51 protein-coding genes are annotated in these 57,394 nt (G+C 61.1%); 30 read left to right on the forward strand and 21 right to left on the reverse strand.

Annotated features, from left to right (window positions below; genetic code table 11):
* Positions 1-77 precede the first annotated feature (77 nt).
* Positions 78-1,448 (forward strand): IS1182 family transposase, encoded by a 1,371-nt coding sequence (locus UF78_RS06140; protein ID WP_045161088.1) that lies wholly within the window; start codon positions 78-80, stop codon positions 1,446-1,448.
* Between the two features lie 236 nt (positions 1,449-1,684).
* Here the strand turns inward: UF78_RS06140 and UF78_RS06145 are convergent, their stop codons facing one another.
* From UF78_RS06145 to UF78_RS06160, 5 genes are all read right to left on the reverse strand, one after another.
* Positions 1,685-2,602 (reverse strand): AraC family transcriptional regulator, encoded by a 918-nt coding sequence (locus tag UF78_RS06145; RefSeq protein ID WP_045161180.1) that lies wholly within the window; start codon positions 2,600-2,602, stop codon positions 1,685-1,687.
* 107 nt (positions 2,603-2,709) lie between these two features.
* On the reverse strand, positions 2,710-2,967 hold the full coding sequence (locus UF78_RS06150; RefSeq protein ID WP_045161181.1) for an Atu4866 domain-containing protein: 258 nt from the start codon (positions 2,965-2,967) through the stop codon (positions 2,710-2,712).
* 25 nt (positions 2,968-2,992) lie between these two features.
* Positions 2,993-3,127 carry a hypothetical protein gene (locus UF78_RS23175; RefSeq protein WP_268988805.1) on the reverse strand — a complete coding sequence of 45 codons (135 nt, stop codon included), beginning with the start codon at positions 3,125-3,127 and terminating at the stop codon, positions 2,993-2,995.
* A 215-nt stretch (positions 3,128-3,342) separates the two neighbouring features.
* Complete coding sequence (locus tag UF78_RS06155; RefSeq protein ID WP_045161183.1) at positions 3,343-4,107, reverse strand: SDR family NAD(P)-dependent oxidoreductase; 765 nt, start codon at positions 4,105-4,107, stop codon at positions 3,343-3,345.
* Positions 4,108-4,278: 171 nt separating this feature from the next.
* Positions 4,279-5,202: a pirin family protein gene (locus UF78_RS06160; RefSeq protein ID WP_045161184.1), complete on the reverse strand. Its 924-nt coding sequence runs from the start codon at positions 5,200-5,202 to the stop codon at positions 4,279-4,281.
* 100 nt (positions 5,203-5,302) lie between these two features.
* On the opposite strand from UF78_RS06160, the gene UF78_RS06165 reads away from it, so the two are divergent.
* The 5 genes from UF78_RS06165 to UF78_RS06185 all read left to right on the forward strand — a co-directional run bounded on the left by UF78_RS06165 (position 5,303) and on the right by UF78_RS06185 (position 10,566).
* The gene (locus UF78_RS06165; RefSeq protein ID WP_045161185.1) at positions 5,303-6,223 is read left to right on the forward strand and encodes a LysR family transcriptional regulator; all 921 of its coding nucleotides are present in this window, start codon (positions 5,303-5,305) and stop codon (positions 6,221-6,223) included.
* Between the two features lie 110 nt (positions 6,224-6,333).
* Entirely contained in the window at positions 6,334-6,933 is a 600-nt protein-coding gene (gene wrbA / locus UF78_RS06170; protein WP_045161187.1) for an NAD(P)H:quinone oxidoreductase, read from the forward strand.
* 63 nt (positions 6,934-6,996) lie between these two features.
* Complete coding sequence (locus UF78_RS06175) at positions 6,997-7,413, forward strand: nuclear transport factor 2 family protein (RefSeq protein WP_045161188.1); 417 nt, start codon at positions 6,997-6,999, stop codon at positions 7,411-7,413.
* Between the two features lie 153 nt (positions 7,414-7,566).
* The gene (locus UF78_RS06180; RefSeq protein WP_080890563.1) at positions 7,567-8,436 is read left to right on the forward strand and encodes an AraC family transcriptional regulator; all 870 of its coding nucleotides are present in this window, start codon (positions 7,567-7,569) and stop codon (positions 8,434-8,436) included.
* A 216-nt stretch (positions 8,437-8,652) separates the two neighbouring features.
* Positions 8,653-10,566, forward strand: a complete 1,914-nt coding sequence (locus UF78_RS06185) for a sigma-54-dependent Fis family transcriptional regulator (RefSeq protein ID WP_045161193.1) — start codon at positions 8,653-8,655, stop codon at positions 10,564-10,566.
* Positions 10,567-10,704: 138 nt separating this feature from the next.
* Here the strand turns inward: UF78_RS06185 and aldA are convergent, their stop codons facing one another.
* Together aldA and UF78_RS06195 are read right to left on the reverse strand one after the other, a co-directional pair.
* Positions 10,705-12,141: an aldehyde dehydrogenase gene (aldA, locus tag UF78_RS06190; protein ID WP_045161194.1), complete on the reverse strand. Its 1,437-nt coding sequence runs from the start codon at positions 12,139-12,141 to the stop codon at positions 10,705-10,707.
* A 16-nt stretch (positions 12,142-12,157) separates the two neighbouring features.
* Positions 12,158-14,317, reverse strand: coding sequence for a PQQ-dependent dehydrogenase, methanol/ethanol family (locus UF78_RS06195; protein ID WP_045161195.1), 2,160 nt, complete (start codon positions 14,315-14,317; stop codon positions 12,158-12,160).
* A 541-nt stretch (positions 14,318-14,858) separates the two neighbouring features.
* On the opposite strand from UF78_RS06195, the gene UF78_RS06200 reads away from it, so the two are divergent.
* The 4 genes from UF78_RS06200 (at position 14,859) to UF78_RS06215 (ending at position 22,726) form a co-directional block, all read left to right on the forward strand.
* Positions 14,859-16,856 (forward strand): TonB-dependent receptor family protein, encoded by a 1,998-nt coding sequence (locus UF78_RS06200; RefSeq protein WP_045161196.1) that lies wholly within the window; start codon positions 14,859-14,861, stop codon positions 16,854-16,856.
* A gap of 315 nt (positions 16,857-17,171) precedes the next feature.
* Entirely contained in the window at positions 17,172-19,121 is a 1,950-nt protein-coding gene (locus UF78_RS06205) for a DNA topoisomerase III (protein WP_045161316.1), read from the forward strand.
* 145 nt (positions 19,122-19,266) lie between these two features.
* Positions 19,267-20,226, forward strand: coding sequence for a class I SAM-dependent methyltransferase (locus tag UF78_RS06210; protein ID WP_045161198.1), 960 nt, complete (start codon positions 19,267-19,269; stop codon positions 20,224-20,226).
* Between the two features lie 190 nt (positions 20,227-20,416).
* Positions 20,417-22,726, forward strand: a complete 2,310-nt coding sequence (locus tag UF78_RS06215; protein ID WP_268988807.1) for a PAS domain S-box protein — start codon at positions 20,417-20,419, stop codon at positions 22,724-22,726.
* 104 nt (positions 22,727-22,830) lie between these two features.
* Here UF78_RS06215 and UF78_RS06220 read toward each other — a convergent pair whose 3' ends face one another.
* The 6 genes from UF78_RS06220 to UF78_RS06245 all read right to left on the reverse strand — a co-directional run bounded on the left by UF78_RS06220 (position 22,831) and on the right by UF78_RS06245 (position 27,062).
* Positions 22,831-24,105 (reverse strand): hypothetical protein, encoded by a 1,275-nt coding sequence (locus UF78_RS06220; RefSeq protein WP_045161200.1) that lies wholly within the window; start codon positions 24,103-24,105, stop codon positions 22,831-22,833.
* 50 nt (positions 24,106-24,155) lie between these two features.
* Entirely contained in the window at positions 24,156-24,632 is a 477-nt protein-coding gene (locus UF78_RS06225; protein WP_045161202.1) for a hypothetical protein, read from the reverse strand.
* Positions 24,633-24,765: 133 nt separating this feature from the next.
* Positions 24,766-25,602 (reverse strand): CsgG/HfaB family protein, encoded by an 837-nt coding sequence (locus tag UF78_RS06230; RefSeq protein WP_080890562.1) that lies wholly within the window; start codon positions 25,600-25,602, stop codon positions 24,766-24,768.
* A gap of 19 nt (positions 25,603-25,621) precedes the next feature.
* Positions 25,622-26,035 carry a curli assembly protein CsgF gene (locus tag UF78_RS06235; protein WP_045161205.1) on the reverse strand — a complete coding sequence of 138 codons (414 nt, stop codon included), beginning with the start codon at positions 26,033-26,035 and terminating at the stop codon, positions 25,622-25,624.
* Positions 26,032-26,415 carry a curli production assembly/transport protein CsgE gene (csgE, locus tag UF78_RS06240; protein ID WP_045161207.1) on the reverse strand — a complete coding sequence of 128 codons (384 nt, stop codon included), beginning with the start codon at positions 26,413-26,415 and terminating at the stop codon, positions 26,032-26,034. The genes UF78_RS06235 and csgE overlap by 4 nt, the downstream gene beginning before the upstream one ends.
* Complete coding sequence (locus UF78_RS06245) at positions 26,412-27,062, reverse strand: response regulator transcription factor (RefSeq protein ID WP_045161209.1); 651 nt, start codon at positions 27,060-27,062, stop codon at positions 26,412-26,414. The genes csgE and UF78_RS06245 overlap by 4 nt, the downstream gene beginning before the upstream one ends.
* 235 nt (positions 27,063-27,297) lie before the next feature.
* On the opposite strand from UF78_RS06245, the gene UF78_RS06250 reads away from it, so the two are divergent.
* From UF78_RS06250 to UF78_RS06265, 4 genes are all read left to right on the forward strand, one after another.
* Positions 27,298-27,933 carry a LysE family translocator gene (locus tag UF78_RS06250; protein WP_045161210.1) on the forward strand — a complete coding sequence of 212 codons (636 nt, stop codon included), beginning with the start codon at positions 27,298-27,300 and terminating at the stop codon, positions 27,931-27,933.
* Positions 27,934-28,023: 90 nt separating this feature from the next.
* A complete protein-coding gene (locus tag UF78_RS06255; RefSeq protein ID WP_045161211.1) occupies positions 28,024-28,485 on the forward strand; it encodes a VOC family protein in 462 nt (153 codons plus the stop codon).
* On the forward strand, positions 28,485-29,309 hold the full coding sequence (locus tag UF78_RS06260) for an aldo/keto reductase (protein ID WP_045161212.1): 825 nt from the start codon (positions 28,485-28,487) through the stop codon (positions 29,307-29,309). Before UF78_RS06255 ends, UF78_RS06260 begins: the two co-directional genes overlap by 1 nt.
* An 80-nt stretch (positions 29,310-29,389) precedes the next feature.
* Entirely contained in the window at positions 29,390-30,361 is a 972-nt protein-coding gene (locus tag UF78_RS06265) for an SDR family oxidoreductase (RefSeq protein ID WP_045161318.1), read from the forward strand.
* 46 nt (positions 30,362-30,407) lie between these two features.
* Here UF78_RS06265 and UF78_RS06270 read toward each other — a convergent pair whose 3' ends face one another.
* The 5 genes from UF78_RS06270 to UF78_RS06290 all read right to left on the reverse strand — a co-directional run bounded on the left by UF78_RS06270 (position 30,408) and on the right by UF78_RS06290 (position 33,972).
* Positions 30,408-31,283 carry a DUF6279 family lipoprotein gene (locus tag UF78_RS06270; protein WP_045161214.1) on the reverse strand — a complete coding sequence of 292 codons (876 nt, stop codon included), beginning with the start codon at positions 31,281-31,283 and terminating at the stop codon, positions 30,408-30,410.
* A 159-nt stretch (positions 31,284-31,442) separates the two neighbouring features.
* On the reverse strand, positions 31,443-31,976 hold the full coding sequence (locus UF78_RS06275; protein WP_045161216.1) for a hypothetical protein: 534 nt from the start codon (positions 31,974-31,976) through the stop codon (positions 31,443-31,445).
* Between the two features lie 78 nt (positions 31,977-32,054).
* The gene (locus tag UF78_RS06280) at positions 32,055-32,792 is read right to left on the reverse strand and encodes a substrate-binding periplasmic protein (protein ID WP_230623577.1); all 738 of its coding nucleotides are present in this window, start codon (positions 32,790-32,792) and stop codon (positions 32,055-32,057) included.
* A gap of 171 nt (positions 32,793-32,963) precedes the next feature.
* Positions 32,964-33,686, reverse strand: a complete 723-nt coding sequence (locus UF78_RS06285; RefSeq protein ID WP_045161218.1) for an RNA pseudouridine synthase — start codon at positions 33,684-33,686, stop codon at positions 32,964-32,966.
* A gap of 106 nt (positions 33,687-33,792) precedes the next feature.
* Positions 33,793-33,972 carry a hypothetical protein gene (locus UF78_RS06290; RefSeq protein WP_025240851.1) on the reverse strand — a complete coding sequence of 60 codons (180 nt, stop codon included), beginning with the start codon at positions 33,970-33,972 and terminating at the stop codon, positions 33,793-33,795.
* Between the two features lie 149 nt (positions 33,973-34,121).
* On the opposite strand from UF78_RS06290, the gene UF78_RS06295 reads away from it, so the two are divergent.
* The 15 genes from UF78_RS06295 (at position 34,122) to UF78_RS06365 (ending at position 53,581) form a co-directional block, all read left to right on the forward strand.
* On the forward strand, positions 34,122-35,270 hold the full coding sequence (locus UF78_RS06295) for a PQQ-dependent sugar dehydrogenase (protein WP_045161219.1): 1,149 nt from the start codon (positions 34,122-34,124) through the stop codon (positions 35,268-35,270).
* 171 nt (positions 35,271-35,441) lie between these two features.
* Positions 35,442-37,775: a glucose/quinate/shikimate family membrane-bound PQQ-dependent dehydrogenase gene (locus UF78_RS06300; RefSeq protein WP_045161220.1), complete on the forward strand. Its 2,334-nt coding sequence runs from the start codon at positions 35,442-35,444 to the stop codon at positions 37,773-37,775.
* A gap of 154 nt (positions 37,776-37,929) precedes the next feature.
* A complete protein-coding gene (locus UF78_RS06305; RefSeq protein WP_045161221.1) occupies positions 37,930-38,766 on the forward strand; it encodes a CvfB family protein in 837 nt (278 codons plus the stop codon).
* A gap of 332 nt (positions 38,767-39,098) precedes the next feature.
* Entirely contained in the window at positions 39,099-39,629 is a 531-nt protein-coding gene (gene rfaH, locus UF78_RS06310) for a transcription/translation regulatory transformer protein RfaH (RefSeq protein ID WP_230623578.1), read from the forward strand.
* Positions 39,630-39,940: 311 nt separating this feature from the next.
* The gene (locus UF78_RS06315) at positions 39,941-41,098 is read left to right on the forward strand and encodes an outer membrane beta-barrel protein (protein WP_045161223.1); all 1,158 of its coding nucleotides are present in this window, start codon (positions 39,941-39,943) and stop codon (positions 41,096-41,098) included.
* 42 nt (positions 41,099-41,140) lie between these two features.
* Complete coding sequence (locus tag UF78_RS06320; protein ID WP_045161224.1) at positions 41,141-41,674, forward strand: polysaccharide biosynthesis/export family protein; 534 nt, start codon at positions 41,141-41,143, stop codon at positions 41,672-41,674.
* Complete coding sequence (locus UF78_RS06325) at positions 41,674-43,872, forward strand: GumC family protein (RefSeq protein WP_045161225.1); 2,199 nt, start codon at positions 41,674-41,676, stop codon at positions 43,870-43,872. The genes UF78_RS06320 and UF78_RS06325 overlap by 1 nt, the downstream gene beginning before the upstream one ends.
* Positions 43,873-44,027: 155 nt before the next feature.
* Positions 44,028-45,374, forward strand: a complete 1,347-nt coding sequence (locus UF78_RS06330; protein WP_045161226.1) for a UDP-glucose dehydrogenase family protein — start codon at positions 44,028-44,030, stop codon at positions 45,372-45,374.
* Positions 45,375-45,469: 95 nt separating this feature from the next.
* Positions 45,470-46,780 (forward strand): lipopolysaccharide biosynthesis protein, encoded by a 1,311-nt coding sequence (locus tag UF78_RS06335; RefSeq protein WP_230623579.1) that lies wholly within the window; start codon positions 45,470-45,472, stop codon positions 46,778-46,780.
* 1 nt (position 46,781) lies between these two features.
* A complete protein-coding gene (locus tag UF78_RS06340; protein ID WP_045161228.1) occupies positions 46,782-48,011 on the forward strand; it encodes a glycosyltransferase family 4 protein in 1,230 nt (409 codons plus the stop codon).
* A gap of 171 nt (positions 48,012-48,182) precedes the next feature.
* Entirely contained in the window at positions 48,183-49,307 is a 1,125-nt protein-coding gene (gmd, locus tag UF78_RS06345; RefSeq protein WP_045161229.1) for a GDP-mannose 4,6-dehydratase, read from the forward strand.
* Positions 49,308-49,309: 2 nt separating this feature from the next.
* Positions 49,310-50,278, forward strand: coding sequence for a GDP-L-fucose synthase (fcl, locus tag UF78_RS06350; RefSeq protein WP_045161230.1), 969 nt, complete (start codon positions 49,310-49,312; stop codon positions 50,276-50,278).
* A gap of 290 nt (positions 50,279-50,568) precedes the next feature.
* Positions 50,569-51,813, forward strand: a complete 1,245-nt coding sequence (locus UF78_RS06355) for a hypothetical protein (RefSeq protein ID WP_045161231.1) — start codon at positions 50,569-50,571, stop codon at positions 51,811-51,813.
* Complete coding sequence (locus UF78_RS06360) at positions 51,776-52,540, forward strand: glycosyltransferase (RefSeq protein ID WP_045161232.1); 765 nt, start codon at positions 51,776-51,778, stop codon at positions 52,538-52,540. Before UF78_RS06355 ends, UF78_RS06360 begins: the two co-directional genes overlap by 38 nt.
* Positions 52,541-52,600: 60 nt before the next feature.
* Positions 52,601-53,581 carry a phosphoribosyltransferase family protein gene (locus UF78_RS06365; protein ID WP_045161233.1) on the forward strand — a complete coding sequence of 327 codons (981 nt, stop codon included), beginning with the start codon at positions 52,601-52,603 and terminating at the stop codon, positions 53,579-53,581.
* Between the two features lie 52 nt (positions 53,582-53,633).
* Here the strand turns inward: UF78_RS06365 and UF78_RS06370 are convergent, their stop codons facing one another.
* On the reverse strand, positions 53,634-54,680 hold the full coding sequence (locus UF78_RS06370; RefSeq protein WP_045161234.1) for a glycoside hydrolase family 5 protein: 1,047 nt from the start codon (positions 54,678-54,680) through the stop codon (positions 53,634-53,636).
* 181 nt (positions 54,681-54,861) lie between these two features.
* On the opposite strand from UF78_RS06370, the gene UF78_RS06375 reads away from it, so the two are divergent.
* A complete protein-coding gene (locus tag UF78_RS06375) occupies positions 54,862-55,656 on the forward strand; it encodes a WecB/TagA/CpsF family glycosyltransferase (protein WP_230623580.1) in 795 nt (264 codons plus the stop codon).
* 595 nt (positions 55,657-56,251) lie between these two features.
* Here UF78_RS06375 and UF78_RS06385 read toward each other — a convergent pair.
* Both UF78_RS06385 and UF78_RS06390 read right to left on the reverse strand, forming a co-directional pair.
* Positions 56,252-56,827 (reverse strand): DUF488 family protein, encoded by a 576-nt coding sequence (locus tag UF78_RS06385; protein WP_045161237.1) that lies wholly within the window; start codon positions 56,825-56,827, stop codon positions 56,252-56,254.
* A complete protein-coding gene (locus UF78_RS06390) occupies positions 56,824-57,039 on the reverse strand; it encodes a DUF2945 domain-containing protein (RefSeq protein WP_045161238.1) in 216 nt (71 codons plus the stop codon). Before UF78_RS06390 ends, UF78_RS06385 begins: the two co-directional genes overlap by 4 nt.
* Positions 57,040-57,394: the final 355 nt, after the last annotated feature.

A 57,394-nucleotide genomic window follows, 5' to 3' on the forward strand; every position in this document is an offset into this window, starting at 1 on the left:
CGATTCTGTTGAAAAAGTAGCTGCTTCCCCATGCCTTCGGCAAAATTGCTCTGTCAGTGAGCGTGGGGGCGAACAGCATGATGGGACAGTTACCGGGAGGGCAGCAGCGCCTGTTTTACTCGTTCAATCTGGAAGATCACGTCCCGCCCCAACACCTCCTGCGCAGCATCGACCAATGCCTGGATCTCAGTGATCTGCGCGCCTACCTGGCGGATTTCTATAGCCCCATCGGGCGTCCCTCGATTGACCCGGAATTGATGGTGCGTATGCTCGTCGTCGGCTACTGCTATGGCATTCGTTCCGAGCGTCGATTGTGCGAAGAGGTGCACCTGAACCTTGGCTATCGCTGGTTCTGCCGGCTGGGTCTGGAAGACGAAGTACCCAATCACTCGACCTTCTCGAAGAACCGACACGGCCGTTTTCGTGACAGTGGCCTGTTCCGCTGGTTGTTCAATGAGGTGCTGCGCCGCTGCATGGCGGCTGGCCTGGTCAAAGGCGAAGGCTTCGCTGTGGACGCCAGCATCATCAAGGCCGATGCTAGCCGCCAACGTGGCATGGCGGGTAATGAAGTCGATTGGAACGATCCAAAGCTCAGCAGTCGCGCCGTGCGCGAGTACCTCGAAGCCCTTGATGAAGAGGCGCTGGCTGAGGCTCTTCCTAAGAAAATTTCGCTCACCGATCCTCAGTCCCGTTGGACAGCAGCACCAGGCGGCCCGGCCTTCTTTGCCTACTCCACGAATTACCTGATCGACACTGAGCACGGTGTGATCATGGACGTGGAAGCTACCTCGGCGCACCGTACCGCCGAAGTCGATTCGACCAGGACGATGGTCGAGCGTGTCGAAGCGCAGTTCGATCTCACACCGGAACGCCTTATCGGCGATACCGCTTATGGCATCGCCCCGATGCTGGCCTGGATGGTAGAAGAAAAGGACATCGAGCCGCATGTTCCGGTGTGGGACAAGACCGAGCGCAAGGACGACAGCCTCTCCAGTAACGACTTCCACTGGAACCAGGAAGCCAATGAATATCGCTGCCCAGCCGGCAAACCACTACGCAGTGAATGGCGCGCCTTCACCCAGAAAAGATCGCGGGTGACCAAGGCCAACACCATCATTTACCGCTCCAGCCAAACCGACTGCGCCACCTGCTCGTTGAAAGCGAAGTGCTGCCCCAACACGCCGACTCGGAAGATCGTCCGCAGCATCCATGAGGCTGCCCGCGACGTGGCTCGACGTATCGCCAAGACACCGGAATACCTAGTCTCTCGCTGCGAACGAAAGAAGGTGGAAATGCTATTCGCCCACCTCAAGCGGATAATGAAACTTGATCGCTTACGGCTGCGCGGTCTGACGGGTGCGACTGATGAATTCACCCTGGCGGCGACGGTGCAGAACCTGCGCCGCATGGCCAAGCTTTTGCCTCAAGGGCCACCATTAATGGGATAGGTACGCCTGCTGCGAGCAGAAACCCTCAAATTAACCCTCAGAGCTGAGCAATGACGCTCAGCGAAACGCCGAAAGGCAACTTGAAGTGGCTTGCAGCCACTTCGACAGCCGGTACATCCGACCGCCTGGCTGCCGCTAAACCTGCTTTTTCAACAGAATCGGGCAAAAGCTGCCGTTCATGACGGACCGCTTTCGACCCGTTTCAAGAGGATCCCTGCAGGTGTGATTAGGTAGCATCAAGCGCTGTGCAGTAACCGGCTGACATCCTTTGACGGCGGTGAGCCGAACTGACGGCTGTACTCGCGGCTGAATTGCGAGGGGCTTTCGTAGCCGACGCGGTAGCAAGCGCTGGAAACGTCGAGCCCTTCGCTGATCATCAGCCGGCGCGCCTCCTGCAGGCGGAGCTGCTTCTGGTATTGCAGCGGGCTCATGGCGGTGACCGCCTTGAAGCGGTGATGCAACGTCGAATTGCCGAGATTTGCCACACGGGCAAGCTCGTCGATCCTCAGGGGTTCGGTGTAATGCTTGTTTAGCCAGTCGATCGCCCGCGTCACCCGGTGCGTCTGCGTATCACCGATCGCAATTTCGTAGAGCCGACGCCCCTGGCTACCGCGCAGCAGTCGGTAATAGAGCTCGCGCAAGGCCAGCGGCGCGAGCATGCCGATGTCCCGTGGCGTATCGAGCAGGCGCACCAGGCGCAGCATGGTGTCGAGCAACGGAGCATCGATGCGGTCGAGGAACAGGCCGCGGCTCGGCTCGTCCGGCACGCCAGCGGGCGGCGCTTCGGCGATCAGCTGGGCGATTTCAGCCGGATCGAAATCAAGCCGAATACAGATGTAAGGCGCTTCAGGGCTCGCTTCGATCACGCGTCCAGAGACGGGCAAGGTGACCGATACCACCAGATAGTTGAGGGGGTCGTAACGGTACTGTTCATCACCCAGGCCGACATCCTTGCGCCCTTGGACGATCAGGCAGAGCGCGGGTCGGTGCACGGTGTGGATGAGCTCGGACGGCGCGTCCATGCGAATGACGTGCAGCGGTGCGATGGCTGTTTCGTAGGTGCCGGGGCTGGGGATCCGCCGCGTCAGTATCCGTATCAGTTCGGCGCGGTAGGCTGCGGTGTTCTGGAGGTCGGAATCGTTGTTCGTATCCATGTGATGGCCCTCGAGAGTGGTCAAAGGTTAGCAAAGCCAATCACTGATGCCACGAATCCGTATGCCGGCGAGACGAGAGAAGCCCGGCCAAGACGCCGGGCTGGCTATTACCTGCGGTAGAGCACCATACCGGCGTGGTAGAGAACGCCATCGCGAAACTCCCCGTCCGCGGTGAAGCCCGTGTCGTCCCGGTAACGGATGTAGTCGCCTTCCACCTCGTAGCGTCCCTGATAGGCGCTCTTGCGATTCCCTCGTGCCTCGTCGTAGCGTCCGTTGGGCAGCAACTCGTGGCGAATGTATCCATCAGCGGTAATCCACATGCCGGCATAAGGGTGAGTTGCGGCAGAAGGTTGCGTGCTTTGCATGTCAGGCGCTCCATCTGCGGAGCCATCAGCCGAGGCGGCTGATGGCGGTGCGCTCTGCGCCGTCTTCGGCGACGGTCAGGGCGACCGGGGCCAGGCTCGCGGTGGAGACGATGAAGGCGCTCAGGGCGGTACCGATCAACAGTTGACTGATGTTTTTCATGGCGATGTCCTCACAAGTCGAATAGCGGGTACGGATGGCCTGTCCGGGCCGTTTGATGTCATCCGTTTCGTGAGTCCAGATTAGGGAGAGTGGCCGTTGGGCCGTTATGTCGAACGTGTCGCGCGTTTGCCTGATCCTGTATGGCGTTGCCGACGTCCCTGTCGATTCACGGCGTCACTTGCCCCATCCGGCCGGCCGCTGCTTGTGCAACTCGATCAGCCGGCTTTGACGGTCATGCCGCCGTCGGCCATGACGACCGAGCCGACCATGAAACTCGCGCGATCCGAGGCGAGAAAGGCAACGATCTCGGCAATTTCCTCAGGCTGCGCAGCACGGCCGATAGGCGCGGCTTCACCGTGCTGGGCCAGGAAACCCGGGCCGTCTTCAACGACATCGTTGAGGATGTTGGTGACCACGTCGCCAACGCCGATGGCATTGACGCGAATGCCATGCTCGATGGCTTCGAGCGCCAGCGTGCGGGTCAGTTGGGCCAGCGCGCCCTTGGACGCGGTGTAGGCGGCGATGGTCGGAAAGGCGAAGTAGGACGCATAGGAGGCGATGTTGACAATGGCCCCGGAGTTGTTGGGCATCATTGCCTTGACCGCCTCGCGGCTATGCAGGAATGCCGCGGTGGCATTGACCGCCTGGATGCGCTCCCAGTCTTCGCGGGTCATGTCGACGACCAGCTTGTTGATGATAATTCCTGCGTTATTGACCAGGATGTCCAGCCGGCCGAACTGCTCGACAGCCAGAGCGACCGCGCGCTCGGCGGCGCCGTCTTCGCTGATGTCGGCCACCAGCGGGACCAGCCCGTGACGGGAGAGATCTTCGACGGCGGGGTTCAGGTCTTCGGCAACGACCTTGGCGCCACGTGCATGCAGCAACAGGGCGATCGCCTTGCCGATGCCACTGGCGGCGCCGGTGATCAGCGCAACTTTGCCTTCGACTTCGTGAGGAATGCTGTGCGTGAAATCAGTCATGGTGCTCTCCTGCGTTGCGAGCCGAGGAGACATTCGCCGGCTCGGCGCCCGTGAGGCGCTGTCGTTATCGACAGCTTCACTGTCTCGCAATGCGCTGGGGCGGGCTTTCGCAGGTTTGCCGGGGCTGTCGGGGTTTTGCGCCGACGTAGAACATGGGTCAGCCGGCGCAGATCACGTCTTGAAACGCCAGCGCACCTGGGAATCGTCTGGCAGCGGAATGAAATCCATATCGCCCGGCACATCAGGGAAGCGCCGCGCCCGCCAGTCTTCGGCCGCTTGTTGGATGCGCTCGGGTCGGCTCGACACGAAATTCCAATAAATGTGCCGACGACCTTCCAGTGGCTCGCCACCAAGCAGCAGAAGTCGGGCGGGTCCGATGGCATGCAGCACCACTTCGCTGTCCGGGCGCAGCACGACCAGGCGATCGGCCCCGAATCGCTCCGGCTGCCCCACCACTTCGACCTCGCCACTGACGACATACAGCGCGCGCTCGATATGTTCGGCCGACAGGCGATAACGTGCGCCCGCTTGCAGTTGGAGATCGGCGTAGAACAGGTCCGAGACGGTCCGGCTGGGCGACTTGAGGCCGTCCAGCGAACCGGCCAGCAGACTCAGCGAAGCGCCGTCACCGTCGATATGCGGAATACGCTCGGCCAGCAGATGCTGGAAGCCAGGCTCGGCCTCCTCATGCGACTCGGGCAGCGCGACCCAGGCCTGGAAGCCCATGAGCCCGCCACCGCTGGCCCAGACCGGATCGCTGGATCGCTCGGAGTGGACGATGCCGCGCCCGGCCGTCATCAGGTTGATTTCCCCTGCACGCAATTGCTGAACATGCCCGGCGCTGTCGCGGTGCAGCATTTCACCTTGCAGCAGGTAGCTGATGGTCGACAAGCCAATGTGCGGATGCGCGCGGGTGTCCATGCCTTCTCCCGGCCCGAAGACCACCGGCCCGAAGCTGTCGAGAAAGATGAACGGCCCGACCATCCGCCGCTGCACGGAAGGCAGCGCACGGCGCACATCGAACCCGCCGATGTCGCGGACGTTGGGAAGAATGATTTGCTCGATGGCGCCGGTGGCGGAGGTTTGCAGGGTCATGGCCGGTCTCGTTGAATCAGTGAAGGTGAGGTCACTCTAGCCCTGCTGGCTTATCTGAAAAACCCGGATAATATGCATCAAAACGTTCGAGGGATTAGAAATGATTTCAGACCCAGGCACCCCAACGCTCGATCAACTGCGCGTGTTTCTCACCGTGGTCGATGTCGGCAGCTTTGCTGGCGCGGCGCGCAAGTTGCACCGCGCCACGTCGGTTGTGAGCTACTCCATCGCCAATCTGGAAATGCAGCTGGGCGTCAGCCTGTTTGACCGCAAAACCACCCGCAAACCGCAATTGACCGACGCCGGCCGAACGGTGCTGGCCGAAGCCCGCACCATCTATAGCGGCATCGACGGGCTGAGAGCCAAGGTCCGTGGGCTGCTGCACGGTCTGGAAGCCGAGGTGCATCTGGTGCTCGACGTGATGTTGCCCCGCGAACGGGTGGTCGATGCGCTAAAAGCCTTTCGCGAGGAATTTCCCACCGTGTCGCTGCACCTGCATATCGAAGCCCTTGGCGGGGTGACGCAACGCGTGCTCGACCGCGGCGCCACGTTAGGCGTGAGCGGACCGCTGACCGCCAGCATCGACGGCATCGAACGTATCGGCGTAGGCAAGGTGGCGCTGGTTCCGGTGGCCGCGCCCGACCACCCGCTGGCGCAACCGGGCCCGCACGCGCCGGGCGCTGGGCGCACGCACGTGCAACTGGTCCTGACCGACCGCTCCCGGCTCACCGAGGATCAGGAGTTCGCCGTGGTCGGCACGCGCACCTGGCGACTGGCGGACCTAGGCGCCAAACACATGCTGCTTCGAGAAGGCATCGGCTGGGGCAACATGCCGATCGACATGGTTCGCGATGACCTGGCCAGCGGCCGCCTCGTGCAACTCGACCTGCCCGACTGCTTCGTCGGCGACTACACCTTCGATGTCATCTACCGCACCGACACACCGCCCGGCCCGGCAGCGAACTGGTTGATAGAACGGTTCAAAGCGCAGGTATCCGAACGGGCTTTAACTATTCGATAAAGTCGAACCTAACTCTCGAAATTAGTCTTCTATTTTCGATCGTAGCGCCATGAGACATTGCCTCCATCGCGGCAACACGGCCGCTGGCACTTACTCAATGGAGGCATCTCATGGCTAAGGTTCTGGTTCTTTATTACTCGTCCTACGGGCATCTCGAAACAATGGCCAACGCCCTAGCCGAGGGCGCACGAGTGGCCGGTGCACAAGTGGACGTCAAGCGCGTCCCGGAGACGGTCCCGGAAGAAATCGCCCGCGGTGCCCACTTCAAACTGGACCAGGCCGCACCGGTTGCGACGGTCGCCGAGCTCGAACAGTACGACGCCATCATCGTCGGTACCGGCACCCGTTTCGGCCGCATCAGCAGCCAGATGGCCGCCTTCCTCGATCAGGCCGGCGGGCTTTGGGCGCGCGGTGCGCTCAATGGCAAGGTGGGCGGCGCTTTCACGGCGAGCGCCACCCAGCATGGCGGTCAGGAAACCACGCTGTTCTCGATCATCACCAACCTGCTGCACTTCGGCATGACCATCGTCGGCCTGCCGTACAGCCATCAGGGCCAGATGAGCGTTTCCGAAGTGGTGGGCGGTGCACCCTACGGCGCGACCACCGTTACCGGCGGCGACGGCTCGCGTCAGCCCAGCGATATCGAGCTGGACGGTGCCCGCCACCAGGGCGAGCTGATTGCCAAGACGGCCATCAAGCTGTTCGGCTGATCGTTCAGGGCTTGCCCTTTGGCAAGCCCTTTCTGCCCTTTCTCCTGGATACGAGCAAACACCATGACCGCCGAACAGCTGCTTCGCCTGCATTTCGAAACCTTCGTCGATGACCCTGAACGTTGGCAGACCCTGATCGCCGATGATCTGGTGTGGGAGTTGCCGTTTGCGCCCACACTCGGCCACCCGGCGCGCCTCGACGGGCGCGATCAGGTGCTCGGCCATGTCGGCTGGTTCATCGGTGCGGTGGATAACTTCCGCTTTCATGACCTACGGATTCACCCTGGCGCGAACCCGCTGGAAGCCAGCGCCGAGGTGAAAGCCGAGGGCCTGATCAAAGCGACGGAGCGCATCTACGAGCAGGACTACGTGCTGTTCGTACGCGTCGAAGACGGCAAGCTCGCGTTTATCTGCGAATACTTCGACCCGGTCCGGGCGGCCCTTGCCCTGGATGCGCCCATCCCTGCGTTGGTCAGCTGAGCGACCGAGCGGCCTTGCTCAAGGCCAAGACCGCTGCGCTAACCTATCGATGCCAGCCCTCGCCAGAGGGCTCTGTCGAGGGAACATCCTGTGCGCCAAGCCGATCCCCAAAACACCGCTTCCAGCGATGCCCAGCGCATCACGGGCGAATCGATGCTGCATTATCTGCCGGGTGCGCCGCAGGCCTCGCCGCCGCGCCCGCAGTTGCAGGACGTGGTGGTGTTGCGGTTCAGCCATCGCAGCATCGTCCAACCGATTCTGGTGCCCGCGGTGGTCGAGCCGCTTCTGGTATGGGTGCTGGAGGGCGCGGCCCGCGTCGAAGAGCGTGACCTCGGCGGGGAATGGCAAGCGTCCAGCGTCAAGGCTGGTGACTTCTTTCTCACCAATACCGCCGAGCCCTACGAGATGCGCTGGCAGACGCAAGGCTGCGACACTTTTGAAGTGATGCACTTGTACCTCGGCCTGCCGCTGATCGATCAGGCCGCGAGCGACGTGTTAGGCGAACACGCCGACCCGGTAACCTTCCTCGATATTTCCGGTGCGCAGGATGAACGGATCAGCGTGATGCTGGAGCAGCTGCGCCAAGAGCTCATCGACGAGCGCCAACCCAGCCCCTTGTTCACCCACAGTCTGGCCCAGGCGCTGGCCGTGCATCTAGTGCGCCGCTACCTAGACCCGCGCCGCGGCGCGCGGCGCAGCAATGCGCTGCAGGCCTACAAGCTGCGCCGGGTCATCGAGGCGATGAACGAGGGCCTTGCTGACGAATTCAGTCTCGTGAAGCTGGCGCAGGTCGCGGAGCTGAGCGAGTACCACTTCAGCCGGATGTTCAAGCGTGCCACCGGGCTGTCACCCTCGCAGTACTTCATTCGCTTGCGCATGAGCCGCGCCCGGAATCTGCTGCTGGAGACGGACCGCAGCATCATCGACGTCGGGTTGGAAGTCGGTTACTCGAGTCCCAGCCATTTCTCCCAGGTGTTTCGCCGCGAGGTAGGCGTCACGCCCAGCGCCTATCGCCAGGCGTGATCGCTCTCTCAATCGTTACCCCTCTGCACCGAAAGGAGCACCTCAGCTGCGCGGGGTTGCGAAGTTCAACTCCCGAAGCTGTCACCTTAATTACCTCAACCGGGCAGGCAGACAGCCCTGCCTGGAGCGGCCGTGCTAGGCTTGGTTTTGGCTGCTGCGGCGGCCGATACGAACAATTATGCATGGCCCGACTCGGCGCCTTGTTTGGAGTCCCGCATGATCGCGCGTCCGCCATCAGAGCTTCCAACCGAACTCTCCGCATTCGTCGCCACGCATTTCGCCGACCGAGGATCCAATCCGGATCGGTTGATAGCGGAATCGTGGTACCGCAGCGTCCATGAGCACGGGCTCGATCCCGCTCGATCCGCTTCTCACGTTCAGCTTGGACATCACGAGATCCGCCTGCATCAAGAAGAGCACCATGACTTTCTGGCCATTGCGAGCCAGGGCATGGAAGGGCTCTCGCGGCGCCTGAACCCAGCGGGGTTTGCGGTACTGCTCAGTGATCGCCGCGGTATCACGCTCGATGCGCGGCTGCCTGGGGAATACAGCCCCTATGCGGACTCGGGGCTGGTGGTCGGCAGTTGCTGGGACGAGTCGCTGGTAGGGACCAACGGCATCGGTACCGGGCTGGCCGCGGGCCAGCCGCTGATCATCCACCGGGACGAGCATTTTCTCAGCAGCAACGCCATGTTGAGTTGCTCGGTGGCGCCGCTGTTCGATCCTCAGGGTGCGTTGCTGGGGTGTCTCAATGCCTCCTGCCTCAACAGTGGTGGGCCGAAGCAGGCGCAGTATCTGACACTGCAGTTGGTGAGCCTGTACGCGCGACTCATCGAGAACGCCAGCTTCCGCCAGCGCTATGCCAGTTACGCAATGCTGACCTTGGGCGGTGATGTCGGCGACCTGGGCAACGAGCGGTTGTTGGCGCTCGATGCGGCGGGCCGAATTCTCGGAGCCAACCGAGCGGCTTTTGTGGCCGCCGACCAAGGGAGCGCGCTGCTGGGGGTGGCGGTTCAGGATGTCTTGTCGACGTCCCTGGATGAGCTGATAACCCTGACGCAGGGTGGCCGGCGCGCCGCGAATCTACGGCTGGCCGGCGGGCCTGCACTGGAGGTCACGCTGCGTATGCCGGCCACCGCCGCGCGGCGCGCCAGGAACGAGCGTGGCCTGAGCGTCGTTCCGGCAGAGCCGACGCTTGAACACTTGGCCGGGGAGGACTCAGGTCTGCAACGCTCCGTCCAGAAGCTGCGGCGCGTGCTCGATCGCGACATTCCGCTGTTGCTGACCGGTGAGACCGGCACCGGCAAGGAAGCCTTTGCACGGGCGATCCATCACGCCAGCGCGCGCGCCAGGGGGCCCTTCGTTGCGCTCAATTGCGCGGCGATCCCGGAGTCGCTGATCGAGAGCGAGCTGTTCGGCTATCGCGCCGGTACCTTTACAGGCGCTAGCCGTCAGGGGATGAAAGGCAAGCTGGAACAAGCCAATGGCGGGACGCTGTTCCTCGACGAGATCGGCGATATGCCGGCGCATCTGCAGACGCGGCTGCTGCGCGTGCTGGCCGAGCGGGAGCTGGTGCCGCTGGGCGCCGCAACACCGGTGTCGTTGAACGTGCAACTGGTGTGCGCGACGCATCGCGACCTGCCCACCATGGTGGCTGCGGGCGAGTTTCGTGAGGACCTCTATTACCGACTCAACGGGTTGACGGTCAGGCTGCCCGCCTTGCGCGACCGGGCGGATCGCGCGGGGCTTATCCGCCGCGTTCTGCAACGTGAGGCCGGGAATGAGTACGTCGAGCTGACCGCCGAGGCGATGGAGCGTCTGGCCGCTTATGGGTGGCCTGGCAACGTGCGCCAGCTGATCAACGTGCTGCGCTGTGCGGTCGCGTTGGCGGACGACGGGATAATCGGTCTCGATTGTCTGCCGCCGGAGATCATGTCGGTGCCTGCGGAGCGGGCACCCGTTGCGCAGTCGCTGGAGACGACCCGAGACGCTGCCGAAGCGGCCCATCTGCAAGCGACACTCGAACAGCACGGCGGCAATGTCACGTCGGCCGCTCGCTCCCTCGGCATCAACCGCGCCACCTTTTATCGCAAGCTGCACCGTTACGGTCTCACCGCGCTGCGCAAATGATGCTCGTAGGTGACTCGGTGTTTTCGGTGGATTGAAGCGGAGCGCCCCTCGGTCCACCCTAGGGTCAGGCGCTAGTCATCGCTCGATCGCATAAAAAAGAACCCCGCCGGGGCGGGGTTCTTGGTCAGCTCAAGTCACTCAGCTTTGCAGATAAACCGCGTGAGTATGGGTGTACTCGTACAGGCCGTGCTTGCCGTCGGCGCCACCGATGCCGGACTTGCGCACCCCGGCGTGAAAGCCTTGCATCGCCTCGAAGTTCTCTCGGTTGATGTAGGTTTCGCCGAAGTCCAGACCAGCCGCAGCCCTCATCGCGGTGGAGAGGTCGCGGGTATAGATCGAGGAGGTCAGGCCGTACTCGCAGTCGTTGGCCAGGGCGATGGCTTCGTCCAGGTCGTCGATGATCTGCACCGGCAGTACCGGGCCGAAGACTTCCTGGCGCATGATCTCCATGTCGTGCGAGCAGTTGGCGAGCAGCGTCGGCTGGTAGTGAAAGCCCTTGCCCAGGTCCGCCACGGCGCCGCCGGTGATCACCTGTGCGCCTTGGCTCTGTGCGGTACGCACCATCTGCTCGACCTTGCGCAGCCCGGCCTCGTTGATCAGCGGGCCCATTTCCACATCCGCTTGGGCGATGGGGTCGCCGTAGCGCGTTTCGGCCAGGGCGCCGGCGATGCGCTCGATGAACTGCTCGGCCACGCCGCGCTGCACGTAGACGCGCTCGGCGCAGTTGCAGACCTGCCCGGTGTTGATGATGCGCGAGGCGCGGATGGCGGTGATGGCGAGGTCCAGGTCGGCGTCGTTCATCACGATCGCCGGCGCCTTGCCGCCCAGCTCCAGGTTGAGCTTGGTGACGTTCTGCGCCGCGGCGGCCATGATCCGCTGGCCGGTGCCGACGCTGCCGGTAAAGCTGATCATGTCGATCTTGTCGCTGGTGGTCAGCGCGCTGCCGACGCCGGCACCGCTGCCGCAGACCACGTTGAACACACCCTTGGGCAGGTCGGTCTCGGCCACCAGCTTGGCGAATTCGAAGCAGTTGTTTGGCGTCTCCTCGCTGGGCTTGATGACGATGGTGTTGCCGGTCACCAGCGCGGGCGCCATCTTCCGGGCGATCAGGAAGAACGGGAAGTTCCACGGCAGGATGCCGGCCACCACGCCCAGCGGTTTGCGGAACAGGAAGATGTTCTCGCCCGGACGGTCGCTGGTGATGATCTCGCCCTCGATACGCCGCGCCCACTCGGCCATGTAGTCGAGGTAGTCGGCGGTGAAGTTGACTTCCACCAGCGCCAGGCTCTGGATCTTGCCGCCTTCCTCGGTGATGACGCGGGCCAGGCGCTCGGCGTTCTGGCGAATCTTGCTGGCGATGGCGCGCAGGTATCCGGCGCGTTCGATGGCCGGCTTCTGCGCCCAGCCCTTTTGCGCAGCACGGGCTGCGGCAATGGCGCGTTCGGCGGTGGCAGCGTCGGATTCCGGCACGCGGGAAAGCACCGCACCGGTGGCCGGGTTGCGCACCTCGATGAGGTTGTCACAGGCGACGAAGGCGCCGTCGATATAGTTCTGGTAGGTGATTGGATCAGTCATGTCGGTCTCCTGAGGGTCAGTTGCTGGCCGTTTTCTGGGTCGGCTGCGGCAGGTCGTTCGGGCCGTGCTCCACGCGGTCGTGGGCACGCTTGATCAGGTACTGGTGGATCTGGCCCATCTGCTCCATGTCGAACGCTTCTGCGAACGACGGCATGCCATCGGGAATGCGCGCGCCGTGGAGAATGCCGAGGAACTGCTCATGCTTTTCCGGAGCGAGCATGCGCAGGTCCGGCAGCACGCCGCCGCTGACCGCGTGGATGCCGTGGCATTGCGAGCAGTAGCCGTCGTACAGCTTGGCGCCGGCCTCGACCGTAGCCGCATCGGCAGTCAATGGCGGTGGCTTGGGTGCATCCTCACGCGGCGCGGGTTCCTGCAGTTCGGCCGTACCGCCGAGCTTGTAGGTCAGCACCTGGGCGTAGGGCTGCACACCGGCACGCAGCGAAAGGGCGCCGGCGAAGGTTGAGAAGGCGCCGCCCCAGCCGGCCATGAAGGTCACGTACTGCTCGCCGTCCACGCTGTAGGTGATGGGCGCCGCCATCACGCCGCTGGCAGCCGGTTGCTCCCAAAGCTTCTTGCCGGTGTCGGCGGCGTAGGCGATGACGCGGCCGTCGGCGCTGCCTTCGAACACCAGGTTGCCCGCGGTGCTCAGGGTGCCGCCGTTGAAGATGGTGACGTAGGGCACTTCCCAGGCTTGTTGCTGCTTGACCGGGTCCCAGGCGATCAGCTTGCCGGACCAGGTGTCGGCGTACTTGCCCAGGCCTTCCGGATCCTCGGGCATCATCCCGGTCTTCAGGCCCAGCTGGTACATGCTCTTGAACTTGTTGCGCGCCGGCGCATCCGGCACGTGCTCGTACCAGGCCGACATGATGTGCGCGGGGATGTAGACCAGCCCGGTATCTGGGCTGTAGGACATCGGGTGCCAGTCATGCGCGCCCCAGAAGCCCGGCTGGACCAGCTTGGCCTTTTTCTCGCCCTTCCAGTAGGCGGCGGCTTCGTCGTCGACGATGGGCCTGCCGGTCTTCAGATCCACACCCTTGGCCCAGTTGATCGGCACGATGTTCTCGGCAGACAGGAGTTCGCCCGTGGCGCGGTCGATGACGTAGAAGAAGCCGTTCTTCGGCGCCTGCATGAGCACCTTGCGCTGTTTTCCCTTGATCTCGAGGTCGGCCAAGATCATGTGCTGGGTCGCGGTGTAGTCCCAGGCATCGCCCGGGGTGGTCTGGTAGTGCCAGACGTACTCGCCGGTATCGGCGTTGACCGCGACGATCGACGACAGGAACAGGTTGTCGCCCTTGCCCTCGCTGCGCCAGATCGGATCCCACAGCGAGCCATTGCCGACACCGATGTAGAGTAGGTTCAGCTCCGGGTCGTAGGCGAAAGAGTCCCAGGCGGTGCCGCCACCGCCCTGTTCGACGAAGGCGCGGCCGTGCCAGGTCTTCTTGGCGATTTCCATGCCCTTGCCTTCGGCCGGCTTGTCCGGATCGCCCGGCACGGTGAAGAAGCGCCAGGCCTGATCACCGGTCTCGGCATCGTAGGCGGTGACATAGCCGCGCACGCCGAACTCAGCGCCGCCGTTGCCGATCACCACCTTGCCGTTGACCACACGTGGCGCGCCAGTGATGGAATAGCTGCGGGCCTTGTCGTAGCGGGTATCGACCGACCAGACGCGCTCGCCAGTCTTGGCATCGATGGCTTCCAGGCGGCCGTCGAGCACGCCGACGTAGACCTTGCCCTTCCACACGGCGACGCCGCGGTTGATCGCATCGCAGCAGGCCTCACCCGCGCGGGAGCGGTCGGACTTGGGGTCGTACTTCCAGATTTCCTTGCCGGTGCGTGCGTCCAGCGCATAAACGATGGAGAAGGGGCCGGTGGTGTACATCACGCCGTCGACCACGATGGGCGTGGCTTCGACGCCGCGGTCGATGTCGAGCTTGTAGCTCCAGGCCAGGCCGAGTTCGCCGACGTTGTCATCGGTGATCTTCTTCAGCGGGCTGTAGCGCTGCTCGCCGTAGTCGCGCCCATGGCTCATCCAGTTACCGGGTTCGGCGTCGGCATTGGCGATGCGTTTGCCGTCGACTTCGGCAGCGTGCAGCGGCAGGGACAGCAGGGCGGCCAAACTGGTGGCGCCAAGCAGGGTGGTGGGCCGTCGGCCCAGGTAGGGATCCAGGTGCTTCATCGCAGGCTCTCTCTTGTTATTGGTTTAGCTGCCCTGTGGGGCAGGTCTTCTCGGGAGAGCAACCGCTGTGCCAGCCGTTCCGATCTGGCTGCGGAGCCAGTGGCGACGCGGCCTTGCGCGAGCAGGGGCGGTGCGGTTGAAGCGGTCTGTCGCAACCGGGCCGTTGCACCGCTGCAGCAACTGTCGCGTTTCTGCGACAGGGTTGCGGCGTCGGCAGGCGCGGCGGTAGCAGGCTGGGCAACGCGGCGGCGATTCGAAACGGGTTACTGGGCGGCTGTAAAGCAGCCGTAGGGCTGTTTCGGCGGCGCAAACGGCAAAACGGTAAGTCTTCAGGCTCGCTTGGCATGTGCATTGCCTTGATGACGCGCAGGCATTTGCAGGGTTTTCCGCATCAGGGCGTTTCTGTAGTTTAAAAAACGCGCTCCGGTGCGCCTGGGCTTAATACTGCAATCCTTCGTCCTGAGGGCGTTCATGGCTCGTGAGCCGTTCGCCTGGCAACAGAGGCCAGCGGCAGCAAAACACCTAACAACAAGGTTTAACCATGTACCGATTTTTTCTTGCCGGATCGCTCTCGTTGGTAACCGGGCCATTGCTCGCGCAGACAAGTGAACCGCTTACGCTTGACCCCTTGATGGTGAGCTCGCCGCGGGCGGAATCCGACTGGTTCACCTTGCCGATGGCGGTGTCCGCCGTAACGGCGCAGGACCAGCCGGGTGAGCAGTTGCTCACCCTCGACAGCTTGCTCGGGCCTGTGCCGGGCGCGCTTTCGCAGAGCCGCTACAACCTGGCGCAAGGCATGCGCTTGTCCATTCGTGGCTTTGGTTCCCGCTCCAGTTTTGGCGTGCGCGGCGTGCGGGTGCTCGTCGACGGTGTGCCGCTGACCATGCCTGACGGGCAGACCGAGATGGACGGGCTGGATACCTCGCTGGTCGAGCGCATCGAGGTGATTCGCGGCCCCTCGTCGACGATTTACGGCAATGCCGCCGGTGGCGTCCTGGCGATCCAGACGCGACAACCGGGCGACACGCCGCTCACTCAGGTCGAGGTGACCGGCGGCGAACTGGGCTATCGCCGCATGCGCGCGGAAACCAGTGGCAGCGCCGGATCGCTGGGCGCCTTGCTCGCCGTCAACGCCACGCAACTCGATGGCTACCGCACGCACGGGACTGCCGAAACCAACCACCTCACTGGCAAGCTGCGTTGGCAGGGGGAGGGCGGCACGCTCGGGCTCACCCTGCATGCGATCGACAACCGAGCCGAAGACCCCGGTGGCCTGACGCTGGATCAGGTCCGGGCGGACCGTTCCCAGGCGCGGCCGCAGAGCCTGCAGTTCGATTCCGACGAGACTGTCGAGCAGCAGCGCGTCTCGCTGGTTTGGGATGGGCAGGCCGCCGGCGACGATACGTACCAGTTGCGCAGCTATTACGGCCAGCGTGAGTTCGGCAACCGCCTCCCGTTGCAGAACAACGGCCAGACAGCCTATGACCGCTGGTTCGCCGGGGTGGGCGCGCAGCGCACCTTTCACCGTGAACTGGCGGGTCTGCCGCATCAGTTGACCGTCGGAATGGACCTGGAAAGCCAGCGGGACGAGCGCTCGCGCAACGACAACCTGCCAGGTGGCATCACCGGCGCCCTGACGCAGCGCCAGCGCGAAACAGCGGACAGTCGGGGCGTGTTTATCGAGGATCAGCTGCACCTGGGCGACGCCTGGCTGCTCGCTGCCGGCGTGCGCTATGACAGCGTGCGGCTCGAGGCGAAGGACCGTTACCTGAGCGACGGCGATGCCTCGGGCGAGCGCAACCTGGAGGACTGGAACTACAGCCTGGGGCTGAGCCGGCAACTGGACGCCCACCATGTGGCGTACGTGCGTTACGCGACCTCGTTCGAAACGCCGACGATCAATGAAATGGCCAACCCAAACGGGGGTGGCTTCAATCCGTCCCTCGGTGCGGCGCAGTCGGTCAACCGCGAGATAGGCTTCAAGGGCGAGCACCCGGGGTTGCGCTACGAAGCGGTGCTCTACAGCATGCGCATCGAAGATGAACTGGTTCCGGAAGTCGACGGGCGTACCTTCTACACCAACGCGGGCCGGTCCAGCCGCGACGGGGTCGAGCTCAGCGGGGACTGGCTGGTGGGGCGCTACTGGCGCTTGACGGGTGCCTGGAGCTACAACCGTTACCGTTTCGAGCAGTTCCAGGGTTACGACGGCAACCGCATCCCGGGAATTCCAGGGCAGACCCTGTTCGCCGAGGTCAGCTATGAACGCGACGACTGGTATGCGCGGGTCAACGTCAATGCCTACGACCATCAATACGCGGACAATGCCAACGTCGACCGCGTGGCCGGCTATGCGGTAGCCAACGCCCGCTTGGGCTGGCGACTGGCGTGGGGCGATCAGCGGTGGGAGCCCTATCTCGGCGTCGACAACCTGTTGGACCGCGATTACTACGACAACCTGCGCATCAACGATAACTTCGGTCGCTACTATGAGCCTGCCCCAGGGCGGACTATTTATGCCGGTGCGAAACTGACGTTTTGATAGCTTGCGGTTGTTGCGCTGCGCTGATCGAGGGCGCACGCCGCAATGGAAGCACAGCCCCAGCCGCTGCTCCGCGAATCAAGCGGCATCGCTTGATCCGGTTCCTTCAAAGGGCTGTCTGGCGCCGGGGGGCTGGCTAGGCCGGAAGCGATAGTTGTGTGCTGCATGGGTTCCGAGGCTGCTAATGGGCGAAGCCAGCCTGCTGCCTTCCGTCATCCAACAGATTTATCTGTATATCCATACAGATAAATCTTGCCTGCCGCTCCGCCTCTGCGCATGCTATCGGCCATTGCAAAGCGAACGGGTGACGACCTGATGCGGCTGTTTCTCTGTGAAAAACCCTCCCAAGCCAAGGACATTGCCCAGGTGCTCGGCGCCACACGGCGTGGCAATGGCTGTTGGGTGGGTGCCGGTGTCACCGTGACCTGGTGCATCGGCCATCTGCTGGAAACCGCACCGCCGGACAGTTACGACGCGCGTTACAAGCGCTGGGCGCTGGCCGATCTGCCTATCGTTCCTGAGCGCTGGAAGATGTTGGTCAAGCCCAAGACGGCGAGCCAGTACAAGGCGGTCAAACGCCTGCTGGGCGAGGCGCAGGAGTTGGTGATCGCCACCGACGCCGACCGTGAGGGTGAGATGATCGCCCGTGAGTTGGTCGAGCATTGTCGCTATCGAGGGCCGGTTCAACGGCTGTGGCTCTCGGCACTGGACGACGCTTCCATCCGCAAGGCCCTCGGCGCGCTGCGCGCGGGCGCCGATACCTTCAATCTCTATCAATCGGCGCTCGGGCGTTCGCGGGCGGACTGGTTGATCGGCATGAACATGAGTCGACTGTTTACCCTGCTTGGGCGGCAATCCGGCTATCAGGGCGTGCTGCCGGTTGGCCGGGTGCAGACGCCGACGCTGCGCCTGGTGGTCGACCGTGACCGCAGCATTGCCGACTTCGTGCCGCAGCCATTCTGGGCCATCGAGGTGCAGCTTTTGGGTGACGAACCGGCTCCCTTTACCGCGCAGTGGCGCGCGCCGGAGGAGCACAGCGATGACCAGGGGCGTTGCCTCGACCAGGCGCTGGCGCAGCGAGCGGGCGAGGCCATGCGTGCAACTGGCAGCGCCCGGGTGCAGCGGCTCAAGACCGAACGCATGCGCGAAGCCGCGCCGCTGCCGTTCGATCTCGGCACCCTGCAGGAAATCTGCTCGAAGAAGCTCGGCCTGGGTGCTCAGGAAACGCTGGATATCGCCCAGGCGCTCTACGAAACCCACAAGCTGATCACCTATCCGCGCAGTGATTGCGGCTACCTGCCGCTGAGCCAGCACAGCGAAGCGCCGGGCATCCTGGCCGCATTGACGCAGGCCGATCCGTCGCTCGGCGAACTCGCGCCACACCTCGAACCCCGGCGCAAGTCGCGCGCCTGGAACGACGCCAAGGTCGGCGCGCACCACGGGATCATCCCCACGGCAGCGGCCCGCGCATTCGAGCGGCTGGCGGGCAAGCCACGGGCGGTCTATACGCTGATCCGTGCGCGCTATCTGGCGCAGTTCCTGCCCGCGCACGAATACGATCGCACCCAGGCCGATTTTGACTGCGGCGGCCAGACACTGCGGGCGGTCGGCAAGCAGATCGTCGAACCGGGCTGGAAGCGCGCCTTGCCCGAGGCGCTGGCGGCGGCCAGTCGCGGTCGTGAGGCGCCAGCGCCGCAGACGCTGCCATCGTTGCGGGAGGGGCAGACATGCGCGATCCACGACCTGATCTTCAAGGATCTCTGGACGCAGCCGCCCAAGCCCTTCACCGAAGGTGACTTGATCAAGGCGATGAAGAACGTCGCCAAGCTGGTGGACAATCCCAAGCTGAAACAGAAGCTCAAGGACACCACCGGCATCGGCACCGAGGCGACGCGTGCAGGAATCATCCAGGGCTTGCTCGAGCGCGGCTACCTGACCAAACAGGGCAAGGCGTTGGCGGCAACACCGGCGGCCTTCAGCCTGATCGATGCGGTGCCGCGCGCTATCGCCGACCCCGGCACCACGGCAATCTGGGAGCAGGCGTTGGACATGGTCCAGAGCGGGGAGATGAACCTCGAAGAGTTCGTCAGTAAACAATCGGCTTGGATGAGCAAGCAGGTCGAACGGTGCAAGGGCGTGCGACTGATCATCAGCGGGCCCGCCGCCCCAGCCGGTCGCGGTGCGCCCTGGAAAAAGCGCAAGGGTGCGGGCCGCAAAGCGCCGCCCAAGGCGCGTCGCGCTGTGAAGTCACCCGATCTCGCATGACGGTTAGGAACAGCGTGGCGCGGATCACCATCGTCTCGCCTGGCATGGTCAGCTATCGAGGTGTCACCTGATTGTCCACCGCCCCAGCAGGCGTGCCGGTTCGCGTTTAGAATGCGCGAGCCTTTTTTCCTGGACGATGTGCCCAATGCAACCTGACGCCCTCGCCACCCTTCAGCAGCATCTCAGCCACGCCCTCACGCATCTACCAGAAGAAACCCGTCGGCTATTTCATGGGCGTGGGCGCTGCTGGGCCGGCCTGGAGCACGTCACGGTCGATTGGCTGCAGGGCGTGGTGCTGGTCTCGTTGTTTCGCGAGCCAGCCCCTGATGAGCTGGAGGCATTGATCGGGATGTTGTCGTCGCTGACCGAGGCGCAACCCTGGCAATCGAGCGGGGCGCATACCCTGCTGCTGCAGCACCGCTACCTGCCCGACAGCCATATGCAGCAGCTGCTCGGTGAACCGATCGAGGAGTGGCTGATCAGCGAGAACGGGCTGCGGTACAAGCTCGACCTGGGCATCAAGCAGAACAACGGGCTGTTTCTCGACATGCGCTACGGCCGACGTTGGGTTCAACAGCAGGCGCGGGGCAAGCGCGTGCTCAATCTGTTCGCCTATACCTGTGGATTCTCCGTGGCGGCCATCGCCGGTGACGCCGAGCATGTGGTCAATCTGGACATGGCCAGAGCGGCCCTGAGCCGAGGACGCGACAATCATCGGCTAAACCAGCATGAGCTGAGCCGGGTGAGCTTTCTCGGTCACGAGCTGTTCAAGTCCTGGGGCAAGGTCAAGAAGAGCGGGCCTTACGATCTGGTGATCGTCGATCCGCCCTCGTTCCAGAAAGGCAGCTTTGCTCTGGACCGGGACTATCGGAAGATTCTTCGGCGCCTGCCTGAGCTGCTGACGCCCACTGGTATGGTGCTGGCTTGCATCAACGACCCTGATACCGGGCCGGATTTCCTCATCGACGGCGTTGCCGCCGAGGCGCCCGAGTTGGTATTTCAGAAACGTTTGGAGAACCCCCCGGAATACCCCGACGTCAGCCCCGAGAGCGGTTTGAAGGCGCTGGTCTTCAGCCGTTCCGTGCCTCCGGCCGGGCAGACATAATCCGTTTCCGCCGGGCTGCGACGATAAAGGTCGTACAGGGTCGAAACATCCACTCTCCAGTCTTCGCTGGAGGGCTCACTCACCTATTGGTTAAAGTTGCAAACGGCTCTATCCATGAACGGGGCGACGGGCCTATGGATAGGTTCGATCAGTTGTAGGAGTCAATGTCATTACTGATTCAGGGCAGCAAATACAGGCAGTCTTCGATGCCGCTTGCGACTGCGCCATGCTTACGACCGATCCGCAGGGGGTGATTACGGCTTGGAGCACCGGCGCCGAGCGCATCTTCGGCTGGACCGCGCGGGACATGCGCGGGAAGGCATTCGATCGACTATTCAGCTGCGAAGAGCGCTCCGCGGATTCGCTGCATGAGCTGATGCAGCGCGCGCTGGCAGAGGGTAAGACCAGCCACGATCGTTGGTATACCCGTGCCGACGGCTCTCGCCTACGGGGTGCAGGCACGCTCACGCCCTTGCTCTGCGAGGGCAGGCACCTGGGCTTTCTGAAGGTCCTTCACGATTGCACGGCAGAGGATGAGGTCGCGCAACGCCTGGCCGACAGCGACAGACGTTATCGCACCCTGTTCGACGCAATCGATGCGGGGTTTTGCGTTATCGAGATGAAATTCGATGTCGAGGGGCGGCCGATCGACTATCGCTTTCTTGAGACCAATCCGGCGTTCGAGCGCCAGACCGGACTGGCTGACGCGGTCGGCAAGTGGATGACCGATCTGGCGCCTGCCCATGAGCAGCACTGGTTTGACATCTATGGCGAGGTTGCTCTGAGCCGCCGTCCGGTGCGTTTCGAGAACAACGCCGATGCCTTGCAACGCTGGTACGAAGTCCAGGCGATGCCGGTTGGCGAGCCTTCCGAATACCGTGTCGCGATATTGTTCAACGATGTTTCCGGGCGTCGCTCCGCTGAACTGGCGTTGCAGGCCCTGATGGAGTCCCTGCGCGAGGAAGTTGCCACCCGAACCAAGGACCGCAATCAGCTCTGGGAATTGTCCAGCGACGTGATGATCCGCTGTCGCTTCGACGGGCTCATCATGGCCGTCAACCCGGCCTGGGAGCAGTTGCTCGGGTGGAGCGAAGCTCAGCTGCTCGGTGCCAACATCCTTGATTTCGTTCATCCGGACGACCTTTCCAGCACGCTGGAGACGATGCGGCGCTCCTCGCAAGGGCAGTCTTTCGTACATTTCGAAAACCGCTATCGGTGCAGCGACGACAGCTATCGCTGGATCAGTTGGTCGTCGCGACCGGCTGATGCGGTCATCAACGCAGTGGGGCGCGACGTCACCACACTCAAGGAGCAGGCGCAGGCACTTGAACTGGCCGAAGCGCAACTGCGGCAAAGCCAGAAGATGGAAGCGGTCGGCCAGCTGACCGGAGGTCTGGCACACGATTTCAACAACCTGTTGACCGGGATCGGTGGCAGTCTGGAACTGCTCGAGAAGCGCATCGAGCAGGGGCGCTTCGATTCGCTCGAGCAGTACGTAGCGGTGGCGCAGACCGCGACTCGCCGAGCCGCCGCGCTGACGCATCGGTTGCTGGCATTCTCTCGTCGCCAGACGCTCGATCCTATGGCGACCGATGTCGGAGAGCTGGTCAGGGATCTGCGAGAACTCCTCAGCCGCACGGTCGGGCCGTCAATCAAACTGGACACGCACGTGGCCAGCGATCTGTGGCCGACACTGGTGGATCGCAATCAGCTGGAAAATGCATTGCTCAACCTCGGCATCAACTCGCGGGATGCGATGCCCGACGGCGGCACGCTGACCCTCGAAACCTGCAACGAACTACTGGATGAGCAATCGGCGTTGGAACTCGATGTGCCACCTGGGCAATACGTGCGCGTATGCGTAACGGACACGGGTGTCGGCATGTCCAAGGAGGTCGTGTCGCAGGCGTTCGATCCGTTTTTCACCACAAAGCCGTTGGGGATGGGCACAGGCCTGGGGCTGTCGATGGTCTACGGCTTTACCCGGCAATCGGGCGGCCAGGTGAAGATACACTCCGAGCCGGATCGAGGCACCCGCATCTGTCTGTTTCTTCCGCACGTGGCGCTCGGTAATGTTGAGGCTCATGACTCCGCCGAACTGGAGGCGCCACGGCAGGTGGGCGGCGGCACTGATGAGATCGTGCTGGTAGTGGATGACGAGCCCGCCGTGCGCATGCTGGTGGTGGAAATACTGCAAGAGCTGGGATATCGGGTGCTGCAGGCCGCTGATGGCAACGAGGGGCTGCGCATTCTTCAGAGTGGCGCGCCGATTGCGCTGCTGGTCACTGACGTTGGACTGCCCGGCGGGATGAACGGACGCCAGCTCGCCGACGCCGCTCGGCAACGGGATCCTCTGCTGAATGTGCTTTTCATAACCGGCTACGCGGAAAGCGCTGTGATGGGCAGCGGTCAGTTGGAACCCGGGATGCGCATTGTGACCAAACCGTTCTCGATCGATACGCTGGCGGCACGCATTGCGGAACTGCGCGCCGACCGCTGAGCGGTTTCGTCCGCGCCCAGGCTGGCGACGTTCTGCTCAGGTCGTTGTGCTTGGCGGTGCGCAACGGCCGGCGCAAGGCCGACCGTTGCGCAGTGCTGCAGACGTCAGTGTTGGTTGACGACCGCCATGTTGTTGAACCCGGCCTGGCTGATCAGCGCGTTGTTGCCCATGCCGCTCTGAACCACCAAGGCCTCGTTTCCAGCACCGCTCTGCGTGACCGTAGCCAGATGGCTTTCGCCGTACTGGGAAATTGTAGCCTGGTGGGGACCGTCGAACTGGTTAACATTGGCCAGGTTGAAATCACCATCCTGGACGATGTCGACATCATTGCCGAATAGGGTGCTGGAGCCGGTGATGCGGTTGCCTTCACCGTCCTGTACCGCGGTGAGCCTGTTGAGCAGGCCCGATTGAGTGAAGGCCAGCTCGTTGCCCTTGCCCTGCTGGTCGACCGTAGCGTTATTGTAGTTGCCGCTTTGGTCAACCGAGGCCATCTGGTTGCGACCGTCCTGATCGATTACCGTCACGTTGCCAAAGCCCTGCTGCTCTGCGGTGGCGGTATTGCCGTTGCCGCGCTGGGCGACGTCAACGTTGTTTTCGTTACCCAGTTGGTAGACGAAGGCGTTCTGGTAGCCGCCGCGCTGATTCACGTTCAGGTTGTTGCTGTCGCCACCGGCGTAGGTGTAAGCCTCATGACGGGTGCCCGTCTGGCGCACGTATGCCTCGTTGAGATTGCCGACCTGCTCGACTTCGGCGACCGAGCCAGCGCTCCAGTTCTGGACAATCGCGGCGGAGTTCTCGTCGCCTTTTTGATCGATCATGGCGCGATCGTTGGCGCTGAAAGACTGGTTGATGCTCGCGTCGTTGAGGCCGCCATCCTGATACAGCGCAGACTCGCTGCCATGGGTCACGGCCTGGTAGCTGGAGGCAACGTTGTGGTTGCCCTGTTGCTTGGTAACGGCGTCGGTGTCGTGAGTGCCGGTCTGCTGGCTATCAGCACTGTTGGCGTGGCCATGCTGGCGCTGTTCGATATCGCTGTTCCAGGTGCCGGTCTGGTTGGCGCTGGCATCGTTGGCGTTGCCGTTCTGCCATTGCACCGCGCTACTGTGCACGGCGAGCGTCTGGTTGATGTTTGCCTGATGGAAGTTGGCGATCTGCGTTTGCAGGGTCGACGACGAGTGCGAGGCGTTCTGCTCGGTCATCGCGTCATTGCCTAAGCCGCTCTGCAGTTGCGTGGCCATGTTCGAACTGCCGCCGTTCTGCTCTACCTGAGCGAGGTTGTCGATGCCGTTCTGGCGTTGTTCGGAGGTGTTATCGACGGCGAACGCCTGGCTGGCGGCGACGGTAAGAAGGGCAGCTACAAGGGGGTTTATCTTGAACATTATTGTCTCTCCATGAATGTTTTCAGCGGTACTTCCTGGTGATGCTCTGCTCAGCGGTACTGGCGTACCACTAGGTTCAGACCCTGGCCATTCTGCGTGACGCGACTACGATGCCCGGTGCCGGTCTGCTCGATCAGCGCGTTGTTGTACGCGCCGTACTGTTCAATACGGGCCTGGTTGCCGGTACCGTCCTGAACAATCAATCCCTGGTTGTGGCTGCCGTGCTGCACGATGAATGCCTCATGCGCATAGCCGCTCTGGAGGATGAAGGCCTCCAGTGCATTGCCGATCTGAGTGATGTCCCCAGTCAGGTTGTCGCCGACTTGGGTAACGGAGGCGAGGTTGCCAGCTGCCCCGCCGGCTTCTGGCTGCGCCAGTGCGATGGTGTGAGCCTGACGGAAGGCGAACTCGTTGGGTGCCAAATCACGTGATGAGGTGATTCCGGCGGCCTGAAGGGCGGGGCAGGTGAGCGCTGCGAAGAGCAGCGGCACCAGCGCGTTGCGGGCAATCCTTTGCACGAGGTCCATCAGTCATCCTTGGTTGAATGGCGATAGGCCATCCTGTCCTAAACCGCGATTCGGCAAATCCATCGAACGGGTGAAACCGTTGCGTTTGTTTCGAGTTTCCCGTTTCGCGGCGCGGACGAAACGGGAAAAGTCACTAGATCTTCGCCGGAATGGTGAGGTATTTCGCCAGTTCCGCCTTGACCTCGGGTGTGTTGTCGGCAGTCTGCCAGAGCCGCCGATCGACACCTTGAGCGATCAGGTGAGCGACTGCCGCTTCGATCGCCGACAACACGCAGAGCTGCGCCGGCTCGTTGGTGGTGTAGCCGGCCTCGGCTTCGAGCAGCTCCTTGAACTCGATGAATTTGTAGACGTTGGCGCTGCGCCCGATCGAATAAATGGTCTTGGTGGTCATCACGTTGGATAGCACCTGACCGCTGCGCACGTCGATGGCGCGTAGATTGACCGTGACCTGATCGACCCGGTATTCCTGCGATACGCCGATGCCCAGGTAGCGGGCGCCCTGCCCACCGCTACGCACGTTGGTTTCGTAGGCGACGATGGCGCCTTCCATGAGAATGTTGGCCGCCAACAGCGACGGCAACTCCGATTGAATGTTCGGCGCCACGTCCGGTTTGGCCTGTGAGGCGCGAATGATCTTGCGCTCGGTCAGTACGTTCTGCAGGCCCTCGCGCTCCAGCACGATGAACCAGCCGCTGGCCTGCATGGCGTCGACCAACATGCTGGCGGCGCCTTGGGTGACGGCAGTGGAAAAGGAGCTGGCCGGGCTTGGCTTGTACTGTCCGGTCTGGTCGCGGAAGCCATACACGGCGGCCACCAACGGCCCCCTTGGGCGCGGCAGTTCGAGCAGATCCTGATAGGTCGAGGTGCGGGGGGTCAGGGTCGGCGTTTCCTGGTCTGCCGACATGGGCTCGCGCACGGAGCAACCCTGTAAAACGGCCATCATCCCGATGGCTACGAATAGGCTTCTCATGGCCTTTTGCTCTCCCTGGTTAGTTTTGCCCGATGACGATTTCGGACACTTCGCCGGTCAATCGGTCGGTGATTTTCACGATCAGGTTGCCGATGTCGTCGTTGACGATATTGACGATGAAATCATCAGTCGTGATCGAACCGGTCTTGCCATCCCTGACGTCACCCAGCAGATCGGAAAGCAGGCGGGATTCGAGCTGGCTGGTGAAACGGTCGAGGGCCGAGGTGCCGTTCAGTGAGGAACGGTCGAGCGCATCCGGGTCCTTGGTGTCGTTCTGGGCCTGGGCATTGCCTAGCAACCAGGCACCGTTCAGCGGGCTGCCGCCAAAAGATGGGTTGACCGGCGTGTAGACCAGTTCGGTAGCAGTAACGCCGGTGCTGAGAAAGAAGCCTGCCAGAAGCATGCCGGTGATTTTTTGTGGTGACCGGTTCATAACTCATCCTTCGCAAGGTCAATGGTGTCTTCGAACAATGCTTCGACTTTCCTACGGTTTATCTCTTGTAGTACGAAATCCGCTGCGTCATAGGCGGTTTGCTCCATGTCGCTGACGTTCGGTTGCAGGAATCGACGGTAGAGCGGCTGGTTGTTCTGTTCGACCCAGACCAGAACGCCCCAGCGCGCCGACGGTCGCTCCTTGACCGCCAGGTTGAAATCCAGCGTGCTGGTGTCGTTCAGGCGCTCGCAGAATTTGCGATAGAACTCCTGGCCGGACCGGGAAATCGTGTTGTTGGTGATAAAGCCCTGGAGCTCGGCCTCGTCGGCATGGGCCTGGATACCGACCAGCAGCATCAGACTCAGGCACGCGGCTTTCATATACCAGCCTCGTTGACGTGCCCCATGACCAGCGATGCGCCCTGTGCGCGGTTGGACGCGCCCAGCTTGCCCAACGCGTTATGAATATGGCTTTTGATGGTGTGCGTGCTCAGATGCAGGCGCTCGGCAATTTCCGAGTTCGAGAGACCTTTGCCAGCGAGTGCGAGGATTTGCTTTTCGCGTACTGACAGCTCGTCGATGCCGCGTGAAACGTGGGTCAATTCACGATAGCGGCCGAGCATTTTTTCCATCAGCGCTCGGGGTAGCCAGTCGCCGCCCTCGAGAATGACGCTGACCCCACGGCTGAAATTGCCGCGGCTGGTGTTCGGGTAGAACACACCTCTGATCCAAGGATGCAGTTCCAGCAAGCGGCGCGCCTGCTCCATCTGGGTGTTTATCAGCGCGGTAGGGGTGTCGCGCAATTGCCGAAGCAGGCGTAGACAATCTGCATCCGAAAAGCTGCCAACGTCGACCAGCGTCAGGTCCACGTCGCCCAGTCCGGGACGAAGCGTAGTGCTGCGCGTCAGCCGCAGCTGAGGGCAGTCGAGCAGATATTGGGGAAGCGAGTTGTCCAACATTTCACAGTTGGACAGCAGAACGAGACGAGCTGGCGAGGCGACGAGCGCCAGACGGGCTTCATCGATCATGGGGCATATCCTTTGCTGAATGGCTACGAGTAGCGCCCGGATTCCTCACCGGGCCTGGCGCTTTGACATTACCGCTGAAAAAATAGTTCAGCCCAGTGACAATAAAAAGTCAAAAGTGAGAGGGAGTGGCGGTTTTCCGACGAAGCGCATGTCGTTCGAGGCTAAATGGAACTGGAAGACACTCATCCGCCGGGCTACATTCATTCTCTTTATCGTGACGGCAAAGGGAGCGGGCATGTCGGACCCAGCGTTCTGGTTGGTTTTTCTCTCGGCCGCTCTGGTGTTGAACCTGTCGCCAGGGCCCGATCTGCTGTTCGTTCTGTCGCGTACGCTGTCCAGCGGGCGACGCGTCGGCGTAGCCTCGGCGTGCGGTGTGTGCAGCGGCGCGCTGGTTCATGTCGCTGCGGCCGCTCTGGGCCTCTCAGCGATTCTGGCGACGTCGGCGCTGGCGTTTGCCGTCGTCAAATATGTCGGCGCCGCTTACCTGTTGTACCTCGGTATCCAGGCGTTGCGCTCTGCCAGCGCCAGCTCGTCGCTCAAGCTCAAGCCCGCCGCGCGGATCACCGCTTGGCAGGCTTATCGCCAGGGCATCCTGGTGGATATCCTGAATCCGAAAGCGGCGATTTTCTTCATGGCGTTCCTGCCACAGTTCGTACGGCCGAATGAAGGCGCGATAGCCCTGCAGTTACTGGTATTGGGCGTACTGGTGGTGCTGGTGGCGATCATTATCGAATGCGCCCTGGTGTTGCTGGCGGCCCGAGCGAGCTCGGCGTTGCGCGGCAACCGCCGTTTGAGCCAATGGCTCGACCGGGTACTCGGCTCGGTGTTGATTGGTCTGGGCATTCGTCTAGGCCTTGCCGAGCGCGCATAAACCAGTGGGGAACGTCCGGCCCGGTATCGGTCTGAATGGTATGCGGTGCGTTTTTCGACAGCGCTGCCACGGCTATCGGAAGGAGCTTTCATGTCCCTGTACAGCAAGAACACCACATCCAACCTGATTCCCTGCCTGCGTTATCGTGATGTCCCCACGGCGCTGGAATGGCTGTGCCGGGTGTTCGATTTCGAGCGCCAGAGTGTGGTCGAGGATGCGCAGGTGGGCATCATTCACGCCCAGCTCAGTTTCGGCAGCGGCATGCTGATGCTGGGCCCGGTGAGCGATTCGCAATACGGTCGTCTGGTCAGGCAGCCGGACGAAGTCGGCGGCGTTTCCACGCAAAGCATCTATGTCGTCGTCAACAGCGCCGACGCCCTTTACACCAAGGCCAAGGCTGCGGGGGCGAAGATCGTGATCGAATTGAAGGACGAAGACTATGGCGGTCGCGGTTTCAGCTGCCGCGACCTAGAAGGACATCTTTGGAACTTCGGTACCTACGATCCGTGGGCGGCACCGGTTGCTGAGCAGGGTGCACGGGAGAACGGCTGATGCGAACCCTGAAACTGGCCGACGGCGGTGTGGTCCCTGTGATCGGTCAGGGCACCTGGCACATGGGCGAGGATCCGGCCGAACGCGGCAACGAGGTGGCCGCGCTGCGCCTCGGCATCGAGCTGGGCATGACGCTCATCGATACCGCGGAGATGTACGGCGAGGGCGGCGCGGAAGAGGTGGTCGGCGAGGCGATCCGCAACCGCCGCGAGCGGGTTTTTCTAGTCAGCAAGGTCTATCCGCACAATGCCAGTCGCAAAGGCGTGCCGGAGGCCTGCGAACGTAGCCTGCGCCGGCTGGGCACCGAATGCATCGACCTGTATCTGCTGCATTGGCGCGGTCAGTACCCGTTGGCGGAAACCGTCGAGGCGTTCGAGCGGCTCAAGGAGCAAGGCAAGATCCGCCGCTGGGGCGTGTCGAACTTCGATCTGGACGACATGCACGAGCTGGCCGCGCCCGCATGTGCGACCAATCAGGTCCTCTACAACCCAGACGAGCGGGGAATCGAATTCGATCTGCTGCCCTGGTGTCAGGCCCAGGGCATGCCCGTCATGGCCTATTGTCCGTTGGGGCAGGGCGGTGCTCTGCTGCGCCATCCGGCTGTCATCGATGTCGCGCGTCGACACGGTGCGCAGCCCGCTCAGGTTGTGCTGGCCTGGGCCTTGCGCCAGCCCGGTGTGCTGGTAATACCCAAATCGGCCAACCCCAGTCACCTACATTCCAACGCCTCGGCCGCTGAGCTGAAATTGACGGCCGAGAACCTGGCCATCCTCGATAGCGCCTTTCCACCACCGGCTCGCCGACAGCCGCTGCAGATGGTTTGACTCTGGTTCCTTCGACGTAGGGAATGTTTGCCTCGCCGTGGCTGTCAGCTATGAACGACAGCAAATTCGGAGGAATGAGCATGAGTGGGTCCAGACTCGAAGGTGCGCTGGTGGTCATAACCGGTGCGTCCAGCGGTATCGGCCGCGCCACTGCGCAGGCTTTCGCCCGCCAGCGAGCCCGCGTGGTGTTGGCCGCGCGTGACGACGAAGCATTGCAGGAGGCGGCCGAAGAATGCCGGGCGCTTGGCGGTGAAGCGCTTGTAGTGCCCACCGACATGACGCTCAGCGACTCCGTGGAGCAGTTAGCCAACGCTGCCGCCGAGTTCGGTCAGGGTCGCATCGATGTCTGGATCAACAACGCCGGCGTCGGCGCGGTCGGTGCGTTTGACGAGACGCCGCTGGATGCTCACGAACAGGTGGTGCAGACCGATCTGATTGGCTACTTGCGGGGCGCGCACGTGGTGTTGCCCTATTTCAAACAGCAGAACGGTGGTGTTCTGATCAATACCCTGTCGGTCGGTAGCTGGGTGCCGCAGCCGTTTGCGGTGGCCTATTCGGCCAGCAAGTTCGGCCTGCGCGGATTTTCCCATGCACTGCGCGGCGAGCTCGCGCAGTGGCCCGGCATTCATGTGTGCGATGTGTATCCCTCGGTGGTCGATACGCCCGGTTTCCGCGACGGCGGCAACTATGCCGGGCGTTCGCTGCAGCCGCCACCTCCACTCTGTGATCCCCGTCAGGTGGCCGACGCGATGGTCAGTCTGGCGCTGCATCCACGTCATACCACCTCGGTCGGCGCGATGGCGACGGTGCTGCGCTTCGCCCACTTCATCGTCCCGGGCTTCGATCGATTGTCGGGCCTATTGACCGGCGGTGCACTGCGTCGCGCAGATCGGGTGGCGCCGTCGTCAGGCAACCTGTTCCATCCCGCCCTGGGCCAACGGCGAGTCGATGGCGGCTGGCGGAGCAACCATTCCCGTCAGCACACCTTGCTGATGATGGGTGGAGTTGCGGCGGGTATGGTCGGGCTGCTGCTGTGCTGTCGCAAGCGCTGATTCGATCCGGCCAATGGCTGGCCTGAGCGGCTGCTGAGGACGAAGGTCAGCGAGACTCGGACAAGCAGTCCAGCGAACTCAGATCCTTGTGCAGATCTCCCAGCTGCGCCTCGAGATGGCGCCGCTGATCGGTGTCGGATAGGGCGTAGAGATCGTTGACAAGGTCGAAGGCCGCCTGCTCGGTGCGGGCGAAGGCGTCTCGATAGTCTGTCGTCCAGAAGGATTCGCGATCTTGCAGTAGCTTCGCGATGCGGTTGTCGAAGCCCTCTTCGTGGCGTTTGGCGAGTGCTTCGCTCAGCGCTTGCTGCCATTGCGCACGGTTGGCCAGCCAGAATCGATTTTGGTCGCCGAGCGTGTGCGCCCAGGCGAGGATGCGCTGCCGTTGCACCGCGTTGACGCTGCCCAACCATTGCTCGACGCGCTCAGTCATGCGCTGCGCGCGTTCGCGGATCTGCTGCTCCAGTGGAGGCTGCAGATACTTCTTCTCACGTTCGCGGCGATCTTTCGCAAAGGCCTCGCTGAGTTCGCTGATCTGCTCGTCATCGAGGTCGCGCAACATTTGCGTCGTGGTCGGGGTGATTTCCACGGCAATGGTTTGAATCGCCTGTTTCGCGCTCTGGTAGTGAGCCCGCAGCCTGGCTTCGTTAATGTCGCCTTGACCGACCTGGTTCTGGAGGCGCTCGATCGCCTCGAGATACGCGGGTAGCTGGGTACGGCAGTGCCAGCTCAGATGGTCGCGCAGCTGGGCCCGCAAGCGCTGCTGCTGGTCGCGATTCATGTCCAGGTAGTCGTTGAGTGACCAGGGAATCAGCAGATGTAGGTTGCGGTAGGCAAGGTTCATGCGGCTGCAGCCGGCCAGGACCACGCAGACGGTGATCAGTAACAACAAGGCCTTACGGCCACACGCCTGACGGATATGCATCGGAGCCCTCGTTTTGCCATCAGCCAAAACGGCGATATCGCTTGTTCAGTAGAACAGCGGAGCGCCGCGGCAGTTCGGACTGACGCAGCAGCGCGGATGCCGGTTGTGACGGGCGGTGAACAGGAGCAGAGGGGCGGTGGCTGCGTCCCGATGGTCGGGTTACGGGCACCGGTTGGCGCAGGGGTCGATTCGCTCGGGTATCGGCGGTGGCGGTTCGACCAGCTCGGAGACCAGCTCCAGAGCCTTGTCGAAGGAAGGGTAGCCGCTTTGCGCGACATCCAGTTCCGAGTAAGCCTGACGGTACTGCTCTGCCTTGGCCGTGTCGCGCTCCTCGAGCAAATAGGGCTCCTGGTAGATCTTGTAAAGCAGCGCGATGGCATGCGGATGGCCTTTGGCTCGCGCTTTTTCGAGCAGGCGCAGCACCTCGGCCGGCTGCGGGCCCTGACGAATCATCAGCAAGGCCTGATAAAACTCGATCTCACCGCGCTCATCAAGACGGGCGCTGCGCTGGAGCAGCGCATCGGCGAGCTCGTAGCCCCCTTCGTCGCCGATGGCGATAAGGATTTTCGCCTGCAACAGATCATTCTGATAGAGCAGCCGCTCCGCGCGGCAGCCGCTGTCGGTCTGATCACAGGGCTGAGAGGCACAGCCACCCAGGGCCAAGAGCAGTCCGATCATCAGTGCATTCTTCATTGCTGCCTTGTTCTCTTGATTATTTAGGTGGGTCAGCGCGTGTTCTGACCTGCAAGTTCCCGTTCTGTTCAGCCTGTTTCAGCTTTCACTGGCGATGGGCTTGAGGCCGTACTCAAACAGGAGGATCTGCCACTCGGGATTGGTCGGCAAGGTGGCGAGGAAGTTGTCTAGGTAGTCGACGACGGCCTTGCCAGGTGCGCCGTTGATGAGCAGGTGTCGCGCGAATTTGTACAACGGGGTGGCCGAAACATATAGATCCCTGAGCTGTTGCTCTTTGCGGTAGTAGAGCAGGGTTGAACGCGGGATCAGCAAGGTGTTGATGCGCCCCGAGAGGAGCTTCTGAATATTTTGCTGGTCTGTCTGAACATCCTGGCGGGTGATCGCACCGCTGGCGATGTCTTCATCCAATTCCGCGTATCGATGCCCCAGCACGCCCCCCAGGACGAGGCCGTGCAGCGACTCGGGGCCTTCGTATTCAAAGGGGGCATCAGGTAGTGAGACGAAATCCTGTTGGTCAATCAGCAAAGGTTGCGACCATTTCCCATTGGCTTTTTGCGCGTCAGTGAAGAAGCTTGGCGTGGCCCAGAGCAGGACGCCGGGGCGCTTTCGGACGAGGTGCACATCCACACGTTTGCGCGGTAATTGCACCAGTTCGAAGCGAAATCGGTTGCGATTGCCTAGATCCTTGTTGAGCAAGTCGACGAATGCGTGCGAAAGGCCCTGAGCGTTGTCGAGGATGAAAGGCGGCGATAAATGATAGGTCCACACTTCGATTCGCTGTTGCGCCCGACAGATCAGGGGCAACAGAACGAACATGAGCACCAGAACGAGTCTCTGCATGGCGAACCTTTACGACGGGGTGGCGAAGCGGTTGGCCAAGGCTCGATGTTGCGACCCGTGGGTGGCTTCTGTCCGTTTCCATTCCACCAGCATAGCTGAGCGGCCAAAAGGCGCGAGCAGCCGGCGCTATACCAGACGGGCTGCTTGCTAGAAGCGCTCGTGCTCGCCGAGAAAGCGCCATTCGCCGATCGGGAGCTTAGCCATCGACAGGCGCCCGATGCGGATGCGCTTGCAACTGAGCATTTGCACGCCGATGGCTTCGCACAGCTGGCGCAAATCGCCGGCTTGCGGTGCCTTGAGCACGATGCGCAGGCGAGTCTCGTTCTGCCAGCTGGCCTTGGCTTTGGGCAGGACCCTGCCGCGATGGCCAATGCCTTTGGCCAGCAGCGCCAGGCCGCCTTCCTCGGGTTCGCCGGCCACTTCGACGATGTACTCCTGCTCCAGCCTGTCCCGGGGATCGGCCAGCTTGCGGATCACTTCGCGCTGCTGACTGAACACGACCAGTCCACTGGCATCCGGCTCGAGCGCTAGCAAGGCGGTCTGACGAGCAAGATGACGGTCGCGCGGCAAGAAACGTGCATCGTCGCCAGACCAGTGACTGGCCTTGGCGAGCTGCACCTGGGCACTGGCGGGGTCCGTGGCGGTGGGTTGGCCGGCTGGCTTGTGCAGCAGCAACGTGACCGGCGGCACTTCGGCCGCGACCGCGCCGGGCAGGAGCTCGATCTGCTGGTCGTCGACCTTGAAATAGGGGGCTTCGATGATTTGACCATCGACGCTGACCCAGCCGCCCTCGATATACAGCTCGGCCTCGCGCCGGGAACAGCCCAGTTGCTCGGCGAGGCGTTTGGACAAGCGTACAGGGTCGGTCATGGATATCTCGGATGTCGCGGTGGGAAACCTAGCGAGCCACTGCGGTACGGCAATGACAGCGGAAGCTCGCTTGTCGGTCAGGTGTTGCGGGTTGCTGCTTGGCTTTTTATTTCTTGCTGATGGTGATTTGCCGCGATGGGCCTTGGGTCTGGCCGCTGACGCCGTTGGGGATCTTCTGAACTTCGCCACCGGCCTTCAGGAAGGCGGCCATCTGAGCGGCCAAAGACTGGCTGGTTTCGCTGGCGGGTTCGGGCTTGCGTTTGGCGGATGTAGTCTTGGAGGCCATCGTCATCTGGTTCCTTTGGTCAGTCGAACCGGACATTATACAGATCTGGCTAATTTTTGTTCGATTTTCATGGGTACCAATTGGCTGAAGCGTTTTTCTTCGTCCATGGTCTTCATTGAATGATTGCCGTCACGTTCGGAGAGTTAACCATGTTGCGCTATATCCGCATCGGCCTTGCAGGCTGTTTCGTCTTGACCTGTTCCATGCCAATTCTCGCTGAAATGGAATATTTCGACAGCGAGCGAGGCCGCGTCACGGTGGAAACCGTCGCCAGTGATCTGGAGCACCCCTGGGCCGTGGCTTTTCTTCCGGACGGCAAAGGCATGTTGGTCACCGAGCGGCCTGGCAGGCTACGCGTCATCGAGCGTGACGGGCGGTTATCCGAGCCGCTCGCTGGCGTGCCGGACGTCTATGCGCGCGGGCAGGGTGGGTTGCTGGACGTGCGCTTGTCTCCCGATTTTCGGCAGGATCGGCTGGTCTATCTCAGCTATGCCGAGGCGGGAGAGAACGGTAAAGCCGGCACGACCGTGGGGCGCGGCCGGTTGACAGATGATCTGAACGCCTTGGAAGGCTTCACCGTGATCTTCCGGCAGCAGCCGAAGCTGTCCACAGGCATTCATTTCGGCTCACGGCTGGTTTTCGATGATGAGGGCCATCTTTTCATCGCGCTGGGTGAAAACAACCAGCGGCCCACCGCCCAGGATCTCGACAAGCTTCAGGGCAAGCTGGTGCGGATCTACCCCGACGGCAAGGTTCCGGACGATAACCCCTTCGTGACCACCCAGGACGCTCGTCCGGAGATCTGGTCCTACGGCCATCGCAATCAGCAGGGCGCCGCGATCAACCCCTGGACGGGTGAGCTCTGGACTCACGAACACGGTCCACGCGGTGGCGATGAGATCAACATTCCAAAGCCAGGGCTCAACTATGGTTGGCCGCTGGCGACCTACGGCATCAACTACGGCGGCCAACCGATTCCCGAAGCCAAGGGGGAGAAAGCGGCGGGAACCGAGCCACCGCATCACGTATGGAAACGCTCGCCGGCGATCAGCGGCATGGCGTTCTACGATGCACAACGCTTCCCCGAATGGCAGCGCAACCTGTTCATCGGCGCGCTGGTGGACCAGTCGCTGATCCGTTTGCAACTCAATGGCGATAAGGTCACCCACGACGAGCGATTGCTGAAGGACATGGGTGCACGAATACGTGATGTCCGCTTGGGCCCTGATGGCTTTCTATACCTGCTGACCGACTCGCCAAGCGGAAAACTCTTACGGGTCGGGCTGAGCGCGAAGTGAAACGGATGCCCTGATTCGGTTTTGCCAGGGAGCGTTCTCGCCGACCGCCGGTCCACTGTAGTGCCGGACGATTCCGGATCGCCGGCTGCATCTTGGCCGTCTGCAGGAGAGGCTCGCGACAGGATCGTCGTATCGCCATCTCCAGGCCTGACACACGGATAGGAGGAAAGAGTGGCGGTCGTCATCAGTGCTGTCTTGTGCATCATCCTGGGCTTGGTGCTCGCCGTTGGTGGTTGGAAAATCATCACGCTTGGCGGGACCTGGTATTTCGCGGTGCTTGCGGTGGGCTTTTTGCTGACCGGCATGTTGCTGCTGGCTAGACGTCGTGCGGCGTTGTGGGTCTACGCGCTGGTGATGTTTGGCGCCTTGGGTTGGGCGCTCTACGAGGTGGGCTTCGACTGGTGGCAGCTGGCGCCACGCGGCAGCATCGTCGCGCCGCTGGGTTTGTGGTTGTTGATGCCTTGGGTCGCCCAGCGGTTGGGTTGGCAGCATTTCGGTGCGCGAGCCTGGGGTGGCAGTGCGCTGCCGCTGATGTTGGCGGTTCTGCTCTGGGGCGCCGCAGCGGTGCAAGCGATCTCCAGCGACAGCCACGACATCAGGGGCATGCTGCCGCAACCGCTGGCGGCAGCACCTGCCGGCGAGGGCCCCGCTGTCGCCGACGGTGAATGGCATGCCTACGGCCGTACCCAGCATGGCACGCGTTATTCCCCACTGGCGCAGCTAACGCCGAGCAATGTCGATCGGCTGGAGAAGATCTGGGAGTTCAATACCGGCGATCGTCGCCGCCCCAGCGATCCGGAGGAAACCACCTATGAAGTCACCCCGCTGAAGATCGATGACAGTCTATATATCTGCACGCCGCATAATTTCGTCATCGCTCTGGACGCCGACACCGGGCAGGAGCGTTGGCGCTTCGATCCACAGGTCCCGGACTCGGTCAATCGTCAGCATCTCACCTGTCGTGGGCTGTCCTATCACATCAGTGATGCGCCCGCTGGCGAGCAGGCCTGTCGGCAGCGGCTGTTCATGCCGACCGCAGACGCACGGCTGATCGCGCTGGATGCCAAAACAGGGCGGGTATGCCCGGAATTCGGTCGCAATGGCGCGGTGAATCTATGGGCGAACATGCCGAACGTGAAAGAGGGCTTTTATTACTCCACCTCGCCGCCGGTGGTCGCCAACGGTCTGGTGATCATCGGCGGCGCGGTCAACGACAACGTTTCGACCACCGAACCGTCCGGTGTGGTACGTGCCTACGATGCCATTACGGGCGAGCTGAAGTGGAACTGGGACCCGGGTAATCCGCAACAGACCCAGCCGATCGCCGAGGGCGAAACCTACAGCGAAAGCACACCGAACAGCTGGAGCATTTCCAGCGCCGACGAGGCGTTGGGGTTGGTCTACGTGCCGCTGGGCAATCAGGTGCCGGACCAGTGGGGTGGCAATCGTAGCGAGAACAGCGAGCGTTTCTCCTCCTCGATCGTTGCCCTCGATCTCGATACCGGCGAGCTGCGCTGGGTATTCCAGACGGTGCATCACGATCTCTGGGACATGGACGTACCGGCGCAACCGAGTCTGGTCGATATCGATACGGACAATGGACCGGTCCCGGCGCTGGTCGCACCGACCAAGCAGGGCGACATCTATGTGCTGGATCGCCGCACCGGTGAACCGATTCTACCGGTCCGTGAAGTGCCTGCGCCGCAGGGCGCCGCCGAAGGGGACTGGGCCGCTCCGACCCAGCCGGTGTCGGCGCTGTCCTACGAGCCGCCCGTGCTGCAGGGCAAGGATCTCTGGGGGGCCACCTTCATCGATCAGATGATGTGTCATATCCAGTTCCACTCGCTGCGCTACGAGGGCCGCTATACGCCGCCATCGACCCAGGGCACCTTGGTGCATCCGGGTAACTTCGGCGTCTTCAACTGGGGTGGCGTAGCGGTCGATCCGGTTAGACAGATGGTGTTCAGTACGCCGGCCTATCTGCCGTTCACCTCGACCTTGATTCCCCGTGAGAACGACCGCAAGACCTATGTTTCCGATAGTGAGCCGCATCTCAACGAGAATTTCGGCGCGCCCTTCGCGGTTGAGCTCAAACCCTTCGTTTCGCCGATCGGCCTGCCTTGCATCGCGCCGCCTTGGGGGTATGTCGCCGGCGCCGATCTGCGCACCGGCAAGACCCACTGGATGCGCAAGAACGGCACCGTGCGGGATCGGGCGCCTATTCCCCTACCGTTCAAGATGGGTGTGCCGAGTCTCGGCGGACCGATGCTCACAGCCGGTGGGGTGGCGTTCCTGAGTGGCACGCTGGATTACTACCTGCGCGCCTATGACGTCACCACCGGCAAGGAGCTGGGCAAGTGGCGGTTGCCAGCAGGCGGACAGGCAACGCCAATGAGCTATCTGAGTCGCTCAGGCCGGCAAATGGTGGTAGTGGTCGCTGGCGGCCATGGCTCCCTCGGGACCAAGGCCGGTGACTCGGTCATAGCCTATGCCTTGCCACGATAGCCGGCGTGGCGAATCTGGTCAGAGCGGGGCCCGATCAGCACCCGGTGGCTGGGCCTCGCTTGTCATTCACGGGGCGATTCGGCTGGCCGTCGTGGCGCGCTCGCATCCTGCGGCCTGTTAGAATCGCCGCCTTCGACTCACAGGATTGTTCACCATGGCTGCAATCGGGCGCTTCAACAGCATGCAGATCGTCAAGCACACCGGTTTCGGCCTGTACCTGGACGGCGGGCCGGACGGCGAGATTCTGTTGCCCAATCGTTACATTCCCAAGAACGTCCCGACCGAAGTCGATGATTGGCTGAACGTGTTCATCTACCTCGACAGCGAAGACAAGCTCATCGCGACCACTGAGAAGCCCAAGGTCCAGGTGGGTGAGTTCGCCAGCCTCAAGGTCGTCGAGATCAATCGGGTCGGGCTGTTCCTCGATTGGGGACTGCCCAAGGACCTGCTGCTGCCGCATTCCGAGGAAAAGCGTCCGCTGAAAGAGGGCGATTATTGCGTCGTTCACGTCTATCTCGACAAGCACACCAAACGCATCACGGCCACCGCGCGACTGGACCGCTATCTCGACAAGACGCCGCCGCGCTACAGCGTTGGCGAGGCAGTGGATCTGCTGGTGGTGGAGCCGACCGATCTGGGTTACAAGGCGATCATCAACGGCAAGCACTGGGGCCTGATCCACAAGAACGAAGCCTTCAAGTTTCTGCGCGGCGGCATGCGCGAGAAGGGCTATATAAAGGAAGTCCGCGCGGACGGCAAAATCAGCCTGAGCCTCCAGCCGGTGGGCAGTGAAGCCGGTGACGCCTTGCAGGCGCTGATTCTGCAAAAGCTTCAGGAAAATCAGGGCAGCCTGCCGGTCAGCGACAAAACGGCGGCCGACGAGATTGCTCGGTTGTTCGGCGTCAGCAAGGGCAATTTCAAGAAGGCCATCGGTGGTCTCTACAAGCAGGGCCGAATCGTCATCCACCCTGATCGGATCGAGCGCGCCTGATTCTGTTGATCTGGCCGCCGCTTGGTCACTCCATTCTCCTCGCGATGTCTGTAAGCCCGACCGCATACAAGCGGTCCGGTTTTCTGCTGCTGGTCTCGCCAGTCGCGCCTCAACGGACCTCGTGAAACCCTCGAGTTAGACGGCATTCCGGCCAAGTCTCGTCCGGCACGGCTTCTTGGTGCGACCGCTTGTCCCGTCTAAGTGTTGCCGGGTGTAACAAAGCGGAACTCCCTTGGAGCGAATCATGTCCAGAAAGGGCGTCTGGTGATCCAGAGGCTTGTGGGGGATCGCCGATGGTTCCTCAGCGGATGTTTAGCGCGCTCGGAGACGCTGTGGATAGACATACCGAAACGCCGGCGAAGGCCTGGTATCTGCTGCAGTGCAAGCCGCGCCAGGACGGGCGGGCTCAGGAGCATCTCATGCGCCAGGGCTTCGAATGCTTCGCACCGGTATTCACGGTGCAAGCGATCTGCGCCGGCAAGCTGCGCGAGCAGCAACAGCCATTGTTCCCCGGGTATGTGTTCATTCGCATGGGCGCCGAAGACAGCTGGCTATCGCTACGCTCCACGCGGGGCGTCAATCGCGTCGTCGCGTTCTGTGGTCAGCCTTGTCAGGTGCAGGACGCCATTGTCGATCACCTCCGGCAACGCTGTGCAGCGATAGGCCCCAGGCCTGCGTTGGTGCCTGGTGATCGAGTGCAGGTCAACGTCGGTGGGTTTGCCGAAATGGAAGCCATCTTCCTTTCCATGGAAGGCGAGGAGCGGGTGATGCTGTTGTTGAACGTGCTCAATCGCCAGCAGCGGATCCAGGTAAGTCTGGCGAGCGTTCAGCCCGTCCAGCGGCGCGCGGTTTCGTCGCTCTAATAAAAAACAAAACACCGAAATTTTTGTTTCGCCTGCCGTTGGATTCGCTGGTCGAGGCGGCCTGCGGCTGTGGTTGTGGCTGCTGGCAAACTGCTACAGGGACTCCAGCCCTGGGGCGGTAGCGTGCCTGAATCCAGCTTCGAACCGGCTTCAGGGTGTGCTGGGAAAGGCCTGGATGGAGGCGCCGCTCATCGATTCTGCAACTGTCCGGGATATTTGCGGTCTGTTGCGTGTCTATGCCTGCTCACATAAGCCAGCGTCGTGGCCGGAGTCGGTATGAACAACAATTTATCTCCGAGAAGGGATTCCATATGAGGAACATCACGCTTCCAGGTGTATCGCTACTGTGCCTTGTCGCTACCGATAGCTGGGCGGTCAACGAGCCGCAAGATATACGCATTGGCGGCTTCGAGTTCACCCCGACCCTGATTGTCCGTGAGAGCTACGACGACAACTATCGCGGGCTGTCAGACAACGAGCAGGCTTCCTGGGTGACTGGAATCAATCCGACTTTTTTGCTGGGGACGGGAAACCGCAACAGCGAATATGAACTCGAGTACTCCCTGAACCACGACATCTTTCATTCGGATTCGGAAGCCAGCAATACCGACCACCATCTAAAGCTCAGAAGCGTCATGGAGTTCACCTCCCGCCATCGTCTGAGCTGGGGCCTGGCCTATCACAAGGTTGAGGAGACCGCCGATACCGAAGACGCGACCGAGAACGACAAGTACAGCCGGGCCATCGCTCGCGCGGCTTATCGCTTCGGCGCGCGGACGGCGCGCAATCAGCTCGAGTTCGGGACCAACTACGAGCAGCTTCGTTACCACAACAGCGGCAACATCAACGCATCCGAAGAACGCGACAGCCTGATGTTCAACTCCATCTGGTTCCATCGCCTTGGCGCCAGCACGCGCTCGCTGGTCGAGGTTCGGCACACCGATCATGACTACAAACTCGCCAGTGCGCTGCGTGACAGCACCAACATCGCGCTGCTTGGTGGCGCGACCTGGGATGCCACTTCCAAGACCTCCGGTAGCTTCAAGCTCGGCGCCGAGCGCAAGGATTTCGACAGTGATCAGCGCGAGGATTTCACCAGTCCGATGTGGGAAGCCGGCGTCACCTGGAAGCCGCGCACCTATTCGGTATTCAACCTGACCTCACGGCGCGCCTTCGATGAAGGAGATGACGGGGCCAGCACCATCAACGACTGGACCACCCTGGCGACCTGGGAACACGAGTGGACCTCGCGTATCGCGACCGAAATGAAGTACCGCTTCTCCGATCGTGACTACGAAGGGATCGGTCGAAATGATGAACGAACGTCTTACGGTGCCGGCGTGATCTGGTCACCGGATCGCTGGGTCGATGTGACCCTGTCCTATCTCAGAACGGAAAACGACTCCAACCTGAGCTCGGAAACCTACGACCGAAACGTTTACCTGTTGAGCTTCGACCTGAGCCTTTGAGGCCGGGAAGGACGTTAACCAGTGCCTAAGGAGGAGCCGATCATGCGCATCCCGAACATGTATAAATTCTTTTCCGTCCTGTTGCTGCTGGTGTTCAGCGCCGCAGCCAGCGCCGCCCAATATCAGCTGGGCTCAGGCGATGTGATTCGTATCAGCGTTCACGGAGAGCCGGACCTTTCTTTCGAAGAAATACGCCTGACCGATGCCGGCACCTTCACCTTTCCCTTCATCGGTGAAGTCGACGCCAACGGCAAGACGCCGAGTGACGTGCGCAGCCTGTTGGTGGAAAAACTCAAGGACGGCTACCTGATCGACCCGCGTGTCTCGGTATCGGTGGTCAACTACCGCGAGTTCTATATCGCCGGCGAGGTCAAGCTTCCCGGCGGTTATCCCTACCAGCCCGGCCTTACGCTGGATCGGGCGATCGCGCTGGCCGGCGGCCTTACCGAGCGCGCCTCGACCAAACGCATGACCATTGTGCGGGGGTCCGAAGGCAGCCGCGCTGAAGAGAAAGCCACCATGGACACCCTGGTTCGCCCCGGCGATACGATCAACATCGACGAAGGATTCTTCTGATGAATAGCCCAGTTCGCCCGGATCGACCGTGGCAGCGTCCCGTAGGGCCTGCAGCCGATAGCGACTTCATAGACCTGAAGAAAATCTGGCATGCGATCTGGTCGCGTAAATGGGGCATTGTCCTGTTGGTGGCCATCGTCGCGTTGCTGACGTTTTTCCTCCTCTCGCGGGTGACTCCGATCTACAAGGCCGTCACTTCGGTACTCATCGAGACGAAAGGCACGCCGGTGTTGTCGTTCCAGCCGGCGGCCGATACGCCGGTTGAACTCAGTGAGTATTTGCAGACCCAGCTGAGCCTGATGCAGAGCCGTGGCGTTGCCGAGCGTGTGGTTCGGGACCTGAACCTGACCGAGCATCCCGAATTCGACCTGCGTCAGCAGCCTGGGCCGCTGGTGGATTTCTCGGGCATCGTCGATGCGCTGACAGGCGAAGAGCCTGAGCCGCTCACCGAGGCCCAGATCATCGATTACGCGACCCAGACCTTCATGGATCGCACGACTGTGTGGGTCGAAGGCAAGAGCCAGTTGGTCTATCTATCCATTGCGATGGCCGACCGTCTGACCGCTGCGCAAGCGACCAATCAATTGGCGCAGGCATACATCGAAGCGCAACTGGAGGCCAAGGTCGACATGTCGATGACGGCTGCCAGCTGGATGAATGAGCGCTTGGTTTCCCTGCGTCAGAAGCTTCAGGATTCGGAAGACCGTCTCCAGGCCTACCTGGACGCTGAAGGGCTGGTCGATCTGGACGGTGTCGGTACCATCAGTGCGAACGAGCTTTCATTGACTGGCGACCGCATGATCGATGCCCGCCGTCAGCGCGCCGAAGCCGAGAGCCAGTATCGTCAAGTCGAGTCCATGCGCAGCCAGGGCTGGGAGCGTCTGGCCAGTGTGCCTGCCGTGCTTGGCCATCCGCTGATCCAGCAGTTCAAAGCTGACCAGGCGCATGCCCGTTCGCGTGTGGAAGATCTTTCGCGTCGCTATGGGGATCGCCATCCGGCGATGGCTTCGGCACGCTCGGATCTCAACGCCGCCACTGCGAGCCTCAAGCAACAGGTTGAGCAGGTAGTGGCGAGCATCGAGCGTAACTATCAGCTGGCCGTGGCCAACGAGAATTCGCTGCGTGCCTCGTTCGACGAGAACAAGGGCCGAATCCAGGACATTTCCCGCAAGGAATTCAAGGTGCGTGACCTGCAGCGCCAGGTCGAAAGCGACCGCGCGTTGTACGACACCTTCATGACCCGTCTGCAGGAAACCACCGCGACCTCGGATCTGAGCTCGACCAACGCTCGCATCGTCGATGCGGCCATCCCGCCGACCGAGCCCAGTGCACCGAACAAGAAGCTGATCATGGTCGTGGCATTGTTCCTGGCGCTGGTGGTGGGAATCGCGCAGGCGATCATTCGGGAAATCCTCGACAACACCTTCAAGAGCTCCGAAGAGGTCGAGACCAAGCTGGGCCTGCCGGTCATGGGCATTGTTCCGCAAGTGCCACGCAAGATGCGCAAGGAGGTCAGCCATCTGTTCGAGCGCAGCAGCGACAAGCGCTTCTGCGAGGCCGTGCGGACCATTCGTACCAACCTGCTGCTGAGCGAGGCTAACCAGCCGCGTCAGGTATTGGTAGTGACTTCTACAGCGCCGGACGAGGGCAAGAGCTCGGTTTCGGCCAACCTGGCGTTCGCCATGGGGCAGTTGCATCGCGTGCTGTTGATCGATGCTGACCTGCGCCGCGCGACGCTCGACAAGGCATTCGACTTCAAGCCGGGTACGCCGGGCTTGGTCAACCTCATCGGCGGCAATGCCAAGCTCGAGGAGTGCATCCATTCCGTCGGCAATGTCGACATGATCGCGGCCGGGTCGGTGCCGTCCAATCCGCTGGAACTGCTATCTTCGCCACGCTTCGCCAAGTTGCTTGAAGTGGTCAAGGGTCGCTACGACCGCATCATCATCGACTCGCCGCCGAGCCAGGCGGTGAGCGATGCGGCCGTCCTGTCGACCTTGGCCGACGCGGTGATCTACGTCGTCAAATCCGACAGCACCCTGATCCCGCACGTGCAGAAGGGCGTTAGCCAGCTGCAGAACAGTAACGCGCCGATCACGGGCGTGGTGCTCAATCATGTCGATATCGAGAAAGCCAAGAAGAACGGTCAGTTCCGTGGCTACTACGACCATTACGGATACAGCGAGCAGACGGTCTAAAGCCAGTTCGCGCCATCCGTCACCGAGTCAGGTTCCGCTAGCGGTGAACCTGACTCGGATTGATTATCTGCCCAGCAAACGAATTTGCGCCTCCGGCCACCTGTAGGGTCGCGCCGAGGCACGCCTGTATCAATGTCTGAATCGAGGATCCTGTTATGAACATCACCGTCGTTGGAAGCGGCTACGTGGGGCTGGTTACCGGTGCCTGTATTGCGGAGATGGGCAACACGGTCTACTGCGTCGACGTCGACAAGTCCAAGATCGATAACCTCAAGCAGGGCATTCTGCCGATCTACGAGCCGGGTCTCGAAGAGATCGTCACCGAGAATCATGCGGCTGGGCGGCTGCACTTCACGACCTCGCTGGGCGAAGCCGTCGAGCAATCGGAAGTTTTCTTCATCGCTGTTGGCACTCCGCCTGGCGAAGATGGCTCGGCGGATCTGCGCTACGTGCTGGAAGTTGCACGGCAGATTGGCGATACGCTGAGCGCGCCGGCCATCGTGGTGAACAAGTCCACCGTGCCGGTCGGTACCGCGGATCTGGTACGTGCAGCGGTGTCCGAACGCCTCGAGGCGCGCGGCGTCGATATCGAATTCTCTGTGGTCTCGAACCCGGAATTCCTTAAGGAAGGCGCCGCGGTCAACGACTTCATGCACCCGGACCGGATCGTCATCGGTGCCGACAACGAGCATGCCCGCCAGGTCATGAGCGCGCTTTACGCGCCCTTCATCCGAAATCGCCCGCGCACCATATTCATGGGCATCCGTGATGCGGAAATGACCAAGTACGCCGCCAACGCGATGCTGGCGACCAAGATCTCGTTCATGAACGAAATCGCGAGTCTCTGCGAGCGCCTCGACGTGGACGTCGAGAACGTGCGCCTGGGGATCGGTTCGGACGAGCGCATCGGCTATCACTTCATCTATGCCGGTTGCGGCTATGGCGGGTCGTGTTTCCCGAAGGACGTCAAGGCACTGATCAACATTGCCCACCAGAACGACTTCGAGCCCGAGTTGCTGCGGGCCGTCGAGTCGCGCAACGACCAGCAGAAGCACTCGCTGTTCAACAAGATTTCTACCCATTTCAATGGCGACCTGAGCGGTCGCACCTTCGCGGTCTGGGGCCTGGCATTCAAGCCCGGCACCGACGACATGCGCGAAGCGCCGAGCGTGGTGCTGATCAACAGCCTGATCAATGCCGGTGCCAAGGTGCGGGCTTTCGATCCGGTCGCACGCGAGACCGCGCGCCGTGAGTTTCCGGAAAGCTGGTTCGCCGATGGCCGTTTGCAGATCGTCGAAGGTCAGTACGAGGCTGCAATCGATGCCGACGCGCTGTGCCTGGTTACCGAATGGAAACCTTTCCGTCGCCCGGATTTCCGCGCCTTGAAGCGACTGCTGAACACTCCGCTGATCATCGACGGCCGTAACCAGTACGACCGCGAGCAGGTCAAGCGCGAAGGTTTTGGCTACTACGGCGTCGGCCGTCAGCCGGTCCTGGCCTGAGCAAGGGGCAGCGAGTGAACGCCATCGATCAGCCCAGCGTGCGGCGCGGTCCTTCTCCCATTCGGGAAAGGCTAGCCGCGCTGTTGCACGCCAGCATGCGAAGCAAGTTGCTACGCAACATCGTCACCGTGGTAACCGGCACCGCCGGTGCGCAGGCGATCACGTTGGCGTTCATGCCGGTGATCACCCGCATCTATGGACCGGAAGCTTACGGCGTCCTGGGGACCTTCCTCAGCGTCACCATGATGCTGATTCCGGTCGCGGCGCTGACCTACCCGATCGCCATCGTGCTGCCCAAGCGTGATGGCGATGCCCGCGGGCTGGTGCGTCTGGCGTTGGCAATCGCCCTGGCATTGGCGACGGTGGTCGCCCTGGCGCTGCTGGTATTCGGCGATCGGCTGGCGGCCGCGCTGGAAATTCAGATCATCCAGCCGTACCTGCTGCTCATCCCGTTCGTGATGTTCTGCGGTGCGGCGTTGGAGATCTGTCAGCAATGGCTGTTTCGCACACAACGTTTCCGTATCACTGCGAGCGTGGCGGTGGGGCACTCGTTGCTGTTCAATTCGATGCGCACGCTGGCCGGCCTGGTGCAGTCGTCGGCACTGGTATTGGTTTGCACCACCGCGCTGCAGCAGGCCCTGCACGCGGCAATGCTGGGTCTGGCGATGCTGCGTGCGAAGCCCCATCGGGACAACCACGCCGACGAAACCGAGCAGGGCGACCCGGGCATGCTGGAGCTGGCTCGTCGGCACAGTGACTTTCCCAAGTATCGCGCACCGGTGATGCTGATCAACGCTGTCTCGCAGCACCTGCCAACGCTGGTGCTGGCCGCTTATTTCGGCCCGGCCGCGGCCGGATTCTTCGCCCTGTGCAAGCAGGCGCTGACCATGCCGACCAACTTGATTGGCAAGTCGGTCGCCGACGTCTATTACCCGCGCATCAGCCGCGCAATCCATGACCGTGAGCCGGTCACGGCGATGTTGCTGAAGGCGACCAGCGCGCTGGGACTGGTGGGCTTGGTGCCATTTTCGCTGGTGGCGGTGTTCGGGCCTTGGATGTTTGCGCTGGTGTTCGGTGAACAGTGGCACGTCGCGGGCGAGTACGCCCGCTGGTTGGCGCTGGCCGAGTACGTGATCTTCGTCTCGCGCCCCTGCGTGGTGGCGGTGCCGGCGCTGTCCCTGCAAGGCCGGTTCCTTCTGTTCGAGATATTCAGCACCAGCTTGCGCGTGCTTTCGCTATTCGGCGGGGCGCTGCTGATCGGCAATGCGCTGGCCACCGTTCAGGCGTTCGCCGTCGCCAGCATCATCATCTACTCGTCGCTGATGGTGATCGTGCTGGTCGCCTCGCGCCGGTGGTATGCGGCCCAGCACCCGAAAGCCCAGTACTCGGAAGAGAGTTTCGATTGATATGAAGGTATTACATTTGGTCGCTGGCGAATTGACCGGAGGTGCTGCCCGCGGTGCGTACTGGTTGCACCAGGGGTTGCGCTCGCTGGGTGTCGATTCTCTCGTCTACACCAACAGCCAGATTACTCATGGCGATACCTCGGTGGTGTCCGTCAGCCGCAGCAAGAAAGACAAGATCATCAGTATCGCCAGGAGCCAGGCGGACCAGGCATTCGCCAGCTTCTACCGTGGACGCCAGTCGGGCATGTTCAGCGCCGGGGTGATGGGCGCCGATTTCACCGACAGCACCGAATGCCGCGAGGCCGACGTGGTGCATCTGCACTGGATCAATGGCGGCTTCGTCGACATGAAGCACCTGGCCAAGCTGCGCAAGCCGGTGGTCTGGACCATGCGCGACATGTGGCCGATGACGGGTGGCTGTCACTACGCCATGGGCTGCGAGAAGTTCATTACCGGCTGCGGCAGCTGCGATCAACTCGGCAGCACCTCCGACAGGGACCTGTCGCGCTTCGTGCTCAACCGCAAGCGCAAGTATCTGCCCAAATCGATGAAGATGATCGGCATCAGCGACTGGGTCTCCGAGCAGGCCAGGCAGAGCCTGCTGTTCTGCGATTTCGACGTACGCACCATTCACAACAACGTCGATGCCAACGAGTTCTTCCCGCTGGATAAACCCCTGGCCAGGCAGTTGCTAGGGCTGAATACCGAGAAGAAGATCATCCTCACCGGCTGTACCAGCGCCAAGGACATCTACAAGGGCTTCGGCAAATACCTGGAGATGCTCAAGCATCTCGACCCGGCCAAGTACCACCTGTGCTTTTTCGGCAAGCTGGACCAGTCCATCGCCGACGGCTTGGGCTTCGACTACACCTCGTTTGGCTACCTGCACGACAGCATCTCGCTGCGCCTGCTGTATTCGGCGGCCGATGTCTTCATTGCGCCAAGCCTGATGGAAGCGTTCGGCAAGACCCTCGCCGAAGCCATGGGCTGTGGGACCCCCGTGGTGTGCTTCGACGCCACCGGCCCGAAAGATATCGTGACTCACCAACACGACGGCTATAAGGCCGCGCCCTTCGAAGCCAGGGGGCTCGCCGAGGGCGTCGAGTGGGTCACGGGCGAGGCCGACTATCCACAGCTCGCGGCCAATGCGAGAGAAAAGATCGTCAGCACCTTCGACAGTCCGGTCATCGCTCGGCAGTACCGGGCGCTGTACGAGGAAATGCTCGCATGAGCGGTCCGTCCGTCCGAGGCGGGCAGGGCAGTAACGCTTCGTTAACTTCGGCTGCCAACAATCAATTTAAAGCTGCTGTTCGGCGGGACAGGGCGCTTGGTCGCGCCTGCTTTGGCCGCCCAGCATCACACACCACTCCTCTTGTCATCTGGAACCTACAGGTACTCTGAAATGGAAAAGAAACGCGCACTGATCACCGGGATTACTGGGCAGGACGGTTCCTACCTCGCCGAGTTTCTGCTGGAAAAGGGCTACGAGGTCCATGGCATCAAGCGCCGCGCCTCGTTGTTCAATACTCAGCGGGTCGATCACATCTATCAGGACCCTCATGTCGAGCACCAGAACCTGGTTCTGCACTACGGCGACCTGACCGACTCGTCCAATCTGACTCGCATCATCCAGGAAGTGCAGCCCGACGAGGTGTACAACCTGGGTGCGCAATCGCACGTCGCCGTCAGCTTCGAATCGCCTGAATACACGGCGGATGTCGACGGCATGGGCGCGTTGCGCATTCTGGAAGCCATTCGCCTGCTGGGCCTGGAAAAGAAAACCCGCTTCTACCAGGCCTCGACCTCCGAGCTGTACGGCTTGGTGCAGGAGATTCCGCAGAAGGAAACCACGCCGTTCTATCCGCGTTCGCCTTATGCAGTGGCGAAGCTGTACGCCTACTGGATCACGGTCAACTACCGCGAAGCCTACGGTATGTATGCCTGCAACGGCATTCTCTTCAACCACGAGTCGCCACGCCGCGGCGAAACCTTCGTGACCCGCAAGATCACCCGCGGCCTGGCAAACATCGCTCAGGGACTGGAGAAGTGCTTGCACATGGGCAACCTCGACGCGCTACGCGATTGGGGCCATGCCAAGGATTACGTACGCATGCAGTGGATGATGCTGCAGCAGGAGCAGGCGGAAGACTTCGTCATCGCTACCGGCGTGCAGTACTCGGTGCGCGAATTCATTCGTTGGTCCGCCGCTGAGCTGGGTGTCCAGCTGCGCTTCGAAGGCAGCGGCGTAGACGAGCGCGCCATCGTTGCCGGCATCGAAGGAGACAAGGCACCGGCGCTTAACGTGGGTGACGTCATCGTTCGCATCGATCCGCGCTACTTCCGTCCGGCGGAAGTGGAGACCCTGCTCGGCGACCCGAGCAACGCCAAGAACAAACTTGGCTGGACCCCGGAAATCAGCGTGCAGGAAATGTGCGCCGAGATGGTCCGCGAGGATCTGAAGGTCGCCCAGCGCCATGCCCTGCTCAAAGAGCACGGCTTCGACATTCCAGTGACATTGGAGAACTGAATATGAATCGTGACGCACGTATTTTCGTTGCGGGACATCGCGGCATGGTGGGCTCCGCGATTGTCCGTCGCCTGCAATCGCTGGGATACCGCAATCTCATCACGCGTGGGCGTGAGGAGTTGGATCTGGTCGACCAGGCGGCGGTGAACGCCTTTTTTGCAGAGAACAAGATCGATCAGGTTTACATGGCCTCGGCCAAGGTGGGTGGCATTCATGCCAACAACACCTATCCGGCCGAGTTCATCTACCAGAACCTCATGGTCGAAGCGAACATCATTCATGCCGCGCATTGCAACGACGTCAATAAGTTGCTGTTCCTCGGCTCGTCGTGCATCTATCCCAAGTTCGCCGAGCAGCCGATGAAGGAAGAGGCGTTGGTGACCGGCGTGTTAGAACCGACCAACGAGCCCTACGCAGTGGCGAAGATTGCTGGCATCAAACTGTGCGAGAGCTACAACCGCCAGTACGGCCGTGACTATCGCAGCGTGATGCCAACCAACCTCTACGGTCCGAACGACAATTTCCATCCGGAAAACAGCCATGTGGTGCCGGCATTGCTCAAGCGCTTCCACGAGGCGACGCAGCGCGGCGATAACGAAGTCGTGATCTGGGGCAGCGGCAAGCCGCAGCGCGAGTTCCTCCATGTCGACGACATGGCCGCAGCCTGCGTGCACGTCATGGAACTGGATGACGAGACCTATCAGGCCCATACCCAGCCGATGCTGTCGCACATCAACGTGGGTACTGGGGTGGACTGCAGCATCCGCGAGCTCGCCGAAACCATTGCTCGGGTCACTGAGTACCAGGGCGAGCTCAAATTCGACAGCACCAAGCCGGACGGCACCCCGCGCAAGCTCATGGACGTCTCGCGTCTCAAGGCGCTCGGTTGGCAGTCGAGCATCAGCCTGGAAGACGGTCTGCGCGATGCATATCGCTGGTTCGTCGAAAATCAGCATCTGGTTCGTCACTGATCAATCAGGGCCATGGCCTGCCACGCAGGATTTTTGGCGCGATGAGCGGGGAAGAGACAGGCGGGCGATAGCGCCGGAGAAGCAATGCGGCGCATTTGGCTTGAGCAACAGCGGACTTTTTTGCCGCTGTTGTTGTCCATCCATGGCACATGATTCCTCCGCCGTGGTGAACCGCCTATCTAGAAGTCGTCAAACCGGACCGGCTCGGTTCTGTGTTCGCCACGTCACATCTGGAAAATGGGGAAAGCCGCTTGTTAAGGAAAGTTCTGGCGTACAAGAATCTGCTGTTCATGCTCCTGTTGCTGAACTCCACCTGCTTCTTCCTGACGGATGACAAGCGGGCCGGAATTCCGTACTTCCAGGAGCTGTTTTTGCTACTGGTTCTGGCGGCAACAGCCTGCCTGTTCGTAGCATGGAAGTGGGTCTATCAGTCAAAGACCAGCCTGTGGATCATCTTCATGGGCTGCCTGCTGCCGGTTATCTCCGCGGTGCTCGCCAACCTGAACTTCGGTCAACCCATGGCATATGGCTTGCTGGAAGAGCGTCGTTTCTTTCAATACCTGGTGTTTTTCCCGACCCTGTTCCTGTTGATCAAGGCGTCTCCGACCGAGGAGGAACTGGGAAAGTACTTTCTTTACGTCGGCCTGTTCTGCGCCACCCTGGGCTTTGCCTACTATCTGGGAATTATTCCGCAGAACAAAGTGGCTTCCTTCACCGTCGATGATTGGACGCAGTACGAGGACCTGTTGCGTCCGAATCGCTTCCGCATCGGTGCGCCCGTAGTCACCATCTCGGCGTTCATGCTGATGTACAGCATGAAGGATCGGGTCACGATCGGCAGGCTACTGGTTCTTCTCTACTTCGTGGCCTATCTCTGGCTGGTCATGCAGACCCGGCAGACCATGGTGGTCTGGGCCTTGGCGGGTATGTGGATATTCCGTAAGCGCATCGATTCGCTGATGAAGATGAGTGTGCTCGGCGTGACGATCCTGGTGGTGTCATACCTGTTGGTCCCTGAGTTCTATCACGAACAATACGCCCGATTCGATGCCTTGCTCTTCGACGCCACAGCGGGGCCTGGCGTGCGGGAGAGAACCGTTTCGATCATTCTGGATGCCATCAGCGCCAACAACTATTTCGGCATGGGTGCGCTGTCTCTGCAATGGCAAGGCGGGTTCTCGCGAATTTATAACTCACACTTTTATCTCGCCGATGTCGGAATATTCGGCGTCTATTATCGGTACGGGTTCCTGGCGCCTATCGTCGCCTTGGTCTTCTATGGCGGCTTCATCTGGATAATGCGCCAATGCTCGAACAAGGGGCCTTTGCTGGCAGCCCTGCAACTATCCTTTGTGGTCAGCATGTTGAATATTGCGCTTTCCAATGCACTGACATTTTCTGGTGATGTGTATGGGATGGCGGCGGCGTTTTTCCTTTATTACGCCAAGCTTAAAACAGCGGACACCCCCCTTACGGCAAATCTTGAACAGGTGAATTATGGTCAGTTTCAGTATCGTAACTATAAACTGGAATAATCTGGATGGCCTGAAGGAAACCTATCGGAGCCTAACCAGCCAGACCTACCGGAACTTTCGCTGGATTGTTATCGACGGCGCCTCAAAAGATGGGAGCGGCGAATGGTTGAAAAGTCTTGACGACGATCAGGCGGAAATAACCATCGAGCCGGACAAGGGTATTTACGATGCGATGAACAAAGGGCGTCTGCGTGCAGTCGAGACGTCCGGCTATACGCTGTTCCTCAACAGCGGTGACTCGCTTGCCGACCCATCGGTACTCGAACGTATCAATGGCGAGTTGTCGAAAACGACCGCCGTACCGAAGTTCATCTATGGTGACTTCTATCGCAAGGAAGCCAGCGGCGACTTGAAACTCACCAGCGCACGTCCCATCGAACGCGCGCCGCTGGGTTTGCCGGCCAGCCATCAGACCATGTACTTCGAGAATGAGCGACTGCGCCAGTTCGAATTCAGGCTCGATTACAAGTTGTCAGCAGACTACTGCTTGTTGCTTGAATTCCTGCAGGGGCTGGACTTGCAAAGCGAAGTTCTGCAACTGTCGTTTCCGCTGTGCATCTTCGATACCACGGGTGTATCGCACAAGCGACGCTTTGAGGCGATTCGTGAAGACATGCATATCAGAACGCGCTTTCTGAATTTTTCCAAACCCAACGCCTTGGCGCTCTATGTGCTGCATTACGTACATACCCATACCAAACAACTGCGTTCGTCATTGGGGCGTTGAAGAAGTAGACGGGTTTCCCATCGAGGAGATGGTCCAAGAAAAGGCACAGGAGAGTGTTCGATGAATTACCGAAGCCTGAATGACCTATCGCGGCTCAGCACTGAGTGTGCCAGCAAGATTCCAAACGATGTCGATCTAGTGGTCGGTATCCCCCGAAGCGGGACGCTGGTCGCCAGCGTCATCGCGCTGAAGCAGAACCTGCCATTGACGGACCTCTATTCGTTTCTGCGCAATGATGATCTGAAGAAAGGCAATACCCGCACCTACAAACACGCCGACCTGACGAAGCCATGGGATGCAAGAAAAATCCTGCTTGTGGACGATAGCATCTCATCGGGCAACTCCATGCAGGCCGCGTTGGTGCAGGTACGCTCCGCTTATAAGGGCAGCGTGGTGACCATGGCCGCGTTTGCCGAACGACATAATCGGAATCTCGTAGATGTACATCTAGAACTCGTAGAGCAGCCGCGGATGTTTGAATGGAACGTGATGCACCATCCGTTCCTGGCCCAGGCATGTCTGGATATAGATGGGGTGCTCTGCGTCGATCCGACCTTGGAGGAGAACGATGACGGACCGAACTACCTGCAGTTTCTAGGTTGCACGCGCCCGCTCTTCATCCCTTCGGTCAAGGTTGCGCATCTGGTGACCAGTCGGCTTGAAAAATACCGTGCCGAAACGGAGGCGTGGCTGGAGCGCAACGGTGTGCAATACGGCACCTTGCACATGCTCGACCTACCCACTGCTGAAGAGCGCCGCCGATTGAATATCCATCACAAGTTCAAGGCGGAGGTTTATGCCAAACAACCGTTGACGCGGCTATTCGTCGAGAGCGAAGTCAGGCAGGCGGTCGAGATCATGAAGCTCAGTGGCAAACCGGTGTACTGCATCGAGACCAATGAGATGTACGTGCCTGGCCAGGTCTATAACCTCAAGTCCAATGCATTGCGCAAGAGCTACAGCCTGAAGGCGAAGCTGGTCGGCAAGGCTAGATCGATTCTTGGCAAGTGGGTACCGGTCGCACCCTCGTCGAAGAGCTGATGCGCCCGTTTCGATCGCACCTGGGGGCGGCCGGAACGAGCGCTGGTGCTGCTCAGTGTTTGGGGCCGATTTGGCTGCAATCTCCCTGGTTGACGTACTTGCTGAGCACTTCCCACTGCGGACGGTCCTGACCGTCCTTCGGTTCGACGGACAACTTGTATTTGCCCCAGGACGAACCGGCCGCCCAGTATGTCATCGGGATGCAGTGTTGCTGCAGGTATGCCAGCAAGTTATCCATCGCTTCCAATAGGCGGGGATCATCGGAAGGAACACCAAACTCACCGATATGACCTTGCTTGCCATGCTCGATCAACCAATCGATAAAGGGTTTGACGCGTTTGACGCCGAGCATGGTGTCGAAGTCTTTCTCCAGCGGTTCCTTGTATTGTCCGCTACCGTGTTTATCAAGATACAGATGGGCGGAAAATATCAACTTGTCGGAGGGGTCTTTCAGTTGCAACAGCGGATCATTGAATTTCTGCCAGCGAAAACTGCTGGACCAGAAGTTGCCCTCGATAAACAAGGGCCGCGCCTTGTCATGTTTTCTGATGGCGTCGATACCGGCTTGGGCTGCGGCCGGCCAATATTCGTCGGCGCCGTGTGGTTCGTTCATGATGTCGTAGGCATAAAGCCCTGGGTGATCCTTCCAACGCTTGGCAATGCGTTCCAACAGATCCGCGTAAGCCGATATCGGTACAGCTTCGGTTCCAATGATCTGTTTCTGATAGCGGGCGTAGTTGTGAATGTCGAGGATGACCCGCATGTCGTTATCAGCGGCTTGTTGCAATGTCTCTTCGATCAGCTGTGCATAATCTTCGTCAAGTTCCGCGTTCAATTCATGCTGCAGGCGTTCCCACATGATGGGAAAGCGAATGGTCATGATGCCCTTGGCCTTCCACTTCGAAAGATAGCCAGGAGCTGGGAAGAAATAATTTGTTTTATATTTCCCAGGGATGACATTGCCAGAAAATGCGGCACCGCCAATATTCAGTCCGATCAGATCGATATTTTCTGCCTCGCTTGCGGCACTCCCGAGCACAAGTGCGAGTCCGAGGAGTATTCCTTTTGATCGTTTCGAAACGCTACGTGTCCTTAACATCTGACTACCTCTTTTTACCCTTTGGGAAGATACCGCGGGAGCGGCTGCTTCGTTTGTCCGGCAGAGCCAGGCATTGTTCAGTTTTTTTCCAGACGAATCTTCCGTTCTGCACGCACCCCCATCCGGCTGCTGCAGTGCGTCTCGATGACTTTCATTTGATTTGCAGACAGAGAAGCTATTTATGAAAAATCCCCTCACCAAAAGGATGGATCCTTTGATAGGGAAGCTGAAACTATTGGACGAAACAGATACCGGCCCTTTTATCTCCGAGTTGAAGAAGCGCGAATCGCCGACCATCCTGGGGTTTCTCAATCAGCATGGCTACAACATCGCTCAGCGTCATTCCTCGGTCCTGCACAGCTTTCTTCAGGTCAACTATTTGCTGCGCGACGGCATCGGTATCAAGATCGCCTGCTTGTTCAATGGGCTCGACCCGAAAGCCAACCTCAACGGATCCGACTTCATTCCAGAGCTGATCGAAGATCTGGTAGGAGACTCCGAAGACCGTTACGAGCTGTTCGCCATGGGGACTTGTGAGCCTTGGCTGAGCGATGGCGCGCGCAAACTGTTCGGCGACCGCAGGTTCTATGCGATCGATGGCTTCAAGCGTTCCGAGGAGTACCTGGAGTTCTTTCGGCAGCACCACGTGCCCGGGCGCTTTCCGATCATCGTGTTGGCCATGGGCATGCCCAAGCAGGAGCATGTGGCGCTGCATCTGCAAAAGGCGATGAATACCCGTGCACTGCTGATCTGTGGTGGCGCGATCCTTGATTTTTCGGCACAGCGCTTTCCGCGCGCACCGATGCTTTTTCGCCGGTTTGGGCTGGAATGGGCGTTCCGCATGCTCATCGAGCCCCGTCGCTTGTTCAAGCGTTACGCCGTGGGGATCCCGCTGTTCTTCTATTACCTGTCGCGTAACGCCTTCTCGAGCACGCGGCGCGTCGGTGGCTGGAGTGCGCTCAAGCGCGAACCCTAACCAATTGCTGCCGCCTGGCAAGGAGGAGAGGGCGGCAGCAGCCAGGATAGGTGGCAAAACGGACCGCGATTAGCGTGGGACACCGTTAATGTCATCAGCTTGCGTCGATCGAGACGATCCCAGCGTGGTACGTCTTGCTCGTCGAGCGCCCAGCAGGTTCATCGGTAACGCGAGTCAATATCCCCGCGCCAGTGCCCAAAACCTGGCCAGTCAGAAGCCCGAGTGGCTTCATCCCCCAATATTCCCAACATGATTTTTGCAATCGACCCGACGGCGCTCTGCTGGACTTGAGCGCGGGCGATGGTGGGGTGCGCGTCGGCGCAACACTCAGATCAGCAGCACCTCGTACAGGACTGCCTGAACAGCGCGATTACCGCTTCCACCTATAGGCCTTGAGCGCTCCGCCGCAGCCATTGCCAGCAGAGCCGGGCCGGCCTACCAGATCTATCAGTGCCTTGGTCGTACCGCGCAGCGGCCCCGCTTCCGCTGCTTCCAGAAAAGACTCGGTATCGATCCGCTCGTGGTTGACGACGCAAAGCCGTCGTTCGGTCAACCGCCTGCTTGTTTGCCTCTCCCTCCTTGCGGGCTGTCAGCGCTAGTGTCTCACGCCCGGCCCGTCCTTCTTCAATGGCACGCCGACGCCTGCGTCATAGGTCAGCTTGCCGTTCTCCAGTCTTGCTGGCGAGGTATAGGGATGCGGCGTCAATCGTTGAGCGTCCTGGATGTGCAGCACCTCTATTCCTCGTAGCTTCAAGACATCCGACACCATGGCGCGGTGGCAGCGCCACCAGAGCACTTCTGCACACATCATCGCGGTGGGTCGTTCATCTGCCAGGTGTAAAAGTCGCTGAAGGCCAGTGGCGAACTCGTCGGTTTTCAAATGCTCGGCGTAGCCCCGAAAGGACGCGTTGCGCCACGCGCTGGAACATAGCCCTGGCGGGGCCCGACGTCTGCCACCCAATTGCTCGATCCACTCATAGGCGATCTCGTGTTCGAGGAGCACGGCTTCGAGGTTTGCCGACATGAATTGTGGCCAACGCTTCGATCCGGGAAAGCGACGGACGTCCGCGACCGCGCGGATGCCGTAGTGCTCCAGCACCGCGATAAGCGCCTCGGGTGTACGCGTGGAGTGGCCAATCGTCCAGATCTGGCGCGGCTGGGTCGGGATCATTCGATCTTGCCCAGCGCGCTGCCCTTGTGCATCGCCACGTGATCCGTCTTGTCGCTCTTGATCTCGTATTGCGGTTCATCCGGGCTGGCCCGTCGCCTATGGCCTTTGTAGTCGGTGTCCTGTGTATGCACTTTGACGATGCGTCCCGTCACATACCCCGCCTCGGAATTCCAGCGCACGTGGTCGCCAATCTTGAATTTCTGCTGCGTCATGAACGGCTCCCAACTCTGCCAGGTGGGCTGACAAGGAATAACACGAGCGGAAATAACTCTTCCTCTCTTATAAGCGGACCGGAAACGGCGCTTCCTTGCTTCGACCGTTCGTCGGTTAAATCCATAGCCGATTTCCCATTCTGTGACCTGGTTAATTCAAAAAAATGACGCCGTCAGGCAATTAGCGTAACGGTTTAAAGCGGCTTAAGCGCTATTGAGAGTAATGGCAAAAAGACATCTTCTAATAGCGGATTAATGGCCGGTCAAAAATGTGGCGGAGAGTTGGCGATCTAAATCCGTCAAAAAAATTTTGAATCGTTTTGGAAACCTATTATAAAGGCGCCACGCAACGGAT

It is taken from the genome of Stutzerimonas stutzeri, assembly GCF_000952685.1.
Taxonomy (GTDB): domain Bacteria; phylum Pseudomonadota; class Gammaproteobacteria; order Pseudomonadales; family Pseudomonadaceae; genus Stutzerimonas; species Stutzerimonas stutzeri_E.

Excerpts from the sequence above, each read along its gene's own strand:
- UF78_RS06140 (WP_045161088.1), top strand. The coding sequence starts at position 78 with ATGATGGGACAGTTACCGGGAGGGCAGCAGCGCCTGTTTTACTCGTTC.
- UF78_RS06145 (WP_045161180.1), bottom strand. The coding sequence starts at position 2,602 with ATGGATACGAACAACGATTCCGACCTCCAGAACACCGCAGCCTACCGC.
- UF78_RS06150 (WP_045161181.1), bottom strand. The coding sequence starts at position 2,967 with ATGCAAAGCACGCAACCTTCTGCCGCAACTCACCCTTATGCCGGCATG.
- UF78_RS23175 (WP_268988805.1), bottom strand. The coding sequence starts at position 3,127 with ATGAAAAACATCAGTCAACTGTTGATCGGTACCGCCCTGAGCGCCTTC.
- UF78_RS06155 (WP_045161183.1), bottom strand. The coding sequence starts at position 4,107 with ATGACTGATTTCACGCACAGCATTCCTCACGAAGTCGAAGGCAAAGTT.
- UF78_RS06160 (WP_045161184.1), bottom strand. The coding sequence starts at position 5,202 with ATGACCCTGCAAACCTCCGCCACCGGCGCCATCGAGCAAATCATTCTT.
- UF78_RS06165 (WP_045161185.1), top strand. The coding sequence starts at position 5,303 with ATGATTTCAGACCCAGGCACCCCAACGCTCGATCAACTGCGCGTGTTT.
- wrbA (WP_045161187.1), top strand. The coding sequence starts at position 6,334 with ATGGCTAAGGTTCTGGTTCTTTATTACTCGTCCTACGGGCATCTCGAA.
- UF78_RS06175 (WP_045161188.1), top strand. The coding sequence starts at position 6,997 with ATGACCGCCGAACAGCTGCTTCGCCTGCATTTCGAAACCTTCGTCGAT.
- UF78_RS06180 (WP_080890563.1), top strand. The coding sequence starts at position 7,567 with ATGCTGCATTATCTGCCGGGTGCGCCGCAGGCCTCGCCGCCGCGCCCG.
- UF78_RS06185 (WP_045161193.1), top strand. The coding sequence starts at position 8,653 with ATGATCGCGCGTCCGCCATCAGAGCTTCCAACCGAACTCTCCGCATTC.
- aldA (WP_045161194.1), bottom strand. The coding sequence starts at position 12,141 with ATGACTGATCCAATCACCTACCAGAACTATATCGACGGCGCCTTCGTC.
- UF78_RS06195 (WP_045161195.1), bottom strand. The coding sequence starts at position 14,317 with ATGAAGCACCTGGATCCCTACCTGGGCCGACGGCCCACCACCCTGCTT.
- UF78_RS06200 (WP_045161196.1), top strand. The coding sequence starts at position 14,859 with ATGTACCGATTTTTTCTTGCCGGATCGCTCTCGTTGGTAACCGGGCCA.
- UF78_RS06205 (WP_045161316.1), top strand. The coding sequence starts at position 17,172 with ATGCGGCTGTTTCTCTGTGAAAAACCCTCCCAAGCCAAGGACATTGCC.
- UF78_RS06210 (WP_045161198.1), top strand. The coding sequence starts at position 19,267 with ATGCAACCTGACGCCCTCGCCACCCTTCAGCAGCATCTCAGCCACGCC.
- UF78_RS06220 (WP_045161200.1), bottom strand. The coding sequence starts at position 24,105 with ATGTTCAAGATAAACCCCCTTGTAGCTGCCCTTCTTACCGTCGCCGCC.
- UF78_RS06225 (WP_045161202.1), bottom strand. The coding sequence starts at position 24,632 with ATGGACCTCGTGCAAAGGATTGCCCGCAACGCGCTGGTGCCGCTGCTC.
- UF78_RS06230 (WP_080890562.1), bottom strand. The coding sequence starts at position 25,602 with ATGAGAAGCCTATTCGTAGCCATCGGGATGATGGCCGTTTTACAGGGT.
- UF78_RS06235 (WP_045161205.1), bottom strand. The coding sequence starts at position 26,035 with ATGAACCGGTCACCACAAAAAATCACCGGCATGCTTCTGGCAGGCTTC.
- csgE (WP_045161207.1), bottom strand. The coding sequence starts at position 26,415 with ATGAAAGCCGCGTGCCTGAGTCTGATGCTGCTGGTCGGTATCCAGGCC.
- UF78_RS06245 (WP_045161209.1), bottom strand. The coding sequence starts at position 27,062 with ATGATCGATGAAGCCCGTCTGGCGCTCGTCGCCTCGCCAGCTCGTCTC.
- UF78_RS06250 (WP_045161210.1), top strand. The coding sequence starts at position 27,298 with ATGTCGGACCCAGCGTTCTGGTTGGTTTTTCTCTCGGCCGCTCTGGTG.
- UF78_RS06255 (WP_045161211.1), top strand. The coding sequence starts at position 28,024 with ATGTCCCTGTACAGCAAGAACACCACATCCAACCTGATTCCCTGCCTG.
- UF78_RS06260 (WP_045161212.1), top strand. The coding sequence starts at position 28,485 with ATGCGAACCCTGAAACTGGCCGACGGCGGTGTGGTCCCTGTGATCGGT.
- UF78_RS06265 (WP_045161318.1), top strand. The coding sequence starts at position 29,390 with ATGAGTGGGTCCAGACTCGAAGGTGCGCTGGTGGTCATAACCGGTGCG.
- UF78_RS06270 (WP_045161214.1), bottom strand. The coding sequence starts at position 31,283 with ATGCATATCCGTCAGGCGTGTGGCCGTAAGGCCTTGTTGTTACTGATC.
- UF78_RS06275 (WP_045161216.1), bottom strand. The coding sequence starts at position 31,976 with ATGAAGAATGCACTGATGATCGGACTGCTCTTGGCCCTGGGTGGCTGT.
- UF78_RS06280 (WP_230623577.1), bottom strand. The coding sequence starts at position 32,792 with ATGTTCGTTCTGTTGCCCCTGATCTGTCGGGCGCAACAGCGAATCGAA.
- UF78_RS06285 (WP_045161218.1), bottom strand. The coding sequence starts at position 33,686 with ATGACCGACCCTGTACGCTTGTCCAAACGCCTCGCCGAGCAACTGGGC.
- UF78_RS06290 (WP_025240851.1), bottom strand. The coding sequence starts at position 33,972 with ATGGCCTCCAAGACTACATCCGCCAAACGCAAGCCCGAACCCGCCAGC.
- UF78_RS06295 (WP_045161219.1), top strand. The coding sequence starts at position 34,122 with ATGTTGCGCTATATCCGCATCGGCCTTGCAGGCTGTTTCGTCTTGACC.
- UF78_RS06305 (WP_045161221.1), top strand. The coding sequence starts at position 37,930 with ATGGCTGCAATCGGGCGCTTCAACAGCATGCAGATCGTCAAGCACACC.
- UF78_RS06315 (WP_045161223.1), top strand. The coding sequence starts at position 39,941 with ATGAGGAACATCACGCTTCCAGGTGTATCGCTACTGTGCCTTGTCGCT.
- UF78_RS06320 (WP_045161224.1), top strand. The coding sequence starts at position 41,141 with ATGCGCATCCCGAACATGTATAAATTCTTTTCCGTCCTGTTGCTGCTG.
- UF78_RS06325 (WP_045161225.1), top strand. The coding sequence starts at position 41,674 with ATGAATAGCCCAGTTCGCCCGGATCGACCGTGGCAGCGTCCCGTAGGG.
- UF78_RS06330 (WP_045161226.1), top strand. The coding sequence starts at position 44,028 with ATGAACATCACCGTCGTTGGAAGCGGCTACGTGGGGCTGGTTACCGGT.
- UF78_RS06335 (WP_230623579.1), top strand. The coding sequence starts at position 45,470 with ATGCGAAGCAAGTTGCTACGCAACATCGTCACCGTGGTAACCGGCACC.
- UF78_RS06340 (WP_045161228.1), top strand. The coding sequence starts at position 46,782 with ATGAAGGTATTACATTTGGTCGCTGGCGAATTGACCGGAGGTGCTGCC.
- gmd (WP_045161229.1), top strand. The coding sequence starts at position 48,183 with ATGGAAAAGAAACGCGCACTGATCACCGGGATTACTGGGCAGGACGGT.
- fcl (WP_045161230.1), top strand. The coding sequence starts at position 49,310 with ATGAATCGTGACGCACGTATTTTCGTTGCGGGACATCGCGGCATGGTG.
- UF78_RS06355 (WP_045161231.1), top strand. The coding sequence starts at position 50,569 with ATGCTCCTGTTGCTGAACTCCACCTGCTTCTTCCTGACGGATGACAAG.
- UF78_RS06360 (WP_045161232.1), top strand. The coding sequence starts at position 51,776 with ATGGTCAGTTTCAGTATCGTAACTATAAACTGGAATAATCTGGATGGC.
- UF78_RS06365 (WP_045161233.1), top strand. The coding sequence starts at position 52,601 with ATGAATTACCGAAGCCTGAATGACCTATCGCGGCTCAGCACTGAGTGT.
- UF78_RS06370 (WP_045161234.1), bottom strand. The coding sequence starts at position 54,680 with ATGTTAAGGACACGTAGCGTTTCGAAACGATCAAAAGGAATACTCCTC.
- UF78_RS06375 (WP_230623580.1), top strand. The coding sequence starts at position 54,862 with ATGAAAAATCCCCTCACCAAAAGGATGGATCCTTTGATAGGGAAGCTG.
- UF78_RS06385 (WP_045161237.1), bottom strand. The coding sequence starts at position 56,827 with ATGATCCCGACCCAGCCGCGCCAGATCTGGACGATTGGCCACTCCACG.
- UF78_RS06390 (WP_045161238.1), bottom strand. The coding sequence starts at position 57,039 with ATGACGCAGCAGAAATTCAAGATTGGCGACCACGTGCGCTGGAATTCC.